At 40.8% G+C, this 57,671-nt stretch carries 55 protein-coding genes, 1 tRNA gene and 8 pseudogenes (2 of these 64 running past the window's edge); 40 read left to right on the top strand and 24 right to left on the bottom strand.

All coding sequences use genetic code 11. The features are described 5' to 3' along the window. From NYZ99_RS00645 to NYZ99_RS00655, 3 genes are all read right to left on the bottom strand, one after another. Nucleotides 1–108, bottom strand: the start of a protein-coding gene (locus tag NYZ99_RS00645) for a RagB/SusD family nutrient uptake outer membrane protein (RefSeq protein ID WP_260573030.1). The gene continues 1,044 nt to the left of window position 1, outside the view; 108 of the gene's 1,152 nt are visible here — the first part of the coding sequence; it begins with the start codon at nucleotides 106–108; its stop codon lies beyond the left edge, outside the window. A 209-nt stretch (nucleotides 109–317) separates the two neighbouring features. Next, nucleotides 318–2,903 (bottom strand): SusC/RagA family TonB-linked outer membrane protein, encoded by a 2,586-nt coding sequence (locus NYZ99_RS00650; RefSeq protein ID WP_260573031.1) that lies wholly within the window; start codon nucleotides 2,901–2,903, stop codon nucleotides 318–320. Then, entirely contained in the window at nucleotides 2,864–3,334 is a 471-nt protein-coding gene (locus tag NYZ99_RS00655; protein WP_260573032.1) for a carboxypeptidase-like regulatory domain-containing protein, read from the bottom strand. The genes NYZ99_RS00650 and NYZ99_RS00655 overlap by 40 nt, the downstream gene beginning before the upstream one ends. A gap of 223 nt (nucleotides 3,335–3,557) precedes the next feature. Between NYZ99_RS00655 and NYZ99_RS00660 the strand changes: the two genes are divergently transcribed. Further along, nucleotides 3,558–4,532: a polyprenyl synthetase family protein gene (locus NYZ99_RS00660; RefSeq protein ID WP_260573033.1), complete on the top strand. Its 975-nt coding sequence runs from the start codon at nucleotides 3,558–3,560 to the stop codon at nucleotides 4,530–4,532. On the opposite strand, the pseudogene NYZ99_RS22630 reads toward NYZ99_RS00660, so the two are convergent. Beyond that, nucleotides 4,529–5,678, bottom strand: a pseudogene (locus tag NYZ99_RS22630) (lycopene cyclase family protein). The gene NYZ99_RS00660 and the pseudogene NYZ99_RS22630 sit on opposite strands and share 4 nt — an antisense overlap. 49 nt (nucleotides 5,679–5,727) lie before the next feature. Continuing rightward, a pseudogene (locus NYZ99_RS00675) lies at nucleotides 5,728–7,988 on the bottom strand (TonB-dependent receptor). 101 nt (nucleotides 7,989–8,089) lie between these two features. Between NYZ99_RS00675 and NYZ99_RS00680 the strand changes: the two are divergent. The 4 genes from NYZ99_RS00680 (at nucleotide 8,090) to NYZ99_RS00695 (ending at nucleotide 10,584) form a co-directional block, all read left to right on the top strand. Continuing rightward, on the top strand, nucleotides 8,090–8,752 hold the full coding sequence (locus NYZ99_RS00680) for a metal-dependent transcriptional regulator (RefSeq protein WP_260573037.1): 663 nt from the start codon (nucleotides 8,090–8,092) through the stop codon (nucleotides 8,750–8,752). 7 nt (nucleotides 8,753–8,759) lie between these two features. Continuing rightward, complete coding sequence (locus NYZ99_RS00685; RefSeq protein WP_260573038.1) at nucleotides 8,760–9,581, top strand: ZIP family metal transporter; 822 nt, start codon at nucleotides 8,760–8,762, stop codon at nucleotides 9,579–9,581. Between the two features lie 126 nt (nucleotides 9,582–9,707). After that, a complete protein-coding gene (locus tag NYZ99_RS00690) occupies nucleotides 9,708–10,148 on the top strand; it encodes a hypothetical protein (protein ID WP_260573039.1) in 441 nt (146 codons plus the stop codon). Between the two features lie 49 nt (nucleotides 10,149–10,197). Continuing rightward, nucleotides 10,198–10,584, top strand: a complete 387-nt coding sequence (locus NYZ99_RS00695) for a DUF423 domain-containing protein (protein ID WP_260573040.1) — start codon at nucleotides 10,198–10,200, stop codon at nucleotides 10,582–10,584. Here the strand turns inward: NYZ99_RS00695 and NYZ99_RS00700 are convergent. The 10 genes and pseudogenes from NYZ99_RS00700 to NYZ99_RS00740 all read right to left on the bottom strand — a co-directional run bounded on the left by NYZ99_RS00700 (nucleotide 10,581) and on the right by NYZ99_RS00740 (nucleotide 18,657). Beyond that, a complete protein-coding gene (locus NYZ99_RS00700; protein ID WP_260573041.1) occupies nucleotides 10,581–11,291 on the bottom strand; it encodes a DUF4097 family beta strand repeat-containing protein in 711 nt (236 codons plus the stop codon). The two genes, NYZ99_RS00695 and NYZ99_RS00700, sit on opposite strands and share 4 nt — an antisense overlap. 122 nt (nucleotides 11,292–11,413) lie before the next feature. Then, nucleotides 11,414–11,737 carry a DUF4097 domain-containing protein gene (locus NYZ99_RS00705; RefSeq protein ID WP_260573042.1) on the bottom strand — a complete coding sequence of 108 codons (324 nt, stop codon included), beginning with the start codon at nucleotides 11,735–11,737 and terminating at the stop codon, nucleotides 11,414–11,416. A 62-nt stretch (nucleotides 11,738–11,799) separates the two neighbouring features. Next, entirely contained in the window at nucleotides 11,800–12,165 is a 366-nt protein-coding gene (locus NYZ99_RS00710) for a hypothetical protein (RefSeq protein WP_260573043.1), read from the bottom strand. 19 nt (nucleotides 12,166–12,184) lie between these two features. Next, complete coding sequence (locus NYZ99_RS00715) at nucleotides 12,185–12,982, bottom strand: zf-HC2 domain-containing protein (protein WP_260573045.1); 798 nt, start codon at nucleotides 12,980–12,982, stop codon at nucleotides 12,185–12,187. Then, nucleotides 12,979–13,074, bottom strand: a complete 96-nt coding sequence (locus NYZ99_RS22635) for a hypothetical protein (protein WP_420845156.1) — start codon at nucleotides 13,072–13,074, stop codon at nucleotides 12,979–12,981. The genes NYZ99_RS00715 and NYZ99_RS22635 overlap by 4 nt, the downstream gene beginning before the upstream one ends. A 29-nt stretch (nucleotides 13,075–13,103) precedes the next feature. Beyond that, nucleotides 13,104–13,499: an RNA polymerase sigma factor gene (locus tag NYZ99_RS00720; protein WP_260573046.1), complete on the bottom strand. Its 396-nt coding sequence runs from the start codon at nucleotides 13,497–13,499 to the stop codon at nucleotides 13,104–13,106. A 124-nt stretch (nucleotides 13,500–13,623) separates the two neighbouring features. Then, nucleotides 13,624–15,144: a carboxypeptidase-like regulatory domain-containing protein gene (locus NYZ99_RS00725; protein WP_260573047.1), complete on the bottom strand. Its 1,521-nt coding sequence runs from the start codon at nucleotides 15,142–15,144 to the stop codon at nucleotides 13,624–13,626. 275 nt (nucleotides 15,145–15,419) lie between these two features. Beyond that, nucleotides 15,420–17,639: pseudogene (gene feoB / locus NYZ99_RS00730) on the bottom strand (ferrous iron transport protein B). Further along, complete coding sequence (locus NYZ99_RS00735) at nucleotides 17,636–17,881, bottom strand: FeoA family protein (protein ID WP_260573049.1); 246 nt, start codon at nucleotides 17,879–17,881, stop codon at nucleotides 17,636–17,638. Before NYZ99_RS00735 ends, feoB begins: the two are co-directional and overlap by 4 nt. 107 nt (nucleotides 17,882–17,988) lie before the next feature. Beyond that, nucleotides 17,989–18,657 carry an SCO family protein gene (locus tag NYZ99_RS00740; RefSeq protein WP_260573050.1) on the bottom strand — a complete coding sequence of 223 codons (669 nt, stop codon included), beginning with the start codon at nucleotides 18,655–18,657 and terminating at the stop codon, nucleotides 17,989–17,991. A 161-nt stretch (nucleotides 18,658–18,818) separates the two neighbouring features. Between NYZ99_RS00740 and rseP the strand changes: the two genes are divergently transcribed. From rseP to NYZ99_RS00780, 8 genes are all read left to right on the top strand, one after another. Beyond that, entirely contained in the window at nucleotides 18,819–20,171 is a 1,353-nt protein-coding gene (gene rseP, locus NYZ99_RS00745; RefSeq protein WP_260573051.1) for an RIP metalloprotease RseP, read from the top strand. 79 nt (nucleotides 20,172–20,250) lie between these two features. Further along, nucleotides 20,251–20,323, top strand: a tRNA-Asn gene (locus tag NYZ99_RS00750). 279 nt (nucleotides 20,324–20,602) lie between these two features. After that, complete coding sequence (locus NYZ99_RS00755) at nucleotides 20,603–21,163, top strand: DUF4249 domain-containing protein (RefSeq protein WP_260573052.1); 561 nt, start codon at nucleotides 20,603–20,605, stop codon at nucleotides 21,161–21,163. After that, nucleotides 21,132–21,656, top strand: coding sequence for a DUF4249 family protein (locus NYZ99_RS00760; RefSeq protein ID WP_260573053.1), 525 nt, complete (start codon nucleotides 21,132–21,134; stop codon nucleotides 21,654–21,656). The genes NYZ99_RS00755 and NYZ99_RS00760 overlap by 32 nt, the downstream gene beginning before the upstream one ends. A 139-nt stretch (nucleotides 21,657–21,795) precedes the next feature. Next, entirely contained in the window at nucleotides 21,796–22,128 is a 333-nt protein-coding gene (locus NYZ99_RS00765; RefSeq protein ID WP_260573054.1) for a carboxypeptidase-like regulatory domain-containing protein, read from the top strand. A gap of 74 nt (nucleotides 22,129–22,202) precedes the next feature. After that, entirely contained in the window at nucleotides 22,203–23,333 is a 1,131-nt protein-coding gene (locus NYZ99_RS00770; RefSeq protein ID WP_260573055.1) for a TonB-dependent receptor plug domain-containing protein, read from the top strand. A gap of 216 nt (nucleotides 23,334–23,549) precedes the next feature. Next, nucleotides 23,550–24,206, top strand: a complete 657-nt coding sequence (locus tag NYZ99_RS00775) for a hypothetical protein (protein ID WP_260573056.1) — start codon at nucleotides 23,550–23,552, stop codon at nucleotides 24,204–24,206. Nucleotides 24,207–24,270: 64 nt separating this feature from the next. Then, nucleotides 24,271–25,476, top strand: coding sequence for a hypothetical protein (locus NYZ99_RS00780; RefSeq protein WP_260573057.1), 1,206 nt, complete (start codon nucleotides 24,271–24,273; stop codon nucleotides 25,474–25,476). Between the two features lie 5 nt (nucleotides 25,477–25,481). Here NYZ99_RS00780 and NYZ99_RS00785 read toward each other — a convergent pair whose 3' ends face one another. The 9 genes from NYZ99_RS00785 to NYZ99_RS20880 all read right to left on the bottom strand — a co-directional run bounded on the left by NYZ99_RS00785 (nucleotide 25,482) and on the right by NYZ99_RS20880 (nucleotide 35,614). After that, a complete protein-coding gene (locus tag NYZ99_RS00785; RefSeq protein WP_260573058.1) occupies nucleotides 25,482–26,384 on the bottom strand; it encodes a hypothetical protein in 903 nt (300 codons plus the stop codon). After that, nucleotides 26,344–27,231 carry a hypothetical protein gene (locus NYZ99_RS00790; protein ID WP_260573060.1) on the bottom strand — a complete coding sequence of 296 codons (888 nt, stop codon included), beginning with the start codon at nucleotides 27,229–27,231 and terminating at the stop codon, nucleotides 26,344–26,346. Before NYZ99_RS00790 ends, NYZ99_RS00785 begins: the two co-directional genes overlap by 41 nt. A gap of 59 nt (nucleotides 27,232–27,290) precedes the next feature. Further along, a complete protein-coding gene (locus NYZ99_RS00795) occupies nucleotides 27,291–28,472 on the bottom strand; it encodes a DUF4249 domain-containing protein (RefSeq protein ID WP_260573061.1) in 1,182 nt (393 codons plus the stop codon). A gap of 12 nt (nucleotides 28,473–28,484) precedes the next feature. Continuing rightward, nucleotides 28,485–28,781, bottom strand: a complete 297-nt coding sequence (locus NYZ99_RS20870) for a hypothetical protein (RefSeq protein ID WP_338039204.1) — start codon at nucleotides 28,779–28,781, stop codon at nucleotides 28,485–28,487. Between the two features lie 62 nt (nucleotides 28,782–28,843). Continuing rightward, nucleotides 28,844–31,240 carry a TonB-dependent receptor gene (locus tag NYZ99_RS00800; protein ID WP_338039205.1) on the bottom strand — a complete coding sequence of 799 codons (2,397 nt, stop codon included), beginning with the start codon at nucleotides 31,238–31,240 and terminating at the stop codon, nucleotides 28,844–28,846. Next, a complete protein-coding gene (locus NYZ99_RS00805; protein WP_260573062.1) occupies nucleotides 31,237–31,998 on the bottom strand; it encodes a hypothetical protein in 762 nt (253 codons plus the stop codon). The genes NYZ99_RS00800 and NYZ99_RS00805 overlap by 4 nt, the downstream gene beginning before the upstream one ends. An 841-nt stretch (nucleotides 31,999–32,839) precedes the next feature. After that, complete coding sequence (locus NYZ99_RS00810) at nucleotides 32,840–34,156, bottom strand: tyrosine-type recombinase/integrase (RefSeq protein ID WP_260573063.1); 1,317 nt, start codon at nucleotides 34,154–34,156, stop codon at nucleotides 32,840–32,842. 339 nt (nucleotides 34,157–34,495) lie between these two features. Next, nucleotides 34,496–34,729: a hypothetical protein gene (locus NYZ99_RS20875; protein ID WP_338039206.1), complete on the bottom strand. Its 234-nt coding sequence runs from the start codon at nucleotides 34,727–34,729 to the stop codon at nucleotides 34,496–34,498. Nucleotides 34,730–34,936: 207 nt separating this feature from the next. Beyond that, a complete protein-coding gene (locus tag NYZ99_RS20880; RefSeq protein ID WP_338039207.1) occupies nucleotides 34,937–35,614 on the bottom strand; it encodes a galactokinase in 678 nt (225 codons plus the stop codon). A 258-nt stretch (nucleotides 35,615–35,872) separates the two neighbouring features. On the opposite strand from NYZ99_RS20880, the gene NYZ99_RS00820 reads away from it, so the two are divergent. The 27 genes and pseudogenes from NYZ99_RS00820 to NYZ99_RS00940 all read left to right on the top strand — a co-directional run. After that, entirely contained in the window at nucleotides 35,873–37,762 is a 1,890-nt protein-coding gene (locus NYZ99_RS00820) for a DUF1549 domain-containing protein (RefSeq protein WP_260573064.1), read from the top strand. Nucleotides 37,763–37,773: 11 nt separating this feature from the next. Next, complete coding sequence (locus tag NYZ99_RS00825; RefSeq protein WP_260573065.1) at nucleotides 37,774–38,100, top strand: DUF1553 domain-containing protein; 327 nt, start codon at nucleotides 37,774–37,776, stop codon at nucleotides 38,098–38,100. Then, the gene (locus NYZ99_RS00830; protein WP_260573066.1) at nucleotides 38,018–38,623 is read left to right on the top strand and encodes a DUF1553 domain-containing protein; all 606 of its coding nucleotides are present in this window, start codon (nucleotides 38,018–38,020) and stop codon (nucleotides 38,621–38,623) included. Before NYZ99_RS00825 ends, NYZ99_RS00830 begins: the two co-directional genes overlap by 83 nt. Before the next feature lie 354 nt (nucleotides 38,624–38,977). After that, nucleotides 38,978–39,529, top strand: a complete 552-nt coding sequence (locus NYZ99_RS00835; protein WP_260573068.1) for a DUF1501 domain-containing protein — start codon at nucleotides 38,978–38,980, stop codon at nucleotides 39,527–39,529. Nucleotides 39,530–39,566: 37 nt separating this feature from the next. After that, nucleotides 39,567–40,162: pseudogene (locus NYZ99_RS00840) on the top strand (DUF1501 domain-containing protein). A 28-nt stretch (nucleotides 40,163–40,190) separates the two neighbouring features. After that, the gene (locus NYZ99_RS00845; protein WP_260573069.1) at nucleotides 40,191–40,913 is read left to right on the top strand and encodes a sugar phosphate isomerase/epimerase family protein; all 723 of its coding nucleotides are present in this window, start codon (nucleotides 40,191–40,193) and stop codon (nucleotides 40,911–40,913) included. After that, nucleotides 40,880–41,077: a hypothetical protein gene (locus tag NYZ99_RS00850; protein ID WP_260573070.1), complete on the top strand. Its 198-nt coding sequence runs from the start codon at nucleotides 40,880–40,882 to the stop codon at nucleotides 41,075–41,077. Before NYZ99_RS00845 ends, NYZ99_RS00850 begins: the two co-directional genes overlap by 34 nt. 9 nt (nucleotides 41,078–41,086) lie before the next feature. Continuing rightward, the gene (locus NYZ99_RS00855) at nucleotides 41,087–41,326 is read left to right on the top strand and encodes a DUF2231 domain-containing protein (protein ID WP_260573071.1); all 240 of its coding nucleotides are present in this window, start codon (nucleotides 41,087–41,089) and stop codon (nucleotides 41,324–41,326) included. 87 nt (nucleotides 41,327–41,413) lie between these two features. Beyond that, nucleotides 41,414–42,061 (top strand): c-type cytochrome domain-containing protein, encoded by a 648-nt coding sequence (locus NYZ99_RS00860; protein ID WP_260573073.1) that lies wholly within the window; start codon nucleotides 41,414–41,416, stop codon nucleotides 42,059–42,061. Beyond that, the gene (locus tag NYZ99_RS00865; RefSeq protein ID WP_260573074.1) at nucleotides 42,028–42,378 is read left to right on the top strand and encodes a hypothetical protein; all 351 of its coding nucleotides are present in this window, start codon (nucleotides 42,028–42,030) and stop codon (nucleotides 42,376–42,378) included. Before NYZ99_RS00860 ends, NYZ99_RS00865 begins: the two co-directional genes overlap by 34 nt. A gap of 286 nt (nucleotides 42,379–42,664) precedes the next feature. Next, nucleotides 42,665–44,069 (top strand): annotated as a pseudogene (gene uxaC, locus NYZ99_RS00870) (glucuronate isomerase). A 113-nt stretch (nucleotides 44,070–44,182) separates the two neighbouring features. Beyond that, entirely contained in the window at nucleotides 44,183–45,223 is a 1,041-nt protein-coding gene (locus NYZ99_RS00875) for a sugar kinase (protein WP_260573075.1), read from the top strand. A 38-nt stretch (nucleotides 45,224–45,261) separates the two neighbouring features. Next, a complete protein-coding gene (locus NYZ99_RS00880) occupies nucleotides 45,262–45,930 on the top strand; it encodes a bifunctional 4-hydroxy-2-oxoglutarate aldolase/2-dehydro-3-deoxy-phosphogluconate aldolase (RefSeq protein ID WP_260573076.1) in 669 nt (222 codons plus the stop codon). Between the two features lie 7 nt (nucleotides 45,931–45,937). After that, the gene (locus NYZ99_RS20885; protein ID WP_338039208.1) at nucleotides 45,938–46,237 is read left to right on the top strand and encodes a hypothetical protein; all 300 of its coding nucleotides are present in this window, start codon (nucleotides 45,938–45,940) and stop codon (nucleotides 46,235–46,237) included. After that, on the top strand, nucleotides 46,173–46,916 hold the full coding sequence (locus tag NYZ99_RS00885; protein WP_338039209.1) for a TRAP transporter substrate-binding protein: 744 nt from the start codon (nucleotides 46,173–46,175) through the stop codon (nucleotides 46,914–46,916). The genes NYZ99_RS20885 and NYZ99_RS00885 overlap by 65 nt, the downstream gene beginning before the upstream one ends. Before the next feature lie 3 nt (nucleotides 46,917–46,919). Continuing rightward, nucleotides 46,920–47,378 (top strand): TRAP transporter small permease, encoded by a 459-nt coding sequence (locus NYZ99_RS00890; RefSeq protein ID WP_260573077.1) that lies wholly within the window; start codon nucleotides 46,920–46,922, stop codon nucleotides 47,376–47,378. Beyond that, a pseudogene (locus tag NYZ99_RS00895) lies at nucleotides 47,378–48,675 on the top strand (TRAP transporter large permease). Before NYZ99_RS00890 ends, NYZ99_RS00895 begins: the two are co-directional and overlap by 1 nt. Nucleotides 48,676–48,695: 20 nt before the next feature. Continuing rightward, nucleotides 48,696–49,040 carry a mannitol dehydrogenase family protein gene (locus NYZ99_RS20890; protein WP_338039210.1) on the top strand — a complete coding sequence of 115 codons (345 nt, stop codon included), beginning with the start codon at nucleotides 48,696–48,698 and terminating at the stop codon, nucleotides 49,038–49,040. Beyond that, on the top strand, nucleotides 49,000–50,142 hold the full coding sequence (locus NYZ99_RS00900) for a tagaturonate reductase (protein WP_338039211.1): 1,143 nt from the start codon (nucleotides 49,000–49,002) through the stop codon (nucleotides 50,140–50,142). The genes NYZ99_RS20890 and NYZ99_RS00900 overlap by 41 nt, the downstream gene beginning before the upstream one ends. A gap of 6 nt (nucleotides 50,143–50,148) precedes the next feature. Beyond that, nucleotides 50,149–51,763 (top strand): annotated as a pseudogene (locus NYZ99_RS00905) (UxaA family hydrolase). A gap of 92 nt (nucleotides 51,764–51,855) precedes the next feature. After that, nucleotides 51,856–53,403, top strand: a complete 1,548-nt coding sequence (locus NYZ99_RS00910; RefSeq protein ID WP_260573078.1) for an aldehyde dehydrogenase (NADP(+)) — start codon at nucleotides 51,856–51,858, stop codon at nucleotides 53,401–53,403. 280 nt (nucleotides 53,404–53,683) lie between these two features. Further along, entirely contained in the window at nucleotides 53,684–54,055 is a 372-nt protein-coding gene (locus tag NYZ99_RS00915; protein WP_260573079.1) for a hypothetical protein, read from the top strand. Nucleotides 54,056–54,181: 126 nt separating this feature from the next. Further along, on the top strand, nucleotides 54,182–55,006 hold the full coding sequence (locus NYZ99_RS00920; RefSeq protein WP_260573080.1) for a sensor histidine kinase: 825 nt from the start codon (nucleotides 54,182–54,184) through the stop codon (nucleotides 55,004–55,006). After that, nucleotides 54,966–55,229, top strand: a complete 264-nt coding sequence (locus tag NYZ99_RS00925; protein ID WP_260573081.1) for a LytS family sensor histidine kinase — start codon at nucleotides 54,966–54,968, stop codon at nucleotides 55,227–55,229. The genes NYZ99_RS00920 and NYZ99_RS00925 overlap by 41 nt, the downstream gene beginning before the upstream one ends. Then, nucleotides 55,226–55,987 carry a LytR/AlgR family response regulator transcription factor gene (locus NYZ99_RS00930; RefSeq protein WP_260573082.1) on the top strand — a complete coding sequence of 254 codons (762 nt, stop codon included), beginning with the start codon at nucleotides 55,226–55,228 and terminating at the stop codon, nucleotides 55,985–55,987. The genes NYZ99_RS00925 and NYZ99_RS00930 overlap by 4 nt, the downstream gene beginning before the upstream one ends. 89 nt (nucleotides 55,988–56,076) lie before the next feature. Next, nucleotides 56,077–57,459, top strand: coding sequence for a methylmalonyl-CoA mutase subunit beta (locus NYZ99_RS00935; RefSeq protein WP_260573084.1), 1,383 nt, complete (start codon nucleotides 56,077–56,079; stop codon nucleotides 57,457–57,459). Further along, nucleotides 57,452–57,671, top strand: a pseudogene (locus NYZ99_RS00940) (methylmalonyl-CoA mutase family protein); it runs 860 nt beyond the window's last position. The gene NYZ99_RS00935 and the pseudogene NYZ99_RS00940 overlap by 8 nt, the downstream one beginning before the upstream one ends.

Below are 57,671 nucleotides of genomic sequence, written 5' to 3' on the forward strand. Positions count from 1 at the left end.
CGCAGAAATAGAATCCAGCGGCTGCGTTTCCAAAAAATCCTCATTACAGGACATCGGCAGTAAACTGGCCGCAAGCCCTAAAAGGATTAGAATTCTTCTTTTTTTCATAACTAATTTTTAAAATGTTAAACTAAAACCAGTATTAATAATAGTTTGTTGAGGGTAAAACTGACCACTTGAGGTAGTAGATTCAGGATCGTAAATGTCCTGTTTTGCCCAAGTCGCCAAATTTAAGCCACTCATGTATACCCTGAATCCCGTAAGCCCAAACTGACCTATGAATTTTTCAGGGAAATTATATCCTAAGGATACGTTTTTTAATCTAATATAATCTTTACTAAACAAATAGTAGGTATTATTACCATAATCCCCTCCGAATAATAGGTGTCTCCCCTACTGGCAAGTCTTGGATGTACACTACTAGGATTATCCGGGCTCCACCTATTGTCAAAACTATATTTCAAGAAGTTACCAATATCACCAGATTCAGTTTGTATTGGCAGCTTGGCTCCCGTAGCTCCTTGAAATAATATGGAAAGGTCAAAGTTTTTATAGCTCGCATTTAGAGTGGCTCCAAAATTGAAGGTAGGAATTAAGTTATTATCTATTCTAACTTGATCCAAGTCATTGATAATCCCATCATTATTCACATCTTTGAATTTCATGTCACCTGGCTCCAATTGTGGTTTAACGGCACTGTAGTCCAATGTATTGCTGGCTATAGCAGCCTCATCCCTGAATACACCGTCATATTGATAAACCAAATAGGCCCCAATAGGTTTTCCTTCCTGTAACTGATATTCAGGAGCACCTGGGATTTCATCAAGAAAGACCACGGTATTTTTAGCAAAACCACCATTGATACCTGCATCCCATTTTAGTCCGTCCGGATCTCCGCCATAATAATTCAATGCAAATTCGAATCCTTCATTATCAACTTTACCGGCATTTACCGGAGGCAATAAGTCTGCGATTCCTGAAGAACCTGGAGTTGAACCAGTCTGTTGAATCAAGATTTGATCTCGTTTGTTCAAGAAATACTCGAATGTAAAACTAAGATTGCCATCCAATATGATACCATCCAAACCTAAGTTAAAGTTATTGGCTCGTTCCCAAGTGAAACTCGGGTTGGCCAAAAGAGGCTCAGTAAGTGTAGTTTGAACAACTCCGTCGATAGGGTATTGACCAAAATCATAAATGGATAAATAAGCATATTCCTGTAAAGCTTGGTTAAAGAATACTTGGTCATTACCCATTTGACCGTAAGAGGCCCTTAGTTTTAAATAATCGATTCCTTTCACATTGAACCAATCTTCATTATTGATATTCCAACCGGCCAAGAAACCTGGGAAAAATCCAAAACGATCATTACCTGGGAATATATAGGAACCGTCATATCTCCAAATAAACTCCGCTAGATATTTTTCCTTAAAATTGTATTGGGCACGGCCATAATATCCTAGTCTCGTTCTATTGTATCCAAAACCATCTGTTTCCTGGCCAACTTCGCCTCCAACTCCTAATTGATCCACTGCAGCAGACAAGAAGTTTCGCCTGAATGCGGAAAGGAATTCTCCTTGAAAATTTTCTCGAGTTACACCCGCCAATACATTGATGGTGTGATCATTCCCAAAGGTTTTATCATAATTCAACAAAGCGGTTAAGTTTGTGTTGATTACATTTAAAGATGACTGAGTTAATCTTGGATCAGTAAAATTAGACCTTACCGCTGCGTTAAGAACGGGTTCACCTGTGGAAATATATCTCTCTCGGTCTAAAAAGTAAAGTTCCCAAGGAGTTTGCCAAAGTTTTCTCCTCTGTTGACTTTGGTCAACACCTGCCAACAAGGTCAAGGTTAATCCCTCGACCCAAGGGTTTTTTATGTCCACAGAACCTGTAAACTGCAAATAGTCCGTAGGCTGTTTGTCATAACCTGTGGCATTGGTAGTTACAACTACTGGTTGTTGCCCGTTTTCAATATCGGGGCCGGGAAGGCCATTTGGCCATACCGCAGCTTCATTGGGCCTACCACGCATTAGCATTCTAAAAATGGCACCAGCACCCTCAGTTGGAAATGTCCGATATTCCTTTCTGTAGGTAAAACCTAATTTTGTTGAGAAATAGTCGTTGATTTTTGCGTCGGTATTAATTCTAAAATTATATTGTTGATACCTGTTGGCTGAATTCTTGTAGATTGCCCCTTGATCTGCATATCCCAATGAGGAATAATATTTAATATTTTCACTTCCACCGCTTATGGAAAGGTTGTGCCTTTGTTGTTCTGCCCAATCTTGAAAAGTAGCTCCGAACCAATCCGAATCTGGATATAGCCATGGGTCATTTCCTGCTCTATGTCCATTAACAGTTTCCGGGCTAAAAGCGGCATTTACGGTTTCACCACTTCCAGGAATGGTATAGCTACCTGCGTTTTGAAATGCCGTATTGGCAGCACCCCACTCACTAACCGGAATGTTACTGTTATAGATGGCCAACTCGTTCATTATGGTTAGATATTCCACCGCATTGGACATTTCAGGTACCTTGGTAGGTCTTGTGATGCCAAAATCCCCCTTATAAGTAATTACAGGTTTCCCGGCATTACCTTGTTTTGTGGTAACTATAATGGCTCCATTGGCCGCTCTTGCCCCATATATTGCCGCGGAAGCATCCTTAAGAACTGAAATATTTGCAATATCATCAGGATTCAACCTTCCTATTCCACCATCTCTATCGGGAATACCATCTATAACGATTAAAGGTTGATTATTACCTAAGGTGTTGGTTCCACGAATGCTGATGTTTGACTGGTCATTACCTGGTTCACCACTGGTTTGAATGATAACAACCCCTGGTAATCTACCAGCTAATGAGTTGGAAACACTAATTGCGGGTGAGCTTTCCAATACGGGTCTTGAACTGCGGTCACCGCACCTGTTACGGTCGCCTTTTTCCGGGTACCATAACCTACTACAACTACCTCTTCAAGATTAGCTACATCCTCTTCAAGAGAAACATTCAGTGTAGTTTGGTTGTTAAGAGGAACAACTACGGTCTTAAAGCCAATGTAGCTAAACCTCAAACTAGTATTTCCGTCATCCAAGGTAATGGAGTAATTTCCATCAAAATCTGCCTGAACCCCTCTTGTAGGATTGTTGGCATCGATAATGGAGACGCCAGGCAATGGCATTCCATCCGCTGCGGAGGTTACCGTACCGGAAACCGTGGTTTGGGCTGTCATAACCGTACTGGATGCTGTACAAATAATCATGATAATCGCTAAGTAACCTATTGGTTTTCTGAGACAATAGGCTACGTAATTTAAAAATATTCTCATACGTGTGAAATTAGGTTGTAGGGCGAATTTATCAAAAATTTATGTTAATCATAAAATTCCTACCTTTTTTTTCGTGTTATTTTCACACAAGACTTCGTTATTTTGTCATATTCCTAATGATCGAGAGATTCAGTGTTTTGTGAACTGCATAGGAAATGGATAGCCAGCATGGCTATACTTTGAAATTATTCTTTGGATTGTCCTATTTTTGAAAAAAAAGTGCATGCAATCCATTGATGTTTACAGATCAGAATTTGTTTCCTATATGGAATCCAAATTTGTCCTACAAGAGCCTGTCAACCTATATGAGCCCATCAATTATATTTTAAGATTAGGAGGAAAGCGTTTGAGGCCTGTACTGGCTTTGTTGACCACCGAGATTTTCGATGGAAACTATAAGGAAGCCCTTGATGCTGCATTGGCTATAGAAGTCTTTCATAACTTTTCTTTGGTGCATGATGATATCATGGATGCTGCTCCGGTACGAAGGGGCCAGGCGACCGTTCATGAAAAATGGGATACCAATACTGGAATTTTGTCCGGAGATGCCATGTTAATCTGTGCCTACCAACTTTTTGAAAATTACGAGCCCACCACTTTTAGGAATTTGGCCAAGTTGTTCAGTAAAACGGCTTTACAGGTATGTGAAGGGCAACAGTACGACGTGGATTTTGAATCCAGGGAAGACGTTACTCTCCCGGAGTATTTGAAAATGATTGAATTCAAGACGGCCGTTCCGGTGGCGGCTGCTATGAAAATGGGTGGCATTGTAGCCAATACAAGTTCCGAGAATCAAGAGCTTATTTATAATTTCGGATTGAACCTTGGCATCGCTTTTCAGCTTCAGGATGACTATCTGGACGTATTTGGTGATCCCAAGACTTTTGGGAAGCAAGTAGGAGGGGATATCATTGAGAACAAGAAAACTATCCTTTTTATAAAGGCCATTGAGTCTGGTTCAGCAACATATAAAAAGGAACTACTGGATTTATATTCCATTCAACCAAAGGAACCGGCCGATAAGATTGAGGCCGTTAAGGCCATCTTTATGGAAAGCGGAGCGGCCGCATCTACCCAAAACGCTATCGAATCCTTTACTCAAAAAGCTTTTTTAATTTTGAACGAGTTAGACATTAGTGAAGAAAAGAAAGGGGTACTTCGGTTATTTGGAGAGAATTTAATGAAACGTACCGTCTAAAAGAGTCTTCTAAAAAAAGCTTTGATAAAGGGCCATTTGGGGCAGCCTAGGATATAATAAATATCTTCCCATAGGTTTGTTTCTTCATCCAGGAATTTAAAAATCAATTGTGGTTTTCTGTTGCGGAACAAGTTGGTAAATATTGCATGACCTTTTTGGTTCGTCCTATAAAGCACATCTAAAAAAAGAAGGTCATAAAACCAAAATCGCTTTTCTTGCTTTAGGTTTTGTTTTTTGCCTTTTGCCTTTAAATTAGAGATCAATAGGGGAATTTTTTTTGAGGTACTCAAAAAGGTGTATCCAGTACTAGGTTTGGCCCATCCTCCCGCCGTTCCAATATGGGTTATTAGCTCCGTGTTATTTTTGGTGAAGTCAAAACTGGTCATTGGAATACTTCCTTGTTCCCGATCCAGGATTTCATACGTTTCACAATGTAATCGGTTATGGATGTAGTCCTTAATGGCTTCCTCATATTCGGTTTTTGATAATAGAGTCCTCTGAAAAAAGAGTGTATTCCACCAAGGCTGTATCTTTTTGAAAAGGAAGGACATACATAAAACGGGTATTGTCTTTCTGTGGAATGGAGAAATCCATGTAGGTGGCCTGATCCACTTCAAAAACGGGCTTTGGTGTTTTAATAATCCAACCTATGAAGTGTTGTTGAATTACAGGATATGGGCCATCCGCCTCAATCATATCATAGTTGAACCGACTATCAAAAACCTTTTTACAGATATATTGGTTTCCGTCCGTATGGACGACAACAGTTCCCATAGATTCTTCAATTTCCTTGACGGCCTCCTGTTGAAAAAGGATGTTGGAATAGTCCTTGAATTTTTCAAAATAGTGCTCATAAAAATCTATACCCCGTATCATTTTATAGGTATACGGTGCTATAGCATAGCTTTCGGAAAAATCCTTCCCCTTAAAGGCAATATGGTTCCATGTTTTGTATAGGAGGTTGTCAAATTGACCCTTTCCTTTTTCCCGTAAGCACCATGTTCTATCGTTGTTCTTTTTGGCGTCCTTATCGAGAATAAGGATATTTTTTTGATAAAAAAACGAGTCTTTGCCCAAAGCATCGGCCAATAATAGTCCGGCAGCACCCGCCCCTATGATGATGTAATCGTAGTCCAATTTGGCCATAGCCAAAAATAGGGATTTACCTAATGACCTTCTTAAATTCCAAAAGGTATTAATTGAGCCTATAGCGTAAACCTAAAAATCCTCGTATTCCTTGATTGGATCCATACACATAGGAAGGGTCAAAAGTCAGTGCATTTGGATTATTAGGAGTAGCGGTGGGATTGCCATTGGCATCAAACACTACTTCTCTGTCAAAGGGGTCGTTGGCTCGGCTATGATAAAAGGATTGCCTCGATTTGGTGTCCAATCCAATAAGTTTTTAATACCTCCATAAATTTCAAAACCTGTTAGTCCCTTGTAAGTGAACTGGATATTACGGATGCTCCAAAGCGGGGAGTAATCGCTTCTAGGGTCGGAATCCCCTAAGGTGGGCAATCGCATAGGGCCATATAGATTTCCGGTATAATCTACCATTAAATCTATACTTTGAAAGGTGTATCCCAAATTCCAGGTGCCCGTGTAGCTTTCGGTAAGTATTTGTCGTGTCTTGATTCCATTTTCAGTCTGACTCACATCCTGTAATGTGGCACCCAATAGAAATTTGAATCCATTTTGGAATACTATATCCAAATTGGCGCTTATGCCTTTAGATTCTGAGAAGCCATCTAAATTATCGTAGATTATCTGATTGGGGTTGGTATCATAATCTGGTAAAATGGCATTGCTGAACCGAGTGTAAAAGAGAGATGCATCTATGCTGGCAAAAGTACCGTTGGAGCCATACATTTTTTTAAGGTAATTAAGATTCACATTAAATGAACGCTCCGGTTCCAATGCCTCAGTGACAATGACCTCCCTAGCACCGGTTAAGGCGGCATGTTCTTCTGTAAATAGGTTTACCACTCTAAAACCTGTTCCTGCGTTTAAGCGAAGGATGTCATTTTCCGCTACCTTAAATCGATAGGCTGTTCGGGTGTATAAATAGCCCCATGTCTTCTGTCATAATCGTACCTAAGGCCTAACAACAAGGAGTGTTTACGGGCCAGGACGATTTCATCCTGGAGAAATACACTGGGAATCCATACTTCGTCCGCTAGATTGGTGGCAGGGGTATTATCGTTGTAATAATTATATCTAAGCGATGTACCCAACAACAGATCATGAACCCCCAATTTCTTATCCCAGGTCAACTGGGAAAATCCGATGCGTTGGTCGGCCAAATACGGGGTATCACCATATACCGAATTTTGACTGTGATCATTATATGAAAAGGAAAACAGCAGTTTTTCCTTGAGCGGAAGTTGGTATTTTCCCAAGATTTCCCATCGACTGGTGTAAATGCTTTCACCATATATCTCGTCTCCGCCACGGTATTCGGGGTCCATTGCAATTCTCCGCCCCATCGGTCCTCATAAAAATAGCGTCCCGCCAAGGAGAATATCCGGTTTTCATTACGCTGAAAGCTCCACTTTTGAAAGACCGATACACGATCCTGTAGGGTTAAATCCGTAAAATTATCCCCGTTGTTGTCTACTAATTGATCAAAATTGAAGTAGTTGATGCCCAATAGGACATTGGATTTTTGCCCAACATCTATTTTGGCACCAAGATCTAAATTGTATTCTCCCCAACCTGTCAAAAAGGCGTCGGCAGCAAAATCGGGAGCCTCCAGATTATTCTTGGTGATAATATTGATCAAACCTCCAACGGCCTCGCTCCCGTACAAACTGGAAGCTGGCCCTTTTACGATTTCCACCTGTTCAATGAGAGAATTTGGAATACTCGATAATCCATAAACTGTTCCCAAACCGCTCACGATAGGCATCCCATCAATAAGTACCAATGTATAGGGTCCTTCTAGGCCATTGATGTGAATATCCCCAGTATTGCAGACGTTACAGTTGATTTGGGGCCGTACGCCATTTACGTTTTGTAAGGCCTCAAAAATACTGGCAGTGGGATTTTTTTAAGGAATGTGGGGCTATACACCTCAACCGGTACGGGGCTTTCGGAGCGACTGACCGCTTTAAGGGTCCCGGTAACGACCATTTCGTCCAAGCTTTCCGTAGTAGCTTCCAAATCAATATTCAGAACCAGTTTCCGGTTTTCCTCTAGGGTAATCCTTTGTGTGTAAGGGGTATACCCCATTACTGATGCGATAAGTGTATAGAATCCAGGTGCTATCTCCTTCATGGAATACGAACCCAATTCATCAGATGAGGTACCCATTGGGGTATTTTTAAGATAAATGTTTACAAAAGGTAGTGTCTGATTCTCCGAGGTAACTGTTCCGGATATGCTTGCATACTGCCCCATGGCCCTAATGGCACTGAGAACGAACAGGAGTATAAATAGGATTCTAAAAAGCATTATCTAAAATTATATTTTAATTTTACTAAAATTTAATTTAGACAAAACTAAATATTTGTTTTTAGATATAAAAATGTAATTTAGCTTTACATAAAAATGATATGACGCTCTCTGAAGAAGATTATATAAAGACCATTTACCATTTAAGTAGTGGACAAGAGGAATCTATATCCACAAATGCCATTGCGGATCAAATGGCAACCAAACCCTCCTCCGTAACGGATATGGTGAAGAAACTGTCCGAAAAGAATATGGTAAACTACAAGAAGTACAAGGGAGTATCCTTAACCGAAAAAGGTAGGCTTACTGCGCTTTCCATAGTTCGAAAGCACCGATTATGGGAGGTTTTCTTGGTGGATAAATTGGATTTTGCTTGGGATGAGGTTCATGAGGTCGCTGAGCAACTGGAGCACATTAAAAGCGATAAGCTCATCGATAAATTGGATACTTATCTAGGAAATCCAAGGGTGAATCCACATGGAGATCCCATTCCATCGAAGGAGGGAGTCTTTAAAAAATCGGTCAAAAAATTAATAAGTGAACTTCCTGTTGGTTCCAAAGGTGTTTGCGTTGGGGTCAATGATTCTTCCGTAGCATTTTTAAAGTTTTTGGACAAAAACAAAATCTCTTTGGGGGATAGTCTAAGAATAATAGAACGTGAGGATTTTGATGGTTCGGTGAGCATTGTCATCAATGACAGGGAAATGAGAATATCCGATCAAATTGCTTCCAACCTGTTTTTAGAAATTTTAGAAAATAAATAATCATAGTATGGATTCGGTAATAACTTATTTTGAATCAATAAATCCTGTTTTAGCAGCTTTATATGCTACCCTTTTTACTTGGGGACTTACGGCAGCGGGAGCGGCACTGGTGTTTTTCTTTAAAACCATGAATAGGGCCGTTTTGGATGGTATGTTAGGTTTTACGGGTGGAGTAATGGTCGCCGCCAGTTTTTGGAGTTTGCTGGCCCCAGGGATTGAAATGAGCCCCGGAGAGGGTTTTGTTAAGGTGATTCCCGCCGCTGTGGGCTTTTTGTTGGGAGCAGGTTTTATTTTTGGGCTGGATAAAATTCTTCCTCACTTACATATTAATTTTAAGGAAAGCGAGGCAGAAGGTGTCAATACTCCTTGGCACAGAACTACCTTGTTGACTCCGGCCATTACCTTACACAACATTCCGGAAGGACTTGCGGTAGGTGTGCTATTTGGTGGTGTTGCCGCTGGTTTTGATGGAGCTTCCATTGGGGGAGCGGTGGCCTTGGCCCTGGGCATTGGCTTACAAAATTTCCCGGAGGGTTTTGCTGTAGCCATGCCCTTAAGAAGGCATGGTCTTAGTAGAAAAAAGAGCTTTTTATTTGGACAGGCCTCAGCCATTGTGGAACCCATCGCAGGGGTTACGGGTGCGTGGGCCGTACTCACATTTCAACCCATTCTACCTTATGCCCTTTCTTTTGCCGCAGGGGCAATGATTTTTGTGGTAGTGGAAGAAGTAATTCCGGAAACACAACAGGACAAATACACAGATATTGCTACCATGGGCTTTATAGGGGGCTTTATTATTATGATGACTTTGGACGTTGGTTTGGGGTAGGGACAATTTCCAAGGAGAAGCTCAAATAATTTTTCCGGGAATCCGTAGTTATACTTATTGAATATATATCCGTTCCGTCCAAAAAGGATGGAAATTAATGAATGATGCTAACGGAATAAAAAATAGATGGTTTCTAAAAAGAGGCACTGGTTTTGGAATTTATTGTTGGTCATAACTGTAATAGTTTGTGTCTCGGTATTGACCATGCATTATAGAAACTGGATTAAAACCGCTCCAGATCATATCCAATTAGTGTCGGGTTTTTACATAGAGAAGGTGTCTTACTCGGATTTGGACAGTGTTGTGCTTGTGGAAAGAATTCCTCCTATGATTCGATTGAATGGTTTCTCCGCACTCGAAAAGGAAAAGGGGATTTTTCAGGAATTCAAGGATTCCCTAACTGATAAAAAAATCTATGTTTTTGTGGACAACATCTCCCAACCTAAAATTAAGCTTGTCTACAATGATTCTATAAAACTGTACTTTAATCTCAAAGATTCCATGGAGACCGTTGTCATGTTCAATGGGTTACAGGAGAAATTAACGAAGGGAATGGTACCCAACTAAAACTATTGCTTTGTAAATTGCAGTTGTTTTTAACTTTTCACTGACTTTTATGGTTTTACTTTCCCAAGTTATAGGGGCACTTTTTGGCTTGTTAGGGATTATCTTGGGAGCTTTCGGGGCCCACAGATTAAAAAAGTCCTTTACCCAAGACCAAATGAACAGTTTTGAGACGGGCGTCAAATATCAAATGTACCATGCTTTGGTACTATTGATGATAGGGTTTAATTTCAATTTGGAAACTAAGTTAGAGCACTATATGGTGTTCAGTTTTATTTTGGGCACATTGCTTTTTTCCTTTAGCATTTATGGTTTATGTGTAAGCGCATCAAAAGGGAAGAAACTGAAATTTTTAGGTCCAGTTACTCCCCTCGGAGGACTTTTGTTGGTTGTTGGTTGGAGTTTATTATTTTATAACCTGATCAGAAACCTTTTTTAATATCTAAGGTACATATTGCCATTAATGGTGTTCAATTTCAATTTGTTGGTACCATTGGCCGTTTTGCCCGATATTTTAGATCCCACATGTCTGTCGGCATATTCAAACTTCAATTTTTCATCGGCATAGATATCCCCATGAATGGTTTCCGCTACTAAGCTTACATCGGTCATTTTAAGGTCTATTTCCCCATTAATGGTGCTGAGGTCCAAGTTTCCGGTAAATTTTGTAATGTCAATATTTCCATTGATTAGTTCTGCCGTAAAGTCTCCTTCAATAATGTCCGATCGCATATCCCCGTTTATACTACTCACCTTAAACCTAGCATTTTTGGGTACATACACCGTATAATTGAATTCATATTCATTCTCACCAGAAAAGTAATATTTTTTCTTGCCGTATTTCTTTTCGTAGTCCTCCCACATTTTTTTGAATACGGATTCTGAATTGGAGGTGACCTTGATTTTATTGGCATTGTTCTCGATGTCCAATTTAAAAAGATCTAAATATTGTTCATCCTTCATCTGTATATCGGCCTTAATATATACTGATGACTTTTCCCATGTTTTAATATTGATGTCCGAAGCAAATTTCATTTCAATATCTATGTATTGATTTGTATAGGATATATTTTCTTCAATTGTTTTTTGCGCGGATAGGCTAAGGCTGATTAGGCCAAAGATTAGGATACTTACTAATTTTTTCATAACTGTTCGTTTTTTAATGATTGTTTTATTGGCACCGCCAAAGGGTATCGTACCCTAAGTGATTGCCTCTGAATTTTAATTTTTTGGCCAACGAATGGCCGTTATTTTATTTCTCGATTGGTTTACTTTTTTCTTAAATAGATATTTCCGTTGGTAGAATTAAGCTTTAAAGTAGCTCCTCCTCCATTGATGGCTCCTTTAATATTTTTGCTGGATATGGATTTAAGTCCGTCCTTGTCAGGTCTTGAAATATCGAAATTGGAGTATATGTCCCCGTTCCAGGTGCTCAGTTCAAGGTTTGCCTTGGCGGTCGCTGGTATGGTAACATCAATTTCACCATTGGTGGTGCTTAAAACGATGGGCGCATTCGGCCTAACATCGTCAAACGTAATCTGAATTCCATGGTTTAAAGAGTAAGCCGTAACAGGACCCGATAGATTTTCCAATACCAATTGCCCATTGAGGTTAGAGTTGGCCTCTACTTCCCCCGAAAAGCCCGAGACGGTAATTAGCCCTCCCCAAGAGTTGGTAACGGCAATGTTCGGGATTTGGGCAAGTAGATTTCCGCTTCTTGGTTTTTGCGAATATTCTCCACGATTAAATTGTTGCCTGCTTGGGCCACATTGAATCCAATATTGGTATTGTCCGTACCTGAAGCTCCTAAAAGTTTAAGGCCTTGGGCTTTTTCTCGCTTAGGTTTTGGATCACTTATCTTAATAAGCATTTCATTCTTGTCATGGGTCTTGACCATGATATTGGATTTTGTTTCAATCTTTACCCAATCGATTCCGCTTAAGGGTTTACTAAATTCTGATTGAGCCTGTAGGCCCCATGAGAGAAAGCCTATTAATAGAAATAATGTGAATTTTTTCATGATTTTCGTTTTTTGATGTTTATATAATTTGTGGTAATCCTTTTTTGATCTCTTCTTTGATAAATGGTTGTGTATCCTCTTTTTCCAAAAGTTTTTTCATGGGTTCAGAGGCCATTTTTTCCTGAATCCTGACCAAATTTTTAATTATGGCTATTTGAACGCTTGGATTTTTTTCTTTTTCCAAAGCATCTACGAATGCCATTTTTACGAGCTCTGAGGTGGTAAAATTGGATAGCGCTTCTACGGCTGCCATGCGTACGTTGGTGTTTTCGTCCAAAAGCATTCGATCTGTCAAAGCTCTTAGAATATCCTCATCGGGTTCTGAAAACTCCTCAATATAATTGACACCCTGAATACGCTTGCTAGCAGATTGATTATCCATCAAAGAGAGCATGGCAGTTTCCTTTATTCGTAACGTTTCATTTTGTAATAGAGCGTATTCCAGCTCTGACTTTCTTGATTCCTGTAATCTTCCCATCATAAATGCTCCAATGAGCAATGCTACCCCGGCAGCTATTCGGTATATGGTCTTGAAAGAAAGGGTTTCAGTAGTTTTTTCATTGAACTGAACTACAGGATTTTGTTTCCTTTTTTCTTCTTCCAAGGCTTTTAGAAATTCAATTTCCACGTTCTTCGAAGGTTCTATAATTTTCTCCTCCTCAAAGGCTTTGGATAGACTTTCAAATTCTTGGAGTTCCCTTTTGCAATCTTCACAAACCTCGATATGTCCTTCCACCAATTTAATTTCCTCGGAGTCTAGGCTTCCTTCAAGGTACAGGGGTAATAGTGGTTCGATTTTTTCGTGCAATGCTTTCATAATTCATTCAAATAAATAGACTTTAATTTCTTTAAAGCTCTGCTAACTTTTGTTTTTATGGCACCTGGGGTACTTCCGGTGATTTCTGCCAATTCCTTATATTTTATTTCTTGAAACCTGTTTAAAACCGAAGTTCCCTATCAGATTCGTTCAACCTGGAAAGTGCTATTTGCAATTGGGAGTATTCCTCTGATTTATTATCATTCTCGGTCACCAGTTTAAAAGCAACATTTTCAATATCATCATGTATCCTACTCTTTTTAAAATGGGTCTTTAAACAGTTGCGTGCGATGGTGAATAGCCAAGAAACAAAACTTCCATTATTATAGGTTGACCTGTATTTCATGACCTTATAAAAGACCTCTTGGGTCAAATCCTCACTTAACATTCTATCTCCGCACATCTTATACAAGAAGTTAAAGACATGAACATGGTGCCTTTCAAAGAGAATCTTTAAAGTGTCCAGTTCGCCATTGGCTACCGATGTCATTAATTCTTCGTTGGTTAGTGCTTTCAAAAGGTGTTCTTTAGTTGATCCTTTGTCTTATATAGTCCGGAAATTACAAAAGGTTACACTTGGACATAAAAAAAATCGCTCTCACAGTGTAAAAGCGATTTTTTCTAGTAGATATAGGAATTGTTTAATTCTCTTTTTTTACCTCCGATGTGAATTCCTTTATGGCCATATTGGGTTCCATGATGGTATACCCTTTCCAAAATTCAGGGTCGTACTTGGGCATATATTGGGGCAGTACATCTTTCTTTTCGGTAAAGGAGTTGAAAGAACCTTCGGTTATGGGTTCAGTTTCAAATACCACCACTTCATATTTGTTCCTACCGTTAAAAGCAGCATCAATTTTTAAATGTAGTTCGTTCTGCTTCCTACGTCCTTTCACATTTTTGTTCTTTTCAATAATCTTTACGGGCCTTTTAAAACCTACCCTATTTCCTTTGGTGATTTCATAATAGCGTAGACTATACCTGCCATCAGCATCCTTGCCAAATAGAATGCTTCCCTTGGCGAGGTATTCATTTAGTGAAACTCCCAAGAGACTGAACTTTCTCAGCGGTTCCACGTTTTCAAAGTCCATTTTCACAAGGGCAAAATCATTGGCGTCTATGTAGAGCTTTCCTTGAAAATCTTCAGAGCGCTTTGGTTTAAAATCAATGACATATAAAGGCTTATCCCCAATATAGGTAAACTCTTCAAGGATAAGTTCGTACCTGTTGGGTTTCCACAATACATTATAGTCAGAATCTTCAAAGATGGGAAGATTTGTATATAGATTGGCAAGCGTCCTTCTTTTGTAGTTGGAGAAAAACTTCATACGTTCCGTGGTTTCCTCCAATTTCTTATTGAGCGATTCCACTTCATTTGAGTCGACCTCTTGTTCAAAAAGTTCCTCTGCATCCAACTTGGTTCCAAATAAGCCCGACTTCACTTTGAAATAGGAATCGGTTTTTACATTATTTTTAATGATATCATTAAACCTGTCTTCCAGGTTTTCAAGATCTAGTCGGCTTCTCTTATCATATAGTTCCGAAGCTTTTATAAGGTCCAGTTTCTGTTCGTCCTCATCATCGATCCCGTATAGGTCCCCAAGTACCTCGGTATAATAGGTGTCGTTGGCAGGAATGGATTGTAATACGCTATCCAAGAATTGCCTGTTCAGTGCAGGAATCGTAGATTCTTTAATTCGATAATCCGATTTTTCGATATAATTGGAATAAGATTCGCGCAGGAACAATCGCTTTTTAGTAAAGCCATTCTTGTAATTTTTTTCAAGGTTATCCTCTACCAATTCCGGAATTTCCTCAGGGGAGTAATTCTTGTTCGAAACGATTACCTCCCTTAGCTCTATAGCCTTTGGGCTCAATAGTATGGTATTGCCTGTAAACTCCCGTAGGGGTTTCCCAATAGATTCATAACCAATACAGGAAATGAAGAGAGAATCCGTTTCTTCAATAGTATCCTCTAACAAAAAACTGAATTTACCTTCCTCATTGGTAATAACCCCCTTATTGTTCAGAATAACGGTGGCATAAGGCACAGGTTGTTGTGTTGTACTATCTACAATAGTAGATGATACGTTTTGGGCGAACAAGAAATGACCAAAAAATACTGAAAGACCCCAAAAGATAATGGCTAGTGTTCTGTTCATAAAAGTTTGATAGGATTACAAACTAAAGTATCCAAATGTATAAAACCATGCCCTTTTGGATATTATTGTGAAATTTTTATTGTTCTATTAACAATGCGAATATATAAGGAGTACATAAAGAGGTGCTAATGACAACCACAATCATCTTGCCCACAAGCTTTATTGGCTTTTTTGCCATTGGAGAACAAATGTTTTGGTAAAATAAATTTATATGCCGGATAGCCCACAGAAATTGCCAAAGTAATATAGACCAATATGTGTTGTAGTATCTCCATTTATTTTAACATTTGATAAGCGATTAAGGCTATAATATAGGCAAATAGACTCATAAAAACCAATTGAAAGGTCGGCCATTTCCAAGAGTTGGTTTCCCTTTTAACAATCGCCAAAGTGCTCATGCACTGCATGGCAAATGCATAAAAAAGCAATAAGGAAATACCCGAGGCCAAATTGAACAAAGGTCTCTTGGTTACGGGGTTCACCTCTGCGGCCATTCTATTTTTTATGGTCTCTTCCTCATCATTACCAACGCTATAGATAGTGGCCAAAGTTCCGACAAAAACCTCCCTAGCAGCGAAGGAAGTCAATACTGCAATCCCAATTTTCCAGTCATAACCCAAAGGTTCCACTATGGGTTCAATAGCCTTGCCCATGTAGCCCATATATGAGTGCTCCAATTTATAGCTAGCAATCTCCTGATTCAAAGCTCGCTGTTCCAACACCTTGTTCATCCTTTGAACGGAATCCTGTAGAATGGTAGGCTGCATATCCCTATTCGCCAAGTCTTCTTGATATTGTCCTAGGTTATTGTTGATGTACGTTTTGCTGTAGGTAGAAAATCCATCTTTCTCCACCCTTTTTTCGACAATGGATTCCGCATTTTTGAAATCTTCGGAAAAGCCGTTGGAACCTAAGAACCAAAGGATAATAGAAATCGCCAAAATAATTTTTCCTGCCCCAAACACGAAACTCTTTGTCTTTTCCAAAACGGTATATCCCACATTTTTCAATAAGGGTAATTTATAGTTAGGGAGTTCAATGACAAAGAAGGATCTGCTTTTTATTTTCAGGATCTTGTTCAATACCATCGCAGATAAGATAGCGGCGGCAAATCCTAGAAGATAAAGGAGCATTAAGGTCAGGGCCTTAAAGCTGAGTCCCGTAAAATGCCCTTCCGGAATAACCAAGGCTATGATGATCAGGTACACTGGTAATCTAGCGGAACAGGTCGTAAAGGGTGTAACGAGAATAGTAATCAACCGCTCTTTCCAATTTTCTATAGTTCAGGTTGCCATAACCGCCGGAATGGCACAAGCGGTCCCTGAAATCAATGGCACCACACTTTTACCGCTAAGACCAAAGGGCCTCATAATCCGGTCCATTAAGAAGACCACTCTACTCATATATCCGGTTTCCTCCAAGAGGGAGATGAACAGGAAAAGAAAGGCAATTTGGGGTATAAAAATGACGATGCCACCAATACCGGCCAATACACCTTCCGCTATAAGATTGGTAAATACGCCGGGCGGTAAGGTGTCCTTTACCCATTCCGTGGCAGAGGCGAAAAACCCATCTATCATATCCATGGGATATTCACTCCAACCATAAATTGCTTGAAATATGGTGAGAAGAATAATAAAGAAAATAAGATAGCCTAAAATTTTATGGGTCAACACTTTATCCAGGGTCGCCCTAAAACCTTTGGCCGCGTTTATATCTACCTTATACGTCTCCTTTAAAATACCATTGATAAACTGATACCTTAGTATAGTTTCCTTTTGTTGAAGTCTTTTTAATTCTGATTTCGTTTTGGTGCTAAAAGAGGAAGCATCTTTGATCAGGTTTTTTTCTATAGGCATGAAGTTGACATCCTGCGTAATGACCAACCATAATTTATAGATGTCCTCCTTTGGAAACGTCTTTTTAAGTTTATCAAAATATTCAGGATCAATGACCGTAGTGTCTACATTAGGAGCTTTTGAAAGGCTTTTATAGTCTGCGATAAGATCTTTTAACCGTTCTATTCCCGTACCTTTTCGGGTACTTACCAATGCTATTTTGGCATTGAGTTTTTCTTCTAAAAGGGATATATCGATGCTAATACCTTTTCGAGTCATGCGATCGGCCATATTAATGACCAAAATGGCAGGAATCTTTAAATCCTTGATTTGGGTAAAAAGAAGCAGGTTTCGCTTTAGATTCTCAACATCCGAAATTACAAGTGCAACATCCGGATGGTCTTTGTCATTCTTGTTCAATAGAAGTTCAACGGCAACGCTCTCGTCCAAGGAGGTCGTGTTTAAGCTGTACGTACCAGGTAAGTCAATGATGTGTGCCCTTACACCCCTTGGAAGCTTACAGATTCCTTCCTTTTTTTCAACGGTAATGCCCGGATAATTACCAACTTTTTGGTTGAGACCGGTCAATTGATTGAACACAGAGGTTTTTCCGGTGTTGGGATTTCCAATAAGCGCTACATTGATTTGTTTACTCATAGCGACCTATCTTCATCAATAATCTCCAAGGCAATTTGCTCGGCAATTACACGCCTTATAGCAATATGGGAACCATTTACATTAATATAAATGGGGTCTTTGAGCGGGGCCACTTGAACCAATTCTACCTCGTTGCCCGGTAAACAACCTAATTCGCGAAGTTTAATGGGTAGTAAATCCTCAGTGAACTCTTTAATTATTCCTTTTTGACCTCTCTTTAAGCGCGCAACCGTTGTCTCCAATTCTTATTTAGATTCAATATAATTAAGCAAAAATAACGCAATTTTTATCATAAACAAGAATTATTGGGGGTATATCGGTTAGAGTGCTCTTTTATCAGGTATTATTTCTATTCCTTGTAATTGGATTTAAGTATTTTCAAATCCTCCAATAGTCTTTGAACTTCCTCCTCATCAGTGCCATCATAAAATCCTCTAATGCGTCTATTTTTATCGATTAGGATAAAGTTCTCCGTATGGATCATGTCATAGGGCCCACCATCCCCATCCGTTTTTACGGCCAAATAGGACTTGCGTGCCAATTCATAGATTTGTTTCTTGTCTCCCGTGACTAAATTCCATTTAGAATCATCTACCCCCTTTTCCAGGGCATATTTTTTTAATTGTGGGACGGTATCTATTTGCGGGGTAACGGAGTGGGAGAGTAGCATTACATCATCTCCTACCTTATCTTGGATAGCTGCCATATTTTTGGTCATAATAGGGCAAATGGTGGGGCAGGTAGTAAAGAAAAAATCCGCAATATAAATTTTGTCCCTGTAGTCTTCTTGGGTTATGGTATCGCCATTTTGGTTTACAAGGGAGAAGTCCGCAATGGTATGATACTTACGTATGTGCTGAATTTCTTCTGCAACCAATTCAGTATTCACCATGGCCGGAGTATAGATAGGAAGTGTTTTTTTAGGCTGAAGTGCATTATAAAAGAGGTATATTATCACTGCGGAGATACCCAACATGACCAATGCAAAAAACTTGAATCTTTCAAAGAAAGAGCGCATTTTCTTTTTTGGCAAAGGTACGGTAGTATGTTTTGGGATTCAAGTTTTTATCTAGGGAGGAAGCCAAAATATTCTTAAAAATAGAGAGTGTATAACGAGTTTCTTTTTTTAAGACTCCGTAAAACTGTACTTTTGTCCGATTTTAACTTTAGAAGACGTAAATGAGTCCCATTGCCATTAAGACTATCCAGTTTTTTTTAAGCCTTTCTTTATTGATTGTGCTTCATGAACTTGGACATTTTATACCCGCCAAGCTATTCAAGACCAGGGTAGAGAAATTTTATCTGTTTTTTGACGTAAAATTTTCCCTTTTTAAAAAGAAAATAGGCGAGACGGTATATGGTATTGGTTGGCTTCCTTTGGGCGGATATGTAAAGATTGCCGGTATGATAGATGAAAGTATGGATACTGAGGCAATGAAGGAGGAACCCAAACCCTGGGAGTTTAGAAGCAAACCGGCTTGGCAACGTTTGATTATCATGTTGGGTGGGGTTACGGTCAATTTTATACTGGCCGTCATCATTTACATAGGTATGGCCTTTTCTTACGGGGAGGAATATATACCTGCGGATAGTCTAAAGGATGGTTTTTTGGTTACGGAAAAGAATATAGGTGATGAATTAGGTATAAAAACTGGGGATTTGATTACCGCCGTAGATGGTGAAAAGGTGGAGAAATTTGGTTCCCTACCTTTGGAAATCATCAACGGTAATACGATTACGATTCAAAGGGACGGAAGAACTTTTGACCAGGAAATTCCGGTGGACTTTATCGCCACGTTATTGGAGGATGAAGATAGGGCGCGTTTTTTAAGTTTGAGAACTCCATTTGTAATACGCGAAGTACCGGAAGATTCACCCAATGCAACTATTGGTTTACAGCAAAGTGATGCCATTGTGGGCATTAACGGTACCCAAGTGGAATACCAGGATGAGGTCGTACCTATTTTAGAGCAGAACAAGGGAGGAAAAGTCCAGCTTACTATTAGGCGTGGCACTAGAACTTTTCCTGTTGAGGCAGAAGTAACTGAGGAAGGAAAACTTGGTGTTTTTGCGGGGTACAATAGTTTTGAGGAATATGCGGAAAACGGCTATTTTAAAATTCAAAAGGTAGACTATTCCTTCTTGGAGTCTATACCCGCGGGTATAGAAAAGGGCGTGAATACGCTAGGCGGCTATGTAAAACAGATGAAGAAGATTTTCAATCCTTCTACGGGCGCCTATAAGGGTGTTGGGGGATTTGCCGCTATTGGAGGTCTATTTCCTGATGGATGGGACTGGCCTGCATTTTGGAGCGCTACCGCTTTCATTTCCATTATTTTGGCCTTTATGAACATACTTCCCATTCCTGCTTTGGATGGGGGCCATGTAATGTTCCTACTGTATGAAATAGTTACAGGAAGAAAGCCAAGCGATAAGTTTTTGGAATACGCCCAAATGACCGGTTTCTTTTTACTGATCGCCTTATTGTTGTTTGCAAATGGCAACGATTTATACAAATGGTTATTTAAATAGAAAAACCACTTTTTTTTGTTTGGCAAAGTTTAAAAAAAATTTATATTTGCACCCGCTTTAAAGGACAAATACGGTATTTTCCTCCTTAGCTCAGTTGGTTAGAGCATCTGACTGTTAATCAGAGGTTCTTGGTTCGAGCCCAAGAGGGGGAGCTTTAAAATCAAGCAGTTACATAAAAATGTAGCTGCTTTTTTTATTTAGTGGCGTGCTTTTGGCGTGCTTTCTTCGAATTGAAAATTTAATATTTTACATTTTTGATTCGGACTATTTATTTGATATTCTGGTTAAGCATAAATATAAGTCTAGCCGTATTAAGTAAAAAGGATACTATTGAGCATAAGCCAATTCTAAATATTTATATCTATTTAAGGGTAATTTACAGGATTACGAGTTAAATTACATTCAATGATTCCCCATTTACAATAGGTAAGATGTTTAGAAACAGTTTCTTAAGGGTGTTTTTCTATCTAAGGAAGTTGGGTCTAATGCCCAGGGTCGCTATTGTTTTACTTTTTTTGGGCTGTATCGATCCCGTAGCACCTGAATATGAGTATGTGGACGGCCTTATGATTATCGAAGGGCTGGCCTCTTCCGAACCCGGCACTTCCTATGTCAATATCAATAGGACAAGTTCGGAGTTCGGAATCTACAGGAACATCTTTGAGCTAGGTGCCCAAGTACGTTTTATAAATTTGGAATCGGGGGAAGAAGTGATATTACAAGAACAACTGGATACTTATGTGCCCCCGGAAGATTTTGTTGTAGTTCCCGGTGAGACCTGGGAATTGAACATTCTCTTGGCCGATGGCAGGCGATATCGTTCCCTTCCCGAAACGGTACTACAACCAGTCCCGATTGTCGATATAAAAGCAACCTATGAAAAAGAGCTTCTTTTTAGGGAGGACTCACAAAAATTCGTTCCCGGTCATTCGGTTTCGGTTAGTTTTAACGATACTCCAAATGACAAGAATTATTATTTCACGGCGGTTTAGATCTTTTGAAAAGCTCTTTGTATGTGAAATATGTACAGGTGGTATTTTAAGAAATGGTATCTGCGTGGATGATTCCCGCGCACGCTTCTATCCCTACTTTACCTATCAATGTGATCAAGAGTGTTGGACCATTCGTTACAACGAGTCCATAGAGATATTCGATGATGAGTTCAATAACGGTAACTTGGTGAGCGACCTGCCTGTCGCGGATGTACTCCTTTATACGAACGAGGATATCCTGGTGTTCGTTGACCAATTGTCGTTGTCTTTCGATGCCTACCAGTATTATAGAAGACTTAAGGATATAGTTGACAATAACGGGAATTTTGATGCGCCCCCACCTTCTGCGGTGGTGGGAAATATCATCAACCCGAATGATGGGGACGAGATCATATTGGGTAGGTTTACCGCAACATCCACATCTACAGCATCCATTTTTATCGATCGGACAAATATTCTGGAGGAATCAGGTGGATCCTGCACCCAGCATTAGTGTAGAACCTAACCCACCGTTCAATCCCAATATAACCATAGCACCCTGTGTGGAAGGTAGATTTAGAACAGGAATTGAGCCCGAAGGCTGGATAGATAATTAGAATGGACATCAGAAGAGATGAATCGAAAACACCATCATGAGGAATAGCCCGCACTTCATTTTATATACCATATTTTTAATGGTAGGTATGGCAAGTGCCCGGACCAGGGAACTATCCTTTCAAATCATGGATGGGGCTTCTAAAACTCCCTTGGTCAATACTGAAATATCCATTTCCCCTTGTGGTTGCGGAGGTATATCCGATGACCGGGGGAGGTTTTCAATCGAACTTCCCGAGGCCGATTATCGTATTACAATTGCATATTTAGGTTTTGGTACGGAAGTGAGGGAGGTCCAACTGAACAAGGATACATTTCTCGGAAATAGAACTTTCAGAAAAGCAGGAAGCCCTCTCCGAGGTTATACTTAGAGCAAAACGTAATAATGATATCCTTACATTGCCACAAATGGGCGTAGTCAGGGTATCTTCCGAGAGAACTAAAAATGATTCCCTCGGCAGCGGGAGAAGTAGATCTGCTCCGCGCCATGGTCCTTCTTCCGGGAGTAAACAACGCAGGGGAGCTCAGTAACGGTCTTTCGGTCCGTGGAGGTTCTTTGGACCAAAACCTTGTCCTTTTGGATGATGCCCCCATATTCAACCCTACCCACTTGTTCGGGCTATTCTCAATTTTTACACCTGATGCAATTGCATCTTCGGACCTTTACAGGGCTAACATTCCATCCCGATACGGCGGGAGGGCAACGTCGGTACTTGATGTAAAGGTAAAGAATCCCTATGTGGACAAGTTAAGACTAAGTGGGGGGATAGGTCTTGTTTCAAGTAGATTGAACATTGAGACACCTATTATCAAGGATAAATTAATGCTTTTGGCAGGGGGAAGAGCAGGAGTGACGGATTTTCTTTTACCCATCTTTTCGGAGCGTCTTAAGAATACAAAAGCACGATTTTATGACGGAACCATAAAAGTTCTGTACCTGCCCACAGATAAGGACCAGGTAACACTGACAGGTTTTCTTTCCAAAGATTTCTATCAATTGGATCTGGTAACACCTATACAGAATATAAATGCGGAAAGCAATCAATATGATTTTAGGATCTTGAACGGCACCTTGAACTGGGCACATAGCTTTAACGACAATGCCAATCTAAAAACAGTTTTTGTAGCCGGCAACTATACCCCTAAAATCATATTTCCGGAGCGCGCTAGCGACAACGAGGTCAACTATGAATCTAATATCCAATACTATAGCTTTCTAACGGAGTATTCCAAAAAGCCAAGTACTACCTTGGACTATTATATCGGGGGTCAGGCCAATAGGTATGGGATCAGTCCGGGCGACCTTGACCCGGGCACGGCCGGCAATGTTTTGCCAGTTTCATTGGATAAGGAGACCAGTTATGAATTCGCAGGCTATGGTACTATCAATTGGTCGCCCAATGAACATGTTTCATTATCGGGGGGGCTTCGTTTTAACCATTATGTGTTGGTAGGTCCTATACGGAGAACACCTTCGACGATTCCAGCGGTGAATTATTGGAAGTGGTGGACTATGAAAAAGGAGATCGGGTCAAAGCATATAATGCCCTGGAACCCCGCTTGGGATTTAATCTAAAATTAGGAGACAGAACATCTTTAAAGGGTAGCTATGCCAGACTGAACCAATATCTTCAGAATATATATAATAGCACATCCCCGGTACCAACTTCCCGGTGGAAGACCTCGAACCCTTTTGTAAGGCCACAGGTAAGCGATAGCTACGGATTGGGAATTTACAAGAATATAAAGGATACTCGAATGGAGTTAGGTCTCGGAAGCCTATTATCGGGACGTGGCCAATGTTTTGACATATAAACCAGGAGCGAATTTCTTTCCGGGAGAAACCATCAATAGGGATTTGGTACAAGGTCAGGGCAAAGCCTATGGGGCCGAATTCAGTTTTAAAAAACCTGAGGGAAAGGTCAACGGCTGGTTCAACTATGCGTGGTCTAGAAGTAGGTTGCGCTCGGACATTGAGAGACCAGGCGATAGAATCAACAACAATGCCTGGTATCCGTCCGATTTTGACCGGACACATGTTCTGAACACTACCATCAACTTCGAATCAGACCCCTATAACACTTGGAGCTTTAATTTTACGGCCCAAACGGGCAGGCCATACACTGCCGCAAATGGCATCGTGGAAATAGAGGGAATCGAGACCCCTCTTTTTCCGGAGCGCAACAATGCGCGCTTGCCTACCTACCATCGCCTTGATTTCTCCTGGAATGTTGTGGGTACGAAAAGGGAAGGAAAAAGATGGAAGGGCGACTGGACATTTACCATTTACAATGTGTACGGGAGAAAAAATCCATACAGCATTTACTATAACCAAAGAAACGGCACGGAAAACGCAGATGTCTTTCTTAACAGTCCATTGAGGTCCTATGAACTTTCCATATTGAACAGTCCTCTTCTATCCCTTACATATAGTTTTGTGTTTCAGTAATTAGACAATTACCTTTTAGTTTTAGTAAATTGATACAAAAACCTACTTTCAAGTCCATCTAAACATGAAAACTTCATTAACAAAGATTGCCATTTTTATTTCTTTGCAGTTCTTTATTAGTCTATCCTGTTCTAGCGAGGAGGCACCTGAAATACCTGAAGGACTAGGGTTTTCTTGTTCCGATGGGATTCTTAACGGCAATGAGGTAATCGTCGATTGTGGAGGTGACTGTCCCGGGTTTTGTCCATTGGAATCCATTGGTATATTGGAGGGAGAACTGGTAAGCGACCTGCAACTGGACCCTGCTATTGAATATCGTCTCAGGGGTGCGTACCTCGTAAGAGATCGAGCCTCATTATCCATCCCTGCAGGTACGGTAATAAAGGCCGACCCAGGTGTCGGTGCTTATATTGCCGTCGCCCAAGGAGGAACCTTGAATGCATTTGGACAACCCGAAAACCCTGTCATATTAACCTCGGGTGCTGAAAATCCGGCACCAGGCGATTGGGGCGGTCTTGTAATCCATGGCAAGGCGCCCATAAATACAAGTGATTTGGGTAGATCTGACATATTGGACATTTTTTATGGAGGAAACGAATTGGAGGATACTTCCGGGGTCATTAATTATCTGAGGGTGGAATATGCAGGGGCGGAAAGCGATAACGAACAGAATTTTGATGCGGTGGCATTCTATGGTGTCGGCTCCTTTACAACGGTAACCCGGTTACAGACCTATAAAAGTCTAGGTAATGGCTTTCGTTTTGTTGGAGGTAATGTTAATGCATCATGGTTAGTGGCCAATGAACTTGGTGGGAACGGGGTAGAATTGAACAATGATTGGAGTGGTAACGGAGATTCTTGGTTTATATCCGGAATTACAAAAGCGGGCATAAAAATAACGAGTGATTCTGAAATTGGAATCGAGAACCCCATTGAAACGGATACTATTGTCAATGTCAGTATTATTAGTCCAGGGAATGAAGGAGGATTGAGTTTTGCCGTTGAAGGTGGCAACTATTATTCGGCCGATATTTTTATGTCCCAGTTAAATCTAGGCTTTAATATAGTTGGTGAGAAGGCCATGGAACAAGTGGACATGGGAAATCTTCAATTAGATTCCGTACAGTTTGACAGCCCGGCAATGAATTTTACCACAACCAATTACACTGGATCCAACACTTTCTTTTTTAATGAAGCCACCACGATGGGCGCTGGAAACGGAGCCTTGAAACCGGAATGGGCCCTTGGTTGGACCATTGGAATCGATTGAACGTTTCATTCCACCGTAAATGTTTCACATACCGAAACCGGAAGGTTTTCTTCGGTGAGGCCCTCTATCCTTATTTCAAATATTCCAGGCACGTCCGAAGTGAAAAAATTGAAATCGGCTTCATTTTTATGTATGTGCTTATGAGGTAGCCAAAGCAATTGTATACGGTCGTCAGGTAAACGGGAATCGGTTTTACCATTGTCATAGCGCTGCACAAAGTAGTTCTTCCTGGCCTCTGGTTTGAAAATTTCCACTATCGAGGAATCATTGGCATTTTGAAAGCTTGTATATCCATTGCCGTTCTTGGTATTTATGATCAAGGCACCTTGAAATTGTTCCGGCCCAATTATAAATTCATGCCGTAATACCTTTATTTCCTCTATATTTCGGGCATCATACTTCAATAGGGCATCGTGGTCGGTAATGATTTGTCCGTCCATGAGTATCAATGGCAAATTTCCGGAAGGTGACGCATAATCGTATCCTTTTACCCTTATTAGATATTGATCTTTGGCAATACGTTCCGTTGAAACATCCTTAATGATTTCAAGTAGGGTTTCACTGACTGTTTTGAACCGGGTGTAGTCGTCCAATAAATAGGTGGTCTTCTCCTTACGGTCAAAAATTTGTTTCGTGTCCAAAGTTTTTGCTGAATCCGGTCGAAATTGGAAATAGGAATTCTCTATCTGATTGTGAATACTTCGCTGGAGTATTTCCTCCCTAAACTCCGGTAATAGGGGATTTGGGGTGAATTCCAACTCGGAATATTCCAACGGGGATGGCTCTTTTAGACCGATTTTGTAATCTTCGGGATTTTTACCCAAAACCTGAAAAACAAGTTGATTTCCGCTATAAGATGAATCGACGTTAAAATAAAATTCCCCGTTTGTATCTAGTCCTTGCCACATAAAAATAATAGTCCTCTCCTGGAATGGAAACAGCAACCTTTAAATCACCTATTGAGCTACCTTCTTTTAAGGCCTCGACCCTTCCCTGAAAAAGTTCACCCCTAAGTTCGGGCAGATAAACGTCATGATTCCCAATGGCGTATTCTTTACGGTTTTCTGAGCCAGTGCCAATCTCCTTAAAATCTGAAAAGGAGGGTTGTGCTGGCGGCAAAACACCATCTATTTTTCGAACCGATACACTATAATTTCCGTACATCTTCTCTTTCATTTCGGAGTTTAAGGAGAAGGATACCTTTTCCCTTTTCCCAAAATATTGCTTATTCAACGAAATTTGGAATGAGTTTGATAAAATAGAGCTATTCGTTTCGTTTGATACATAGACTCCTTGAGATTCTTCCCCAAATTTTAGTAGAGAGTCTTTTTTGATCGTCGAACTAGGTTGTAATTGACCGAGGTCCTCCCTATAAGGGTTTACAATCGTGACATCCGCCTGAAAAAAATCCGAAATTGGTCCGTTCCGCATCCAATTCGTAAAAGCCACAAGTTTATAGACCCCCGAAGGTACCGCTGTCGGGATAAAAAAATCAGCACCGCCCCGACCATGTTCGAGTATAATCTTTTGCCGAAAAACAACCTCCCCGGATTTCCCCACCAATTCAACATAGGCGACCTTGCTTAAATCACTAAAACCCAAGGATCCGGAATCTATGCAATAGACCTGATAATACAAATATTCACCGGTAAGCAAAAAAGAGGCATTGTAGTGAACAAAAACCCTTTCTTTGGGCAGCATCGATACCCCTTCCGTTTGCTCCTTCTTTTCCATAACCTTCTGGGCCTGTACCAAACTGGAGGACATTGACAGAAAAACCGGAAAAAACAATAGTCGTTTCAAAATATAAATAGTTATTCGATCCAAAAATCGGGTACTTTGTTGCTGCCCAATACAGTACAATCACCGCAAGGTCTTGAGGTCATCCTATAACCTCCCGCAAAATCATAGTAAACTTGAGTTTCCGATAAAACGGCATCCTTTAGATTTTCGCCGTCTATAGTCGCAAGTCGGCATTCCTGATAATAGGGAGGCAAATCCTCCCCAGGGAAAAAGTCTTCATAATCAAAGAATATCCTTTTTTCATCCACGGCGGCGACTTCAAAGAAACCGGCTACATTTTCATTTTCATTCTCCAGGGAAACAATGTTCCCGGCCAAAAATCCGGGCTGATCCTCAGAAAAGATATTGGTGGAGGATTGGGTAAGTCCCTTTAATTTCTCATAAAAGGAATAGGCTTCGGGGGACTGGACAAATTGTTTGACCAGGATACTATAGCGGTGGGAAAGGATATAATTGTCCCGGCTTATAAAGTGAATGGGATACTTGCTCAACCTATCCTGGCTAAAGCTTGTGGTGTTGGCTACATTGATTATTCTGGATTGTCCGCTACCATAGCAAATACGTTCTTCACGCTCCCGCAAAATGATATTGAAGTCCGGACCCGTGGACAATTGTATGACAAAGACAACATCTTCGGGACTCCAAAGTGGGGCTATGATCTTGTACGTTTCCTCAAATTCATACCTATAAAACACGGATTCTCCCGAGGCATCGAACGTATCTACAAAAATGCCCATTCCATCCTGACCATTGTCATTGACCATACGTTCGGCATAAAGTTCGTCGATAGTAGTTTCGGAAACGGGCAATTGCATGGTCTCCGATAGGTAGGATCCGCCATTGGCAGTGATGATCGCCAAAGTGTATTTTTCACCTATCTCAGCGGCAAAAGGAGTACTCGATAAATACTCGCCGGGATTTACTTCATCAAAAGATATGGGGCCATTTTCCGTTTCTATTTGTACAATAGCCGCTTCCTCGGGAACGGGTCCATCTTCCTCAAAACGATAGGATCGCGCCAAACGGATCGACTGCCTTTTCATTTCATTGGTAATAACAGCGTTGACTACCAGTACATCGTCAAAACCTTCCACATCGCCTTGATAGGGTTCGGTACAATTCCATAAAACGGTCAAAAACACCAGGGTCATAAGGACCTTGGCGACTTTTTCTATTTGTATGGAATATGGCATCTTGTCCAATGTTTAAAATTTAAAATTATAGGTAATCGAGGGAATGGGAATTGCAAAAATCGAGCTTTGCAATGCCTTTATGTCCCCGTCCTGGGAAACAAAAAACACCGAATACGGATTGTTTCTGCCTAACACATTATATACTGAAATTGTCCAAAAACTGTGGGCAAACTTTTTGATCTTATGGTTTCCTTCGATATTAAATCCAAGATCCAAACGGTAATAATCCGGAATACGAAACTGGTTCCTATCACTGTAAAGGACAAACTCGTTACCCCCGAATTCATAGTTCCCGACCGGGAACGTCACCGGTCTACCGGTTCGGTAAATAAAGTTTCCGGAAAAACTGAATCTTCTCGTCAACTTATAATTCAACACCAAACTGAAATCATGAGGCTTATCGAAATTCGAAGGGAAAAATTCTCCATCATTGACACGCTCCTGGGGAAAGTCGCTGTCCAGCTTAAAAAAGACCTTGAATATGTATAGCCCAGCCAGCCGTTCAGATTTCCGTCATTTTTACGGACCAACAGTTCCAATCCATACGCTTTGCCTTGACCTTGTAAAACCTTGGTCTCAATATTGGGGTTCAAAAGCAATTGCGCGCCCGTTTTAAAATCAACTATGTTGTTCTGTACCTTATAAAAACCTTCAAGACTTAATTCATAATTTGCACTGTTACTATATAGTCCCGGAGCGAATTGGTTTGCCCTCTGTGGCTTGATGTTGCGATCGGAAAGTTTCCAGGTATCTATAGGGGAAACAGTGGTATTATTTGAGAGGGTATGGATAAATTGATAGGCATTGTTGAAGCTGGCCTTGATAGATAAACTATCGCTTACTAAATATCTAGCCGAAATTCGAAGTTCGGGACCTCCATACGTTTCGAAAATTTCAAAATTGCCGAAAGTCTTCGTATCGGCGACACTCGTTTCGGATTTAGGGATGTCATTAAGGTACTCCCTTTGAATCGAAGGGCCCATGGCACCGTAAAACGAGTATCGTAGGCCCAAATCCAGTTGTAGGTCCTCCGTAACCTTGAGGTCGTTTGAAATAAAAACTGCCGCTTCCAGTCCCTGCTCCTTGGCTACTTCCAAAGGTTGAATTATATCATTGGGGCCTCTTGGGCGTATTTCGCCTGGACGCACGGAATACAATTTCCCTGAAATCCCATATCCTAGGGTGTGCTCGCTATTCAAAGATGACCGAAACTGCGCCTTGACTTCGGTTTCGTCGATTTGAAAACCTTGCTTGAAATTAGCGTTTAAACTGCCATCGAAGTCAATATTGAACCTATATTGACTGTTATGTAGCATCAGACTGGCCGAACTTTTGGGGCCCAAGGTGCGGTTCCAACGTGTTGAAAACAATCTATTGCTATAACTGAACAACGAGTCGGATGTGATACTGAACCTATCCTTACTATAATAGGCAGTAGATTGTATTTCGTTGCGATCATTGATTTGATGGTCATATTTGGCAATGATATCGTAGAAGGATGCTTGGCTATTGCCAAGGTTTTCCTCGTCCAAGGCCTTTAAGACCCAGTCGGAATACGTGCCGCGACCACCCACCAATAGTCCCGATTTATCTTCTTTTACCGGAATTTCGAAGACCGCACTGGTAGTAACCGGACCGAGGGATGCCTCTCCCTTGAATTGTCCTGTACTTGGGTTTTTGGAACTGATTTCAAAAACGGAGGATAATCTGCCACCGAACTCAGCAGGGATACTTCCTTTATGTACGACAAGGTCATTGATTGCAATAGGATTTATAGCTTGGAAAAAACCGAAGAAATGAGATGGGTTGTAAACCACCGCATCGTCCAAGAGAATTAGGTTTTGATCGGTTTTGCCTCCCCTCACATTGAATCCTGCGGAGCCCTCACCAGCGGTGGTAATACCCGGTAAGGTGGTCGCTATTTTAAGTACATCCCGCTCTCCCAGTACCAAGGGGACATTTTTTGAGGTCTCCGAACCGATTCCGGTGGTGCCGGTCGATGTATCTTCAATATTTCGGATAACATCGGCCTGGACGGTCACCTCGTCCAATTGTTCCAAGCTCTCGTTTAGGCTTAGGTCCAATTGCCCATCGTTATACAGGATGATATTTCTTTTGGTCGTCTCGATACCCATAGCACTGGTCTCCAGTAAATGTACACCCGGTGGAAGCCTTAAGGTATAAAAACCTGATTCATCCGTGCTGACCCCTATATTGAGGGATCTTACTATGAGTGTAAGATCGGGAATCGCTTCACCAGTCATGACATTGGTGACCTGACCGGATATAGTTAAAAGTTCCTTGGTTTCGTTTGGCCTTTCCTTACCTATGCTAATAGTCTCAAGAATTTCATCCGTGCTGTTTTTTTCCTTGGCAAGGAGTGTTGGTCCGGGTATTCGGTCTTTAATTACCGTACTATCTTCAATGGACTTTTTTTCCACTAAAAAGCCTTCTCGGAGGCTGTCGTAGATACTATTGTTTTTGGTAAGTATGATCCTATTGTCCCAGGAAATAAAAAAATTGATATCCGTACCTTTGAAGATATCATCCAATATCATCTCAACGGATTGATTACTATAAGTTTTGTCCAGGACTTGGAAATCCAACCATTCTTCAGGGTAGTAAAATTGGAAATTGCTCATTGATTCAATCTCGGTCAAAACTTCTTCTATGGAACGGTTCCCTATCTCCATTGAAATTCTTTCCTCATTTTCCTGGGATAGTAAAACGGAAGAAAATACTAGGGATATGAATAGGGCTAGCCTCATTGATTTTCTCGGGCGGCTTTTGACATTTCTTGAAACAATTCTTTGAGAACCGTCAACACATAAATGTCCTGATTCGATTTTTTCAACTCTTTATGAAGACGACAACTAATGGAAATGGATTTGCTGTATTCGGGAAAAATTTTATTCATCCCTTTGACCTTGTCTAATGGAAAATAATGCCCCTTATATTTTATAAGATAGAAATGTTTAGGGACAAATTCATAATAGATGCGCTGCTCATCGGTACGTTTGAATAATTTCTTTGTATTTTTCTTATACAGGCCAAGCGAATCGTTTTCAAGCAAAATTTCAAAGAAACCGAATAGTTCATCACCCCTTGAAGAAACAGCTTCAATAAATTCGAATGCATCTTTTCCTATTTTAAAGTTGGCCACCTCTTTTGTGTCAAATACCATTATTGGTTCACTTGACAAGGACTCATTTCTTATTAAAAGCTGGTCATTATAAACATCGTATCTTAATGAAATATCATAATATGTTTGATCTGAGTAGGTCACGGAACCCGTTTGAAAATCTGACTCTTTATAGAATTGGTTCTGTTCGTTTATTACACGAAATTCATTGCTGTAAGCTGTGCCTTTGAAAATACCTGTATTCGTCTGACCTATGACGTCATCGAACCAACGACGCGAAAAATCAACCTGGTTTGATTGACTTAATAAGACAAACGGTTCTAAAAAAATGGATAATAAAATTATAAGGCGAACACTCATTAAATTAGTCTTGAAAAGTTTCAAGTTTACCATTAAGGTTAGCATTAAACATCATGTGCCATATACGCTTGGCTCATAGGTGACTTTCGAAATGAAAAAGGATTTTAAGCTTGGGAAAAGGTAATTTCCTTTAATTAATTCCATAATGCCTCAACTTCATATTCCTAAAGATAAAGAATAAACTTACATTATTTGGGATTGAAATTTAAATGGATATACAGCTTTGGCCTTAAATGGCCATTCCCTGTTTTCCTATTAGTAAGGCCAAATAGGTAAACTAATAAAATAGGCTTTGCAAAAACACCTCGCAAGTCGTCCAAACCTTCAATTCCAATCTTTCCATTGCTGGCATGCTATGCCGGTCCGAATTAATCTCCCTACCAAATTCGATTGTTCGATTGTCTCGGTCAGCCGGAAAGTAGAGATAGCGCTGTAAGGCCATTAGTCTTTCCTTTCCCTTGCCACAAAATCATCATAAACAGATTTTAACAGGATTTTAAAGAATCACATTAAACGTAATAAAACCATATAAAACAGAACTTGGCCCCAAATGGTTTATATATTCTTATTTTATATAGGTGTAATTTTTAAAATTACAGGGTCATAAAATCATGTTGTCAAAATTCATCCGTGAAACGGATAGCAAGTTATGTTTTGCGGGTCCTAAAACTGTCTACTTCTTCGAAGTGCTATTTGTTTACTGTTTTTGTGGATAGGGAAAAGAAGTTCTTAATTACTTTTAATAGAATAAAAATTCTGATTAAATCAAAAACATATATCCAACTCTAAATCTGGATTTGGTAATTGATTATCTCCTAAAAAATAAGATAAGGACTTCTATAAGAATTCAGTTAGATATTTGATTCTAAGATCCCGTGATTTTGGCGTTAATATCGTCCAATATTTTTTCTGAGACACTTTTGCCGTAATGTTTTTCTGTAACTTGGACGCTTGAATGCCCAAGACCGGATGATATTTTGCGAATGTCAATGCCCATATCCAATCCAATATTTGTCCATGTATCCCTGAGTGTATAAGTTGTAATTTTCTTTTTTATTCCTGCCAATTTTCCAATTCTCTTTGCATATTTATTAAATGTCTTGACCTTCCCATTATTTACTAAATGCAATCTTTCAGGAGAAGTGCCATTTGGAATTATCGGAAATAGGTATTCGTCATCTTTTTGACCGTTTAGGTAATGCCCGATTATTTTAAGGGACTCTTTGTTTTGAAGAACACTAAAATAATCTCCTTCATAATGAGTTTTCTTTCGGAAATATTTAATACGGTTATCTTTGAATTGAAAGCGCTTTAATATGGCCATATCAAAATGGTTCATCCCCATGTTGTTAAACATGAATAATAAGAAATTACGTGTGTCCCAAATAGGAGTGTGAGCTTCCAATCTTAATTTTCGGATAGCACTAATATCATCTAAACTTAATGGGTCGGGAGCGTTTTCATGACTTTGTTTTTTTATACTTGACAAAGGTTTATGTTCCCTTAAATCTAGATAAGTTTTTCCAGCATCGTTCATGATGGCCTGTAAGCTTCTCAAATGTATAGCCGGTGTATTCTTTGATTTATATCTGTTGCTCATGTAAGCCTTAAAATCTTTTAAAAAGGCATAGTCCATGGCTTTGATTTCCATGTCTAGACTTTTATACTTTTCAAGTACTACTAATTTACCATCCTTTATTTCAAAAAGTGTTTTAATCAAGATTCTATCATCTTCTCTTTTTAGGCTCTTACGGAATTTAATCAAGGCTTTTAGTGCATCTTCGTAGGAACTTGCTGTGGAAAAACGTTCTTCGAGCCGAAGACGATTTAGATAAACAGTTCCGTGATTAAGTATGGAATGCGATGGAGATTTTTTAAAGAATAATTGTTCAATTTCCGATTTTAATTTTTTTATTTCCCAATTTCTAATTTCTCCTGAATGCTCATCTATCCATAAATCAACATCTGAATAAATCTTTCTTGTGCGCTTAGTATGTCTTGTAGCGTTGATTATTCCGGTAATTTTTCCCGTTGAAAAATCATACTGATTCTCTTTTAAATGTAAATTAAAGGGTATATCACGCGTTTTACTGGCGTGCCCAACGCGCAATACCAGTGGAAATTTTTTATCTTTTGTTTTGTGATCTGCCCGTTTATCAAAGGTTATCTTGATTGTTGCCATATTTTAGTATTTAAAAAAGTGGCGTGCTTTTGGCGTGCTTTTTTTAATTTTAGATGGTTTATTTTGATTTTAAATATACATAAAAACCCCATAAAATGGGCCTTTAGAAACATATTAAATCAAATGAGTACAATATTGAACCGACTGTTAATCAGAGGTCCTTGGTTCGAGCCCAAGAGGGGGAGCAAAAGAGAAGCCTTGTCGATAATGACAAGGTTTTTTTATTTCCAAAAGTTTCAGGGTGGGAAGTTTCCCTGAGTATTTCGACTTCTTTCAATATCGAATTTTCGAGGAGGCCAAGAGTGGGGCCAAAAATCAATTTTACAAACCTGATTTTAATTAGTATGCCATATCCATTATGGATGTTCCCTGACTAGGTACAGTCACAAAATAGGAAAGATTTATACCAAACTTCTCTTTATAGGCTTTTGAAGCCTTTTCAACAAATTCCTCAATACCGTCTTCATGAATAAGGTTTAAGGTACAACCACCAAAACCACCGCCCATCATTCTTGCTCCTAATACAGAGGGATCATTTTCTGCAATCTCCACCGGAAAATCCAGTTCGGGCAACTCACTGCATACTTTTTACGAAGCCCATCATGTGTTTGTGCCATTAGCTTGCCGAATTTTTCCAATTTCCTTGCTTTTAAGGCTTTCACTGCATCTTGTACCCGCTGTATTTCCTCTATGACATACGAACATCGGTTGTACAATAGAGCGCCTAATTCGTTCCTGGATTTGTCGAGCATTTGTGGTGTAACATTTCGGAAAGATTTTTCAATTCCAAATCTTTTGGATAGAATTTCCGAGACCATCCTCGCACTGTGCTCTGCGAATATTGTATTCTCCGGTGGACAGGTTATGGGAAACATTGGTGTTTAGCAGTAATAACTTATATGGGTCTATTTTGGTGGGGATGTATTCAAAATCTAATGAACGGCAATCCAATAGCATGGTATGCCCTTTTTTCCCCATCACAGAGGAAAACTTATCCATAATACCACATTTTGTCCCCACAAAATTATGTTCTGCACGTTGCCCCAATTTCACCAATTCCCATTTGTCAAATCCCAAATCGAACAGCTCGTTAAGTCCGAAGGACAGCCCACATTCCAAGGCTGCAGACGAACTTACCCCCGATCCTACCGGGATTTGACTTTCCATGTGGCAATCGAATCCTCTCAGTTTTGGGCTTAATTTCTGTATTTCGTAAAGTACTCCCAATACATAGTTATGCCATCCTTCTGTGCCTTTTTCAAGTTTATTTAGATTTGCCACCAATATACTGTCAAACCCTTGGCTTTTAATTGTACAACGGCTTTCATGGCCATTCACCGAAAACACCATATAGATACACTTATCTATGGCAGCGGGTAACACAAAACCATCATTATAATCAATATGTTCTCCAATAAGGTTGATTCTGCCAGGAGAGGCAACTTTTATTTTCTTCATTAAGCTTGTCCATTATTTAATAGATGTTCAACTATTTAATAGGCACGGGTCGCTAATGCCATAAGTATCAAATCTATTTAAAGTAGTTGAATTTAATGATGAATAGTTTGACAAATGATGTTTCTTGACTAAGAATCACAAACCAAATGGATGTCCTACGTTGACTAATCACCAAATAGGAAGTTGCTTAATCCCTATTGTTTTTTGCATAACTTTAAGGATGTTAAAAACATGAATTGATTTTAAAATAATTCCGGTTTGAAAATAATAGTTGGTGTGATTGAATTGTTTTTTTCTAAAAAAGGGAAGGGACTGGCCTATTTGGTTGGGCTATGGCTTATGTATTCCTGTAATACGGCATCGGAAAAAATAGATTTTAGTACACAGATAAAACCAATATTGAACACTAAGTGCATAACGTGTCATGGAGGGGTCAAAAAAAATGGCGGTTTTAGTCTATTGTTTCAGGATGAGGCTTTCGCTAAGACAGAGTCGGGAAAGCCTGCCATAATTCCCGGGGATGCATCGGGTAGTGAATTCATAAAAAGGTTGAAGGAAGATGATCCGGAATTAAGAATGCCGTATGAGAAGCCTCAACTTTCCGATGAGGAAATCCAGCTTCTTTCCGATTGGATCGATCAAGGAGCGCAATGGGGCCAACATTGGGCATATACATTGCCGGATAAGGTGCCCGTACCTACGATAGAACAAAAAGCCAGTATTATCGATGAGGGCGGAAATAATTTTCTACAAAATGAGATAGACAACTTTGTGCTGGCTCGATTGGAAAATGAAGGTATTTCACCCAATGCTTTGGCGGATAAAAACATCATTATACGGAGATTGGCCTTTGATTTAACGGGCCTACCACCAAAAGAAAGCTTGTATTCTGATTTTATGGAAGGGAAACTGAGTTATGAAAATGTAGTGGACACTCTATTGACCCGTAAAACCTTCGGTGAAAAATGGGCCAGTTGGTGGTTAGATCTGGCAAGATATGCGGATACCAAAGGCTATGAAAAGGATAATGGAAGGAACATGTGGCGCTATAGGGATTGGGTCATAGATGCCTTTAACAAGGATATGCATTATGACCAATTTACCATAGAGCAATTGGCGGGAGATCTTCTGCCCAATCCTTCGGTCGACCAATTAATAGCTACGGCCTTCCACAGAAATACCATGAACAACGATGAAGGGGGTACCGAAGATGAGGAGTTCCGTGTAGCTGCGGTTATGGATCGGGTAAATACGACTTATTCCGTATGGCAAAGCACGACCATGGAATGTGTACAATGCCATAGCCACCCTTATGACCCCTTTAAATTTGAGGAATATTATAAAAGCTTGGCCTTCTTCAATAATACCAGGGACGAGGATACGCCGGATGAAAGCCCCAATATCCGCTTTTTTGATGAAGACCAGCTAAAAAGAAGAAACGAGGTTGTTTCGTGGATCAGCAAATATGGTTCCCAAGATATGGCTCAGTCCTATGCCAATTTTTTACTATTCAAGGAACCCAAATATTTGGCGCATAATGCCCAAAATTTTATGAATGGTGAACTTGCTGATACCAAATATTTGGCACTTTGGAAAGATGGCTCCTGTGAGTTAAAAAACATTCATACAAAAGATGCATCCTTTATGTTTATGGAATACAGTGCCCCTCTCAATGGTACTGTAATGACCATAAAGCAAGATAATGACGAGGGCCAAATATTGGCCCAATTTAAAATTGATAAAACCGAGGGTAGAATTATTCGAAGAATACCTTTCAAGAAAATAGATAGGCCAGTCGATTTATATTTTGAAGCGAAAAACGATAATATTAAGGAACAAGTTTCCACAAGTTTCATCACTTGGTTTGCATTTTTGGAAGATATTCCCGGAGCAAATGAGGTGGGTTATGATATTATAAACCAAACCTTTTTAAATCTGTTGAATTCAAAAACGGACAAACTTCCAATTTTGGTGGAGAACAACAGGGAAATGTCACGGGCTACGCGAATATTTGAACGAGGAAGTTGGTTGTCCCTGAGTGATACCGTTAGTCCCAATACTCCAAAGTCCCTTAACCCATTTAAGGAGGAATGGCCTGAGAACCGTTTGGGACTGTCCAAATGGTTGGTGAGTAAAAAAACCCGTTAACGGCAAGAACCTTGGTCAACAGGGTATGGCATCAGATTTTTGGAAGGGGGATTGTGGCTTCCTTGGAAGATATGGGCACCCAGTCCGACCCGCCGAGCCATCCCGCCTTATTGGATTGGTTGTCGTTACGTTTTATGAACGAACAGGAGTGGAGCATGAAGTCGCTCATCAAGGAAATTGTAATGTCGGGAACCTATAGACAGAGTTCAACAGCAACACCCGAACTTTATCAAAAAGATCCACATAATGAACTGTATGCCCGTGGACCTACGATTGCGTTTATCGGCAGAACAAATACGAGACCAAGCATTGGCCATCTCCGGATTGTTAAGCGATAAGATGTATGGCCCGGGCGTTATGCCTCCGCAACCGGATGGCGTTTGGCAGTCCGTATACAGCAATGAATCATGGGTGGAGAGCACTGGAGAGGACAAATACAGACGGGCCATTTATACCTATCTCAAAAGAACTAGTCCGTACCCATCCTTTATCACTTTTGATGCCGGGAGTAGGGAGGTCTGTACCATTCGACGTACCGTTACCAATACACCTTTGCAGGCTTTGGTGACCTTGAACGATCCTGTGTATCCGGAGGCCGCCTATGAATTCTCGAAAATCATGGATGTAGAAGACGTTGAAAAAGGTATTTCCTTGGGATATGAAAAAGCCACTTTGTCAGCTATAGATTCAGAAAAATTGGAAATTCTCAAAAACTTGTACGATGAGGCGATGAATGAATTTCAATCGGGTATGGAGATGGATTTTATCGGGTTAAAGCAAAAGCCCACACAAAAAATGGCAGCCTTAACGGTCGTGGCCAACGCCATAATGAATTTGGACGAATTTTTAACCAAGGCGTAATCGGAACGAATTAAAAGTACCATGAAGAATAATGTAGATAGGCTTATTCACGAAAAGATCCAAAGGGAGCTAGAGGCTAAGACCGAGACGACATTTTATCAAACAATGTGCGACAGGAATGGGGGGTCTTGCCCTAGGTTCTATTTTCCTGGGATGCGATCCTTTACATCAACCGAAAAAACAATCGAAACTCACCTCCGGTTTTACCGAGCGTGATTTGAATCCTTTGGCGACATTGCCCGCTCCATTTTCACCCAGTGTTAAGAATGTGATTTATCTGCACATGGCCGGGGCGCCTTCCCAATTGGAGATGTTCGACTATAAACCGGAACTAGCCGGACTTAACAATCAGGAATGTCCACAATCCCTTCGGAAGGAAAGAAATTTGCCTTTATACGCGGGGTTCCAAAATTACTGGATGCACAGGCAACCTTTAAACAAGAAGGAGAATCCGGGAATTGGGTGTCCGATAATTTGCCCCATTTTAAAAAGGTGGTTGACGAAGTTGCTTTTTTGAAGGCCGTACACACTGATCAATTCAACCATGATCCGGCACAGCTGTTCATGCATACCGGGAGTCCGAGATTGGGCCGTCCTAGTATCGGTTCTTGGGTGACCTATGGTCTCGGTTCCGAAAATCAAAATCTTCCTGGTTTTGTCGTACTTACTTCAGGGGGGAAAGCCCCAAGTGCGGGGAAGAGTGTTTGGGGTAGCGGTTTTTTGCCATCGGTATATCAAGGAGTACAGTGTCGATCAAAAGGTGATCCTGTACTCTATATTGAAGATCCGGACGGGATTTCGCGCGATTTAAAAAGGAATACCATTAAAGCCATCAACGAAATCAACAAGAAGGAATATGCTAAATATGCCGATCCAGTAAATTTTGGCAAGGATAAATCAGTATGAAATGGCCTATAGGATGCAGATTGCCGTGCCGGAGGTAATGAACATCAACAATGAACCGGAATATATTAAGGAGATGTATGGTGTGGAGCCTGGCAAGGAGTCCTTTGCGAACAATTGTCTTTTGGCCGAAAGTTGGTGGAGGACGGCGTACGTTTTGTGCAATTGTTTGACTGGGGATGGGATGCCCATGGTACCGATCCTAGTACCGCAGTCGACTTAGGATTAAAGAATAAATGTAGGGAGATCGATAGACCTATGACTGCCTTGTTGTTGGATTTAAAGCAACGAGGGCTTCTAGAGGACACACTCGTTGTTTGGGGTGGTGAGTTCGGCCGAACGCCTATGCAGGAAAATAGGGAAGGCAAAACTATGGGCTTTAAAGGCAGAGACCATCATGGGGATGCCTTTACCATGTGGATGGCCGGTGGTGGAATCAAGAAGGGAGCATCCCATGGACAAACAGATGAAATTGGTTTTTCAGGAATAGATGGAAGGGTGTCGGTACACGATGTCCACGCCACTATTTTGCATTTGTTGGGCTTTGACCATGAGCAGTTTACTTTTGATTTTCAAGGGAGGCCCTTTCGGTTAACGGATGTTGAAGGAGAAGTAATCCATCAAATTCTTGCTTGATTTTTTTAGACTCTTAAATAGAGAACCAATGATTTTTCAGCCTTATAGAGTACTGTCGTTTTTATTTTTTATGATCCTAGTCATGAAAGGACATGGACAAGAAAAGACCGTTCTATTCTTTCAGACAGACTGGGGAAGAACTATCTCCATGGATGCATTTTGTGAAAAAACAAAAGCCGCCGGTTATGATGGGATCGAGGTTTGGCTTCCATCCGCTGCGGAAGATCAAATTGCGTTACGAGAGGCATTGGAAAAGCACGACCTTAAAATTGGATTCTTAAACGGGACCAATAAATCTTTGCCTTTTGAGGAAAGCTTAAAAGCGTATAAGGAACATTTAAGGAAATTGACTTTATGGTCTCCAGTATATATCAATTGCCATACGGGCAGCGATTTTTTCTCCTTTGAACAGAATAAGGCTTTTATAGATATCACCAATAAAATTGCAGCTGAGACTAAAATTCCCATTTACCATGAAACCCACCGAGGTCGATTTAGTTATAATCTGCCGGACACAAAAGCGTATCTGTCAAAAATCCCGGAGTTAAGATTAAATTTGGACATAAGCCATTGGATGGTGGTGCATGAATCTTTATTGGAGGGTCACGACGAAGAGCTAAAGGAGGTGATATCGCGCACGGGCCACCTACACGCCAGGGTGGGTCATGCCGAAGGACCTCAGGTAAATGACCCTGAAGCCCCGAATGGAAAAATGCCGTGGACAGGCATCTTGCTATTTGGGAAGAGGTGATTAGAAATCATTGGAAAACGAACGATACATTTACCCTTACAACGGAGTTTGATCCCGCTACCTATATGCCAACATTGCCTCATACCAGGGTGCCCGTGGCAGACCAGTGGAAGGCGAATCTGTATATGATGAAAATTATTAAGGAGCGGTTGGGGCTTCAGTAAAGAATAGTCATGGATATTCTCAAACAACTTTTAGGAAGGTTACATCCGCTTATTGTGCACTTGCCCATAGGTTTCATCATTTTGGGACTTCTCCTGCAAGTATATTTTAGGCGACGAAAGGCATTTAAGGAGGTTATAGGTAAAGTGTATCTGTGGGCAGGTTACTCGGCCATTCTCGCTTGCCTAACAGGATATCTTCAATATCCGGGTGAAGGCTATGCCTATGATTCGGTCAAATTACACCTTTGATCCGGGATTGTAACGGCATTTTTTTGTTTTATACTTTGGGCTAGGTTGGGTGGTATCTCAGAAAAAAAGGTATTCCCTAAAATTCCCATGGTGGTTTTGTCGATTTTTATGTTCATACTGATTTCCTTTACGGGTCATCAGGGAGGGAATATTACCCATGGAGAGGACTACTTAGTAGAACCTTTGCCCAATAGGGTGAAGGTAGCCTTGGGCTATGAAGTTTTTGAGGAGAAGGAAATTGTGCTTTCAGAAGATGATTGGCAAAATGCGGTTCTTTATACGGAATTGGTAGAACCCATTCTCAACAATAATTGTGTCAGTTGTCACAACCCCAAAAAGGCTAAAGGCGATTTACTTTTGAATACTAGGGAGGGCATAGAGACCAGCGGGGAAAACGCACCCGTGGTAATGGCGAATCATCCAGCTGAAAGTGACCTTTTTAAACGAATGGAACTACCAAGGGAGGATGATAATCATATGCCGCCTGATGGAAAAAAGCAGCCCTCCAAAGAAGAGATAGCCTTAATAGGGGTATGGATAGAAAATGGTATGTCCTTTGACAAAACTATTGGGGAAATGGGTTTAGAGAAATCGCTATTTGCTTCCTTTTTTCCTAAAACTATAGAAACGGATTATCCCGATAAAGATGTTCGGCCGCCGCGCAGGACAGTATCGCAAAGGTCAAAGAGATCGGACTTCATGTGGAGCCTATTAGCGAAGCTACCAACTATTTAAGGGTATCCGCACTTAATTTACCCAGTTTTGATGATACATATTTTGAACATCTTCTACCTATAAGAGAACAAATTGCCGTACTGGACTTAGGAGGCACCCAAATATCGGATGCCATTTTCAACAACCTTTCCTCCCTTCCAAACCTTACGGTGTTGAAAATGGACAATACCATAATTACGGGAGACCAAATTGAGCTGCTGACTTCTTTGGAACATCTTAAAAGTATCAACGTATCCCATAGCGGATTCGATGATGGTAATTTGAGCAAATTACAGGAATTCAAAAGCCTAAAAAAGGTGTATTTGTTCAACCCGTAAAAGGACAAAAGTGGTTCACATTCCCTTGGTGACGGAAATATAGTTTTAGAGTATGGAAATTATAATTTGCCTGTTATCGCTTCGGATAGTATAGTGTATTGAAATCAAAGGTTTTTGTTGATATGGTTTATCTTAATTTTTATTTGCGAATCTGTTATTAGTATAGGCATAAACCTAATCTGTCATTTCTTATCGAAGTATTATTTGGGATCCCAACAACAGTTCAATAATTTATGCTAACTTTTACAGCCCTTTATAGGAAAGCAGGAAAAATGTTAGACATACTATGGTGAAAACCAACTTTATTACAGATACCTTTTTATTACATAATACATTTGCGGAGGAACTTTACCACAATTATGCGGCATCCATGCCCATCATCGATTACCATTGTCACCTTCCTCCAGCAGAGATCGCCAAGGATCACCAGTTTGAAAACTTGACCAAAATCTGGATTGATGGAGATCATTATAAGTGGAGGGCCATGCGTACGTTTGGTATCGACGAAAAATACATTACGGGAATCGCACCGGATCGAGAGAAGTTTCAGAAGTGGGCCCAAACGGTTCCCTATACACTCAGAAATCCACTATATCATTGGACACATTTAGAGTTGAAGCGGTATTTTGGTATCGATGACCTTCTAAACGAAGGAAGTGCCAACGAGATTTATGACGAGGTCACCAATAAATTACACAGACCGGAATTTAGTTGCCAAAATCTGATAAAGAATATGAATGTGGAGGTGGTATGTACGACGGAAGACCCTATCGACAGTTTGCACCATCATGCAAAACTGGCCAAGAGTGATTTTTCGGTTAAGGTGAGCACGGCGTTTCGTCCGGATAAGTCCATCTTGATTGGAAAAAATGAGTATCTCGGATTATTTGGAAAAATTGTCCGAAGTAAGTGGGGTTACCATAGATTCTTTTAAGTCACTATGCGATGCCCTTTCCCTACGATTGGATTATTTTGAGACAAACGGATGTACCTTATCAGATCATGGTTTAAGCTATCTTCCTTTTAGGGCATTTACGGATCAGGAAGTTGAAGGAATTTTCCAAAAAAGAAGGGAGGGTAAGTCCCTGGCTATTGAAGATGAAGAGAAATTCCGAGACCGCTTTATTGTTGTTCTTATGTGAACAATATCATAGGCGTAATTGGGTTCAACAGTTTCATCTCGGGGCCTTACGTAATAACAACTCGCGAATGAACCGTTTATTGGGCCCGGACACAGGTTGGGATTCCATTGGGGATTATAAGCAAGCTGAAAGTCTTTCAGGGTTCTTGAATACCTTGGATGAGCGAGATACCCTTGCGAAAACTATTTTATACAATCTCAATCCCTCTGATAACGAGGTGCTGGCGACCATGATCGGGAACTTCAATGATGGCCGTGTCAAAGGGAAAATGCAATTCGGTTCCGGGTGGTGGTTCTTGGACCAAAAAGATGGAATGACCAAACAGTTGAACGCGCTTTCCAATATGGGATTGATCAGTTGTTTTATAGGAATGCTCACAGATTCCGAAGTTTTTTGTCCTATCCCGGACATGAATATTTTAGAAGAGTGCTTTGCAACCTTTTTGGCCAGGAAATGCAAAACGGCGAAATTCCCCAGGATTTGGGATTGGTAGGAGGCATTGTTCAGGATATCTGTTACAGGAACGCCAAGGAATATTTCAATTTTTAAAAAATAAAGAAGTACATACAGCAATGAAACATCCAAGACGGGACTTAGGATACACAGCGGAATGATTATTAGGATGTTACTTGTGACCGTTGCAAAACAATAAAAATAAACAGATGAAAAGAGTTGTCACTTTTGGTGAAATTATGTTGAGGTTGTCACCTCCGGGTTTTTTAAGGTTCTCACAGGCCAATGAGTTCGATGTGGTCTATGGGGGAGGGGAGTCCAACGTGGCCGTCTCCTTGGCCAATTATGGGGTTCCGGTAGATTTTGTAACTCGTCTTCCCAAAAATGATATCGGGGAATGTGCCTTGATGGAAATGAGAAAGAGAGGGGTGGGAACGGATAAAATCGTTTACGGTGGTGACCGATTGGGAATCTATTTTTTGGAGACCGGGGCGGTAAGCCGTGGGAGTAAGGTAATCTATGACAGGGCGCATTCTGCCATTGCAGAGATCAAACCAGGGATGATTAATTGGGATAGCGTTTTTGAAGGTGTGGGATGGTTCCATTGGATCGGGATAACCCCGGCCATTTCCCAGGGTGCGGCCGATGTTTGTTTGGAAGCCGTGAAGGCCGCGGACAAAAAGGGTATCACCATTTCTACGGACCTTAATTACAGGGCCAAACTCCGGAATTACGGAGGCGATAGGGAAAAGATCATGACAGAATTGACTTCTTATTGCGATATTATTTTGGGCAATGAAGAAGATGCCGAAAAGCATTTTGGAATCCATCCGGAAGGTCCGGATGTCCATAAGGATGGGCAGGAGGTAAAAGCGGAGGCCTTTCTTTCTGTCTGCAAACAGATGATGGAAAAATTTCCAAAAGCGAAAAAAGTAATTACAACCCTGCGAGGATCCATATCGGCCTCGCACAACACTTGGGCGGGTGTCCTTTGGGATGGTAGTACCATGTATGAGACTAGGCAGTATCAGATTACGGATATTGTCGATAGAGTAGGTGGCGGAGATTCCTTTATGGGCGGACTTATCTATGGATTAATGAAGTATGATGGAGACGACCGGACCGCATTGGACTTTGCCGTTGCAGCTTCCTGTTTGAAACATACGATCAAAGGTGACGCTAACCTTGTCACCGTATCCGAAGTAGAAAAGCTCATGGGAGGTGATGCCTGCGGGAGGGTGGCGAGATAATTTTAGAATACCAATAATAATCATTAACAACAACATATATGGCACAATATTCTAGGTTGGAAGTGGCCCAGGTAATGAAGGAAACCGGGATGGTCCCGTTATTTTATCACCCTGATATCGAATTGGGTAAAAAGGTAATCAAGGCCTGTTACGAAGGTGGTGCGCGACTCATGGAATTTACTGCTCGCGGCGATTTTGCTTTCGAGGTCTTTTTGGAACTCAACAAATATGCTGTAAAGGAACTTCCGGGGATGATAATGGGCGTAGGCTCTATTACTGATGCCGGGGCAGCCAGTATGTTCATGCAGATGGGTGCCAATTTCATTGTTACCCCATCACTTCGAGAAGATATCGCAATGGTCTGTAATAGGAGAAAGGTCTTGTGGTCACCAGGTTGTGGTACACTAACTGAAATCAATAAGGCTGAGGAATTGGGCTGTGAAATAATAAAGTTATTCCCAGGTTCTACGTACTATCCGGGTTTTGTAAAAGCGATTAAAGATCCCCAGCCATGGACGAGTATTATGCCTACAGGAGGTGTCAGCGCGGAAGAATCCAATCTTAAAGGCTGGTTTGATGCCGGCGTTACTTGCGTGGGAATGGGCTCACAACTCATCAGCAAGGAGGTATTGGCAAATGAGGATTTTAAAGGTTTAACAGAAAAGGTCGAGGCTACTTTGGCACTTATAAAATCCATTAGAAAGTAATAACCATATGAAATCATTTAAGGTATTTATTCGTCTGTTCACTGCACTTTTGGTGTTAGGATGCTCCGAGGTAAATACCGTAAAAACCTTACGTTTGGGACATGGACTCGATGTCAGTCATTCTGTTCACAAGGCTATGGTGGCCATGGGAGAGGATTTGGCGGAACGTTCCGGGGGTAAACTTAAACTAGAGATTTATCCCAGCCAACAATTGGGTACAGAAAGGGAATGTCTCGGAACTATTGCAAATAGGGAGTTTGGATATGACCAAAGTATCCGTAGGGGTACTGGAAAATTTTGCTCCTAAAATGAAAGTGTTGGGTTTGCCATTTCTTTTTAGGGATAGGGAACATTCCTTCACCGTATTGGATGGACCTATTGGCAAAATGTTGTTGAACGATGGTGAAAAATACTGGTTAAAGGGACTTGGCTATTATGATGCGGGTAGCCGTAGTTTTTATACCATGAACAAGCCTATATTAAAACCCTCGGATTTGGAAGGGGAAAAAATAAGGGTAATGGAAAGTGCTACAGCCGTAAATATGGTGAAGGCATTGGGCGGGTCACCAACTCCAATTTCATGGGGTGAGCTTTATACTTCATTACAACAAGGGGTGGTAGATGGCGCTGAAAACAATCCTCCCAGTTTTTATCTGTCTCGGCATTACGAGGTTTGTAAATACTATACCTTGGATGAACATACCGTATTGCCGGATGCCCTTTTAATAGGGACTTATGCTTGGAACAAGCTTTCTGATGAAGAGCAGGAATGGTTGAACGCCTCCGTGGAAAAATCCATAAAATATCAAAGAAAATTGTGGGCAGAAGCAGAGGCCGAAGCCCTACGGGAAGTTGAAAAAGCAGGCGTGGAAATAATTCGACCGGACAAGGCCCCTTTTGTAGAAAAGGTAGAAGCAATATTTGAAAGCTATAAGGATGATGAAGAAATATACCCCTTAATTAAGCGGATACAAGAAACCAACTAAAACATGAGAGCGAAAGTAGACACGATTTTGGGTAGAATGCTGGTAATCATCATGGCCGTTATGGTGTTAAATGTATTATGGCAAGTCTTTACCCGATTTGTAACGGGCGACCCCAGTTCCTTTACAGATGAATTGGCGAGGTACCTAATGATTTGGATTGGTGTTTTGGGAGCGGCTTATGTATCAGGAAGAAACCTGCATGTGGCTATCGATATTTTACCGGCCCGCTCCAATGAAAGAAGACAAAAGCTTCTAAAGACCATTGTGACGGTGTTGGTCATATTATTTGTGTTTTTCGCCTTTGTAATCGGCGGGTCCCGTTTAGTATATATATCCTATGTACTGGGCCAACAATCGCCCGCACTGCAATTGCCGTTGGCAATTGTCTATATCATAATTCCGATCAGTGGTCTATTGATCATATACTATAAAATTTCGGATCTAAAACAGCTGTTGTCATGATGGAACACATCCCAATTCTGATTCTGGTCATCAGCTTTATCTGTTTATTATCCATAGGTACACCAGTGGCTTGGAGTATAGCTATATCCTCCTTGTTGACGATGTTGGTCAGTATTCCTGTAATGCCAGCTTTAACCACCGTTTCCCAACGTATGGCTACAGGTCTCGGACAGTTTTGCCTTGTTGGCCATCCCATTCTTTATTTTATCGGGAGAGCTTATGAACAAAGGGGGTATTGCGCACCGACTCATAGCATTTGCGAAGACCTTGGTGGGTTCCCTACCCGGTGGCTTGGCATTGATCAATGTAATTGCCGCCATGCTCATGGGCGCCATTGCGGGTTCGGCCATGGCATCCGCTTCTGCAATGGGCAGTATTTTAGATCCGGAGATGGAAAAGGAAGGATACTCAAAGGAATTTGGAGCCGCTGTAAATATTACCTCTTCTACTACGGGCTTGGTCATACCCCCGAGCAACGTACTAATTGTATATTCCTTGGCCAGTGGGGGTGCCTCCATTGCAGCCTTATTTTTGGCGGGTTATATTCCTGGGATATTAACGGGTCTTTTTCTTATGATTGTCGCCTTGGTGTGGGCAAAGAAGAAGAACTATAAGGTAGGTAAACGAAGTAGCTTTAAGCAAGTGGTGAAAACGTTTGTGGATGCCCTGCCCAGTTTGTTCATGCTGGTCGTAGTTATTGGGGGCATCGTAACGGGTGTCTTTACGGCTACGGAAGCATCCGCTATTGCGGTATTGTATAGTCTCGGTTCTTGGGTTTATCTATAAGGAAATAAATGTTGCCACTTTACCACAGATACTGCTCAATTCATCGGCCACTACTGCAATTGTGATGTTGCTTATTGGTGCGTCCATGTGCATGTCTTGGGCGCTTTCCTACGAAAATATACCCCAGGATATCAGTACGGGCCTGCTAAGTCTAAGCGACAACAAAATTGTCATCTTGTTGATTATCAATTTGATTTTACTATTTGTGGGGATTTTTATGGATATGACCCCGGCAGTTTTGATATTCACACCTATATTTTTGCCAATCGTTACCAAATTGGGATTGGATCCTGTGCATTTTGGAATCATTATGGTGCTCAATCTATGTATAGGCCTTTGTACCCCTCCAGTCGGTTCGGTGTTATTTGTGGGCGTAGGTGTGGCCAAAACGACCATCGAAAAGGTATTTAAGCCCCTACTTCCCTTATTTGTGGCCATGATCATTGCCCTGTTCTTGGTAACTTACATTCCTGAATTGAGCTTGTGGTTGCCAAGCTTGTTCGATTTATAATTCCTTAATTAACATAGCTCATGCAAAATCTTGACAGAGGTAGCTTAATACGTTCACATACCTTACCTATAAAAGTGGTACAGTTCGGAGAGGGTAATTTTTTGAGAGCCTTTGTGGATTATGCCATTAAAGTATTGAACGACTCCGTAGGGTTCAATGCCGGGGTAGCGGTGGTGCAACCCATTGAAAATGGAATGGTGGCCTTGTTAAATGAACAGGACGGTTTGTATACCTTGTTCACCAAAGGTATTAAGCAAGGCGAGGAAGTTCAGGAGAAGATACTGATCGATACCATTGTCAAGGGTGTCAACACATACGATGATTTTGAGGAATTTCTCGGAATTGGCACAGGAGCGGGAACTTGAGTATGTGATTTCCAATACTACCGAAGCTGGAATTCGGTATGATGGGAATGACCAGTTGGAAATGTCCCCGCCTAATTCATTTCCAGGGAAGCTAACACGTTTTTTATTAGAGCGATTTCAATATTTCGATGGAAGTACGGACTTTGGGCTGACCATCATTCCTTGTGAACTGATCAATTACAACGCCGACACCTTGAAAACAGTTATTCTGAAGTATATCGATCTTTGGAAGCTTTCGGAGGAATTTAAAAACTGGGTCTTGAATGCCTGCACATTTCACAACACTTTGGTGGATAGGATTGTGCCAGGGTATCCAAAGGATACTATTGAAGAATACAATTCTCAATTGGAGTATCAAGACCAACTTATTGTAAGTGCGGAGACCTTTTTTCTATGGGTTATTGAAGGGGATGATAATCTGAAGAAAAAGCTTCCATTTCATAAAACTTCCTTGGATGTCCGAATCGTGGAAGATATGCAACCATTTAGGACAAGAAAGGTCAGGATATTGAATGGGGCCCATACCGCCATGGTACCTTTCTCATTATTATATGGTAATGAAACCGTGAAGGAAACCGTGGACGATGGGTTTACGGGGCACTTCATTGAATCCTTAATTTTAGAGGAAGTAGTGCCAACCCTGGATATGGATCAAAAAGAATTGGAAAGTTTTGCCAAGGATGTTTTTGATCGTTTTAGAAATCCGTTTATAAAACATCAATTGTCCAGTATCGCCCTTAATTCTATTTCTAAATTCAAGGTTCGTGTGCTGCCAAGTCTATTGCGTTACATTGAATTGTATCAAAAAATGCCGCTGAAAATCGTCTTTTCCTTTGCTTGTCTCATCCGTTTTTATCAAGGCCGTTGGAAAGGAAAGGACGTGCCTTTAAACGATGATGATGCCATTATCAAAACGTTCAAAAACCTTTGGCAGCTTCCCGCAGAAGACATGGTAAAAGAACTATTGGGAAATACCGCCTTACGGGATACAGATTTAAATCAATTGCACGGGCTTCCGGCAGCTATCGAAAAGGCTTTGGGGCTTTTAGAAACCGACGGTGTAAAAGAGGGGTACGAAAAATTTGAGGAAAGCTACAAATAAAGAAGTATGAAACAACGGTTAATAAAGGTACATGAAGCCGATAATGTTGGTATAGCTTTGGAAGATATATCCGCCGGGGAGATTGTTCGCTTTGAAAATCAGGACATAGAACTGTTGAACCGTACAAAAGCCAAACATAAGATTGCCTTAAAAGAGTTATTGGTAGGTGAAAGTATAATCATGTACGGGGTACTGGTAGGTACTGCAACCGCACCTATCGGTAAAGGTGGGCTTTTAACTATCGAAAACGTCAAGCATCAAAGTGAAGGAGTACAGGGACGAACAGAAAGGTATACATGGAACCCTCCCGATATTTCCAAATGGAAGGACAGGACCTTCATGGGCTATCACCGACCGGACGGACAAGTGGGTACTAAAAATGTATGGCTGTTCTTCCCCTTGGTATTCTGTGAAAATAGAAATATAGAGATTTTGAAGGATGCTTTTGAGAAGGAATTTGGTCTTGGTGAAATAAGCAAGCAACGACTATTATTAAGACGCCTTATTGAAGGAAAGGGCCCAAAGGGTGAAGAGGATTTTACCATGGGTCAAAGGCCCTTTGAAAATGTAGAGGTTAAATTTATTACCCATCAAGGGGGCTGTGGTGGTATTCGTCAAGATTCTGAAATGTTGGCCAAATTATTGGCGGGCTATGTTAAAAATCCCAATGTAGCGGGAGCTACGGTATTAAGTTTGGGTTGTCAAAACCTTCAGATAAACCTTTTAAAGGATGCCTTACACGGGATTGACCCCAACCTTGAAAAACCGGTTTTGATCTACGAACAGCAACAGTTGGGCACCGTCGAAGATATGTTGAATACCATCATCTTGGAATCTTTTGAGGGTATCAAAGAAGCGAATAGAATTGAAAGAAAACCGGCGCCACTTTACAATCTAAAATTAGGATTGGAATGTGGCGGTTCCGATGGCTTCTCGGGAATTTCCGCCAATCCTGCGCTGGGATATGCTTCGGATATTTTGGCCACAGTGGGCGGGTCACCCATACTTTCTGAATTTCCGGAGCTGTGCGGGGTTGAGCAGGAACTTGTAAACAGATGTGTTAGGGATGAAGATGTAGAACGGTTTATAAAATTGATGAAGGCCTATGAGAATTCGGCAGAACGGGTAGGTTCTCGGTTTTGATATGAACCCTTCACCGGGAAATATCAAGGACGGATTGATAACCGATGCTATGAAGTCGGCAGGAGCGGCAAAAAAAGGAGGCACTTCCCCGATTCAGTCCGTTTTGGATTACGGAGAGTACGTGACACGTCCCGGTCTCAATTTACTATGCACGCCTGGAAACGATGTGGAAAGCACTACAGGAATGGTGGGATCTGGTGCCAATGTAGTCGTCTTCACGACCGGTTTGGGAACCCCTACGGGAAACCCGATCGCACCCGTAATCAAAGTGTCCTCCAATACGGAATTGGCCCAAAAAATGCCCGATATTATAGATATGGATACAGGAGCCGTAATTAGGGGGGAGAAATCCATTAAAGAAATGGGAGAAGAACTATTGGAGTATCTTATCAAAGTTGCTAGCGGAGAGGTTTTGTCCAAGGCTGATATCTTGGGTCAAGACGATTTTATCCCTTGGAAACGGGGCGTGTCCCTTTAAAAATTCAAAATCTTGCAGGTTAGCTGAGGTCAGCTCTACTACAATGCCTAATTTTAGGGGTATTGTAGAAGTAAGAAGAAAAGGAACAAAAAATGAGTAAAGAAATAACCTATTATCAAGCAATAAATCCGGCAACTGGAGAAAAACTGGAAGGCGAATTTAAGAACTCCACTTGGAAAGATGTGGATATCGTGGCCAAAAAAGCAGCACTAGCGTTTCAAACCTACAGGAAGCTGGACAATGAAACCAAGGCAAATTTTTTAGAAACCATTGCCGATGAAATACTAGCGTTAGGGGATACTTTATTGGACCGCTGTCATTTGGAAACAGCCTTACCTTTGGGCCGACTTACTGGCGAGCGTGGAAGAACCATGAACCAGTTAAGAATGTTCGCCAGTGTCGTAAGGGAAGGTTCTTGGGTGGACGCTAGGATTGATTTGGCACAACCCAATAGGGAACCTTTGCCAAAATCCGATATACGGCATATGTTGATTCCATTGGGTCCAGTGGCGGTCTTTGGAGCTAGCAATTTTCCATTGGCTTTTTCAACGGCAGGTGGAGATACCGCTTCTGCCTTGGCGGCAGGATGCCCAGTAGTCTATAAAGGGCACCCGGCACATCCAGGGACAACAGAAATGATTGCAGGGGCTATTCAAAAAGCGATTAAAAAAACAGGTCTACCAGAAGGTGTTTTTTCCTTGGTTCAAGGGACTTCCATTCAAGTAGGTGAGGACCTGGTAAAACATGCCGAAATAAAGGCCGTTGGCTTTACGGGTTCTTACAAAGGAGGTATGGCAATTTTCAATTATGCCAATTCTAGGCCTGTTCCTATCCCCGTTTTTTCTGAAATGGGTAGCACCAATCCTATGTTCATATTACCAGGAGCCCTAAAGGAACGTGCCTCCCTATTGGCGGAAGGATATTCTAACTCCTTAAATATGGGCGTAGGCCAGTTTTGTACCAATCCAGGACTTAGCTTTTACACCGAGGGAGAAAATTCGGCGGAGTTTTTGGAGGTTCTTTCCGAAAAAATAAAAGATACTGAACCAGCCATCATGTTAACGGAAGGTATTCAATCGGCCTACAAAAAGGGTTTGGAAACATTTTCAAATACACATGACCTGAGTATTGTTGGAGAGGGCAAGGCTTCTAATGGTACTTTTGGAGTCAGTTCAAAAGTCTTTAAAACGACCATGGATGCGTATCTTAAAAACAACGAACTCTCTGAAGAAAATTTTGGACCGTCTTCAATCGTAGTGGAAGCATCCACAAAGGAGGATTTGTTGAAAGCTGCCCGTGAACTAGAGGGGCATCTAACAGCTACTGTCCACGGTACGGAAGAGGATTTGTCCGAGTATGCCGAGTTGTTTGAAATCCTGGAGCAAAAGGTAGGTCGGGTTTTGGTCAATGGATATCCAACAGGGGTAGAAGTTTGTCATTCTATGGTACATGGTGGGCCTTTTCCCGCGACCACAGCACCGAGTTCAACGTCAGTCGGAACCAATGCCATAAAGCGTTTTGTAAGGCCTGTTTGTTACCAGGATTACCCGGAAAGCCTATTACCACAAGAACTTAAAAACGACAATCCGTTAGGCATTTGGAGATTGGTGGACGGGGAATTCTCTATAAAGTCCGTATAAATTTTAATAGAGGGCTTAACCCTCATAGTATTTAATTCCTGGAATAGCCATCCTAAGGTTTTTCAGGAATTTTTTTGTTACTGAATCTGTGGTTTTAAGATAATCAACACGAGAAAAATAGCCTTAATTTAAAACTTCGGCTACATTCCATTTCCAAATAGGGCGGTTTCACGTTGGTTTTCAGTCACTTCACTGTATAATTTCCCAAGAGATCATACTTCAGTCATACATTTGTCCTGTAAATAATTCATAAACAGATTTATAACTAAAAATAAATATCATGAAAAAATTAAGTGTTTTATTAGGAATTGGAATTTTAGGTGTGTTGTTAATCTCTGCAAAAGCAACAAATTTCTGTGTAGATGCAGACCACAACCCACATGTATCTAATCATAATCCATTTGCCGAAGGATTACAAATAGAAATGGAATCTGCCAATCCGGATGCCAGCGAAATCGTTTTGTTGGAAGAAGAGGAAGAAGTGGATTTGGGCTTCGATACTGCGGAATACTTGCCTTTGGGTTTTAATGCCTATGAAGGTATGGAATTGGATGTTGAGGATATCGTAATCCTGGAAGATGAGGAAGAAGTGGATTTGGGTTTTGATGTAGCCCCATACCTACCCGAAAACTTTGATGCATATGCAAAATAGGTGGTTGATTGTTGTTAGTTAGCACCTTTTTTATAGGCCTTCATTAATTTGGGGGCCTATACTCCTTGAATGATACTTCATTACCCGACCAACCAAAATTAACGTACATTTGAAACCATACAATCCATGCACATTTCTACCATGTTTAAACCTGTAAAGAACGGTCAGATCTTAAAGATTTCACTGCTTTTAGCATTGTTGATATCGCTTCCTCGGTCTATTTTTCTATACAATATGTTTTCCGATGGGGACATTGAACTTTCCAGGGATTTATTTATTGATTTCCTAGGGCGTTATTTGTTTTTTGTAGTTTTTTCCTGGATAATGCTACAATTGAACACCAATGCCGTGTATCTCTACTTCAAGGGCCCCTCAACGTTACGTGTTATCATGTTGATGCTTGCGGATATTATTATCCTAATCGTATTTCTGAATCTTTTCAATTATTTATTCCCGTTCATTACAGGTGAGGAAGTAGATGAAAGGTCTCGCGGCTTCAACAATTTTAACTATACGGTGTTAATGGTAGTACTCTTTTTTATTGCCAGGGTTTTACGATTGCAGACAGATCAGCAGGAAAGTAAATTAGAGAATGAACGTTTAAAGCAGCAAAACCTACAGAACGAATTGGCTGCATTAAAAAATCAGATCGACCCTCATTTTTTATTCAATTCCCTAAACTCACTTACTTCTTTGATCCGGGATAACAAACCCGCCACTCAATTCGTGAACAAGCTTTCCCATATGTATAGGTATATCTTACAAAGTGGGGACTCTAATTTGGTAACCGTAAGGGAAGAGTTGAAATATTTGGAGAGTTATGCCTATTTGATTGAAACCAGATATAGAGATCGATTTAAACTGAATATCGAAATCGACGAATCCTGTCTCGGACGAAAAGGTACCCCCGTTGGCTTTACAGTTGCTAGTAGAAAATGCGGTAAAGCATAATGAAATATCTGCTTCCCATCCTCTTAAAGTGGACATCATACAAAGGAACGGGTCTATTTTTGTGGAGAATGTGATCCGACCTAGGACCAATTTGGCAGATGGGACAAAAAACGGGTTGATAAACTTAAAAAAGCGCTATGCCCTGCTTTTAAAACAAGAGTTGGTTATCCGACGGGATAATGATATTTTTAGTGTAGAGCTACCTTTAACAAAAGAGGCATGAAGGTAATCATTGTAGAGGACGAATTGGCAGCTAGTGAAAACCTGGCCTATCTTCCGGAATCCATTGATGATAGTATTGAAATAGAAAAGGTGTTGGAATCCGTCACCGATGCGGTGGAATTTTTTGCCCAACCCTATGATGCCGAGCTTATTTTTATGGACATCCATCTAGCCGATGGACTATCTTTCGAAATTTTTGAAAAAGTAGAGGTAACCACGCCCATTATTTTTACTACAGCCTATGACCAATACGCGCTTAAGGCCTTCAAGGTTAACAGCATAGATTATTTATTGAAACCAATCGATGAGGAGGAACTTTTGGAGGCCATAAATAAATTCAAAAGTAGGACTCCTGAAAAGGTTATAGACAAACAACAAATAGATAGTCTTTTGAGCTTGATCGGGGGAGGTGCGAGAAACTATCGAGAGACTTTTTTAGTAAGTCATCGAGACCAACTCATTCCCTTAAAAACGAATAATATTGCCTATTTCAGAATCGATACAGGGATAGTCAAAGGAGTTACGGTGGACAACCAATCCTATGTCATGGACAATAAGTTGGAAGAAATAGAGGAGGAACTGGATCCCGCAAAGTTCTATCGTATAAACCGTCAATTTATAGTAAGAAAGGACGCTCCGGAAAGTATCAAATACTATTTCAACGGTAAGCTTATAGTAACGCTATCCCCTGCATGTGATGAAAAAGTCGTGGTGAGCAAGGCTAAGGCCACAGCTTTTAAAAACTGGGTAAATTCTTGAAATAGCACCCCTTTTAGTGCATTTTTTGTGGTCGGCTATCGATTTTTCTTATCGTATCTTTGAGAAAGTACCATTGAGATATTCATAGGATGTCAAAGAAACAAGCACCACTTTTTGAAGGTTTTCCTTCCGTTTCCGCCAAAGCTTGGAAACAGAAAATTCAATATGATTTAAAGGGAGCCGATTACAATACCGAGTTGGTATGGACATCTAGGGAAGGAATCCATGTAAAACCTTTTTACCACAGGGATGATTTGGAGGAGGCCATGGCAGCCACGGATTCAGAAACGCCATGGAAAATTGGTCAATCCATTTATGCTGGGAATGTAAAATTGGCCAAGAAACGGGCATTGGAAGGATTGGAAAATGGCGTTGAGGTGTTACATTTTACCATTCCCAATGACGAGGTGGAACCTCAAGGTATTCTAAAAAATATTGATTTGGAGAAAGTCCCGGTTTCGCTCCAATTTGAATTTTTATCGGAGTCCTATATAGCCTCCCTTCTTAAATCTGTGGGTAAAGGAAAATCAAACCTTCATTTGAATATCGATATCATTGGGAATTTGGCCCGAACGGGAAATTGGTTCCATAACCTAAACAAAGACCATGAAGTGTTGGAGATGCTTCTACAAACTGGGGCGGATACTATATTGAGTATCGACACCACCTTGTATGAAAATGCTGGAGCAGATATGGTTCAGCAATTGGGATACGGACTCGCCCACGGCCATGAATATGTTCAGCATTTGTATGACAAGGGCTTATTAAATAACTTGGAAAGGGTCACATTTAAGGTGTCCGTTGGGAGCAATTATTTTTTTGAGATAGCGAAGCTTAAGGCCTTGAGAATTTTATGGAATACCTTAATGGATGACTATGGTCTTAAAACGGAATGTCATGTCGTAGCGGAACCCTCCCGAAGGAATAAGACCCTGTATGACTATAATATGAATATGGTTCGGACCTCGGCCGAATGCATGAGTGCCATACTGGGTGGCGCACAGGTAGTTTTCAACCACCCCTATGATAAAATTTACCATAAGGACAATGCTTTCTCAAGCCGAATCTCCATAAATCAATTGTTAATTCTAAAGGAAGAAGCCTATTTTAACAAAGTCCATAATGCTGCCGATGGTGCCTATTATATAGAATCCCTAACCAAACAATTGGCGGAAAAAGCGCTGGAATTATTCAAATCGGTTGAAAGGGAAGGGGGGTTCCTTAGTCATCTGAAATCGGGAACCGTACAGCAAAAAATCAAGGAAGCTGCCAACAAACAACAAAGGGAGTTTGATCAAGGGAATGAGGTACTTGTAGGTACGAACAAGTTTATGAATGGTTCTGATAGTATGAAGTCCGATTTGGAACTGTACCCTTTTGTAAAAACGCGCCCTAGAAAGACCTTGATCGTACCCATAATTGAATCGCGCTTGGCCGAAGCAACGGAACAAAAAAGACTGAACGATGAGTAGGAGGGACGTTCAACATATTAGTATTAAAGAAGCTAAGATTGAAAAGCTTTCATCTTCATCACCGACTGAAAATTTTCTGACCGCCGAAGGAATTTCTTTAAAAAGGGCGTATTCAAAAGAAGATTTGGAGGAGGTGGAGCATATGGATTTCCCGGCGGGAATACCTCCTTTTTTAAGAGGCCCCTATGCTACCATGTATGTTCAAAAACCAT

This window comes from Maribacter litopenaei (assembly GCF_025244665.1).
In the GTDB taxonomy this organism is placed as follows: Bacteria; Bacteroidota; Bacteroidia; order Flavobacteriales; family Flavobacteriaceae; genus Maribacter; species Maribacter litopenaei.

What these genes read in the sequence shown, in the direction of transcription:
- NYZ99_RS00655 (WP_260573032.1), bottom strand. Translation starts at nt 3,334, where the DNA reads ATGAGAATATTTTTAAATTACGTAGCCTATTGTCTCAGAAAACCAATA.
- NYZ99_RS00660 (WP_260573033.1), top strand. Translation starts at nt 3,558, where the DNA reads ATGCAATCCATTGATGTTTACAGATCAGAATTTGTTTCCTATATGGAA.
- NYZ99_RS00680 (WP_260573037.1), top strand. Translation starts at nt 8,090, where the DNA reads ATGACGCTCTCTGAAGAAGATTATATAAAGACCATTTACCATTTAAGT.
- NYZ99_RS00685 (WP_260573038.1), top strand. Translation starts at nt 8,760, where the DNA reads ATGGATTCGGTAATAACTTATTTTGAATCAATAAATCCTGTTTTAGCA.
- NYZ99_RS00690 (WP_260573039.1), top strand. Translation starts at nt 9,708, where the DNA reads ATGGTTTCTAAAAAGAGGCACTGGTTTTGGAATTTATTGTTGGTCATA.
- NYZ99_RS00695 (WP_260573040.1), top strand. Translation starts at nt 10,198, where the DNA reads ATGGTTTTACTTTCCCAAGTTATAGGGGCACTTTTTGGCTTGTTAGGG.
- NYZ99_RS00700 (WP_260573041.1), bottom strand. Translation starts at nt 11,291, where the DNA reads ATGAAAAAATTAGTAAGTATCCTAATCTTTGGCCTAATCAGCCTTAGC.
- NYZ99_RS00710 (WP_260573043.1), bottom strand. Translation starts at nt 12,165, where the DNA reads ATGAAAAAATTCACATTATTTCTATTAATAGGCTTTCTCTCATGGGGC.
- NYZ99_RS00715 (WP_260573045.1), bottom strand. Translation starts at nt 12,982, where the DNA reads ATGAAAGCATTGCACGAAAAAATCGAACCACTATTACCCCTGTACCTT.
- NYZ99_RS00725 (WP_260573047.1), bottom strand. Translation starts at nt 15,144, where the DNA reads ATGAACAGAACACTAGCCATTATCTTTTGGGGTCTTTCAGTATTTTTT.
- NYZ99_RS00740 (WP_260573050.1), bottom strand. Translation starts at nt 18,657, where the DNA reads ATGCGCTCTTTCTTTGAAAGATTCAAGTTTTTTGCATTGGTCATGTTG.
- rseP (WP_260573051.1), top strand. Translation starts at nt 18,819, where the DNA reads ATGAGTCCCATTGCCATTAAGACTATCCAGTTTTTTTTAAGCCTTTCT.
- NYZ99_RS00755 (WP_260573052.1), top strand. Translation starts at nt 20,603, where the DNA reads ATGTTTAGAAACAGTTTCTTAAGGGTGTTTTTCTATCTAAGGAAGTTG.
- NYZ99_RS00760 (WP_260573053.1), top strand. Translation starts at nt 21,132, where the DNA reads ATGACAAGAATTATTATTTCACGGCGGTTTAGATCTTTTGAAAAGCTC.
- NYZ99_RS00765 (WP_260573054.1), top strand. Translation starts at nt 21,796, where the DNA reads ATGAGGAATAGCCCGCACTTCATTTTATATACCATATTTTTAATGGTA.
- NYZ99_RS00770 (WP_260573055.1), top strand. Translation starts at nt 22,203, where the DNA reads ATGATTCCCTCGGCAGCGGGAGAAGTAGATCTGCTCCGCGCCATGGTC.
- NYZ99_RS00780 (WP_260573057.1), top strand. Translation starts at nt 24,271, where the DNA reads ATGAAAACTTCATTAACAAAGATTGCCATTTTTATTTCTTTGCAGTTC.
- NYZ99_RS00785 (WP_260573058.1), bottom strand. Translation starts at nt 26,384, where the DNA reads ATGTGGCAAGGACTAGATACAAACGGGGAATTTTATTTTAACGTCGAT.
- NYZ99_RS00795 (WP_260573061.1), bottom strand. Translation starts at nt 28,472, where the DNA reads ATGCCATATTCCATACAAATAGAAAAAGTCGCCAAGGTCCTTATGACC.
- NYZ99_RS00800 (WP_338039205.1), bottom strand. Translation starts at nt 31,240, where the DNA reads ATGAGGCTAGCCCTATTCATATCCCTAGTATTTTCTTCCGTTTTACTA.
- NYZ99_RS00810 (WP_260573063.1), bottom strand. Translation starts at nt 34,156, where the DNA reads ATGGCAACAATCAAGATAACCTTTGATAAACGGGCAGATCACAAAACA.
- NYZ99_RS20880 (WP_338039207.1), bottom strand. Translation starts at nt 35,614, where the DNA reads ATGAAGAAAATAAAAGTTGCCTCTCCTGGCAGAATCAACCTTATTGGA.
- NYZ99_RS00830 (WP_260573066.1), top strand. Translation starts at nt 38,018, where the DNA reads ATGCCCGTGGACCTACGATTGCGTTTATCGGCAGAACAAATACGAGAC.
- NYZ99_RS00835 (WP_260573068.1), top strand. Translation starts at nt 38,978, where the DNA reads ATGTCCACAATCCCTTCGGAAGGAAAGAAATTTGCCTTTATACGCGGG.
- NYZ99_RS00845 (WP_260573069.1), top strand. Translation starts at nt 40,191, where the DNA reads ATGATTTTTCAGCCTTATAGAGTACTGTCGTTTTTATTTTTTATGATC.
- NYZ99_RS00855 (WP_260573071.1), top strand. Translation starts at nt 41,087, where the DNA reads ATGGATATTCTCAAACAACTTTTAGGAAGGTTACATCCGCTTATTGTG.
- NYZ99_RS00860 (WP_260573073.1), top strand. Translation starts at nt 41,414, where the DNA reads ATGGTGGTTTTGTCGATTTTTATGTTCATACTGATTTCCTTTACGGGT.
- NYZ99_RS00875 (WP_260573075.1), top strand. Translation starts at nt 44,183, where the DNA reads ATGAAAAGAGTTGTCACTTTTGGTGAAATTATGTTGAGGTTGTCACCT.
- NYZ99_RS00880 (WP_260573076.1), top strand. Translation starts at nt 45,262, where the DNA reads ATGGCACAATATTCTAGGTTGGAAGTGGCCCAGGTAATGAAGGAAACC.
- NYZ99_RS20885 (WP_338039208.1), top strand. Translation starts at nt 45,938, where the DNA reads ATGAAATCATTTAAGGTATTTATTCGTCTGTTCACTGCACTTTTGGTG.
- NYZ99_RS00890 (WP_260573077.1), top strand. Translation starts at nt 46,920, where the DNA reads ATGAGAGCGAAAGTAGACACGATTTTGGGTAGAATGCTGGTAATCATC.
- NYZ99_RS20890 (WP_338039210.1), top strand. Translation starts at nt 48,696, where the DNA reads ATGCAAAATCTTGACAGAGGTAGCTTAATACGTTCACATACCTTACCT.
- NYZ99_RS00910 (WP_260573078.1), top strand. Translation starts at nt 51,856, where the DNA reads ATGAGTAAAGAAATAACCTATTATCAAGCAATAAATCCGGCAACTGGA.
- NYZ99_RS00915 (WP_260573079.1), top strand. Translation starts at nt 53,684, where the DNA reads ATGAAAAAATTAAGTGTTTTATTAGGAATTGGAATTTTAGGTGTGTTG.
- NYZ99_RS00920 (WP_260573080.1), top strand. Translation starts at nt 54,182, where the DNA reads ATGCACATTTCTACCATGTTTAAACCTGTAAAGAACGGTCAGATCTTA.
- NYZ99_RS00930 (WP_260573082.1), top strand. Translation starts at nt 55,226, where the DNA reads ATGAAGGTAATCATTGTAGAGGACGAATTGGCAGCTAGTGAAAACCTG.
- NYZ99_RS00935 (WP_260573084.1), top strand. Translation starts at nt 56,077, where the DNA reads ATGTCAAAGAAACAAGCACCACTTTTTGAAGGTTTTCCTTCCGTTTCC.